The sequence below is a fragment of the Streptomyces sp. NPDC058620 genome (assembly GCF_042717135.1).
In the GTDB taxonomy this organism is placed as follows: Bacteria; Actinomycetota; Actinomycetes; order Streptomycetales; family Streptomycetaceae; genus Streptomyces.
Map to the genome: position 1 here is coordinate 56,978 of NZ_JBHXQO010000009.1, position 56,681 is coordinate 113,658.

Genomic DNA, 56,681 nt, shown 5'->3' on the forward strand with positions numbered 1-56,681 from the left:
GTCGCATGGACTGTAAGCCTGCCGTTGGAGAAGCGTCGGTACTCCTCACCCCTCGAGCGGCGCCATGCTCGGCAGAGCCTCCTGGGCCGTCTGTGGGCCGTCGGAGGAGGACCAGCGACGACCGGTGACGACCGACAACGACTAGAGGGCCCGGCGGACTGCCGGGCCCTCTAGTGCGTTCTCCCCTGCTACACCCACGTATCGAGCCACATCCGGTCGCGCCAGGAGTTCTCCGGGATGGACGTGCCCGTGTACAGCGGCCAGAAGTAGACGAAGTTCCAGAGAATCATCAGCACCAGCACACCCGCGGCCACCGCCCCCAGCGCCCGTCGGCGTTCGCCGGACGGATCGCTCGTGGGCAGACCCAGGTCCTTGCCCGTCCACGCTCCCGCGGCGGGCCCGATCATCGCCCCGATCATCATGGTCACCGCCAGACACAGGAACGGTACGAACACGACCGCGTAGAACAGGAAGATCGTCCGCTCCTGGTAGAAGAACCAGGGCACCCAGCCCGCGGCCACCCCGCACGCGATCGCGCCCGCCCGCCAGTCGCGCCGGAAGAACCACCGCCACAGCACGTACAGCAGCGCGAAGCACGACGCCCACCAGAGCATCGGAGTACCGATCGCCAGCACCTCGCGCGCGCACTTGCCGGTCGCCGACGCCGCGCAGCCCGCCTGCTCCTCGTAGAAGTACGAGACCGGGCGGCCGAGCACGATCCAGCTCCACGGATTGGACTCGTACGTGTGCCCTGAGGTCAGCCCGACATGGAACTCGTACACCTGGTACTCGTAGTGCCACAGGCTGCGCAGCCAGTCCGGCAGCCAGGTGAACGAGCCGCCCTTGCCCTCCGTCGCCGCCCAGTTCCGGTAGTACCCCTTGTCCGTGATGATCCAGCCCGTCCACGTCACCAGATACGTGCCGATCGCGACCGGCACCGTCGAGAGGAACGCGGGCAGCAGATCCCGGCGGAGCACGGCCGCGTACGGCTGCACCGCGCCCGCCGTGCGCCGTGCGCCCACGTCCCACAGCACCGCCATCACACCGAACGCGGCCAGGATGTACAGACCGTTCCACTTGGTCCCGAAGGCCAGTCCGAGCATCAGGCCCGCGGTGAGCCGCCACGGCCGCCACCCCAGGCGCAGCGTCTCCGCGATCCGGGCGTCGGGGCGCATGACCCCGTCCTCGTCGACCGGGAGCGCGGCCGCCAGTCTCCGGCGTGCCCAGTCCCGGTCGGCCACCAGGCACCCGAAGGCCGCGAGCACGAAGAACATCAGCACCAGGTCGAGCAGCGCGGTGCGGCTCATCACGAAGTGCAGGCCGTCGACCGCGAGCAGCGCGCCCGCCAGGCAGCCCAGGAACGTGGAGCGGAACAGCCTGCGGCCGATCCGGCAGAGCATCAGTACGGAGAGCGTGCCGAGCACCGCCACCATGAAGCGCCAGCCGAAGGGGGTGAAGCCGAAGAGCTGTTCACCGGCCCCGATGATCCACTTGCCGACCGGCGGATGCACGACATAGCCGGGCTCCACCGGGATCGGCACCTTCGAAGGATCGGCGAGAATCGACTTGTCGATGTCCTTGGGCCAGGCCCCCTCGTACCCCTGGTTGACGAGCGCCCAGGCGTCCTTCGCGTAGTACGTCTCGTCGAATATCACCGCGTCCGGCGTGCCCAGATTCCAGAACCGCAGCACTCCGGCGACCAGCGCCACCAGCAGCGGCCCGCCCCAGGCGGCCCAGCGGATCAGATGGCCCGCCGGATTCGGGGGCACCCCGAGCACCGCCCAGAACCGGCGTCCCGGACGCGTGTACGGCGGCACCAGCCGTTCACGCAGCCCTGTCTCCGGCCGGGGCACATGGCCGAAGCGGCGCAGCCGCTGCTGCCAGGCAGGCGGCTGTGCGCCGTCGGTGTCCCCGGCGTCCTGGCCCTGCTGCGCTTCGGGTGCAGTACTCGTCACCGCGCCATCGTAGGGAACGCATCTGTGCGAAGGGTGCCGTCCGTGCTGGGAGGATGGCTCATGTGACTGGATCGACTGGAACGCTGGTACTCGCAGGAACTCCCATCGGCGATGTGGCGGACGCCCCGCCACGACTCGCCGCCGAGCTGTCGACGGCCGACATCGTCGCCGCCGAGGACACCCGGCGGCTGCGCCGCCTCACCCAGGCGCTGGGGATCCAGACCACGGGGCGTGTCGTCTCCTACTTCGAGGGCAACGAGACGGCCCGTACGCCCGAACTCGTCGAGGCCCTGGCCGGCGGCGCCCGCGTCCTGCTCGTCACCGATGCCGGGATGCCGTCCGTCTCCGACCCGGGCTACCGGCTCGTCGCCGCGGCCGTGGAGAAGGACATCAAGGTCACCGCGGTGCCGGGCCCGTCGGCCGTGCTGACCGCGCTGGCCCTGTCCGGCCTGCCCGTGGACCGTTTCTGCTTCGAGGGCTTCCTGCCGCGCAAGGCGGGCGAACGCCTCGGCAAGCTCCGCGACGTGGCCGACGAGCGCCGCACGATGGTCTTCTTCGAGGCCCCGCACCGGCTCGACGACACCCTGGCGGCGATGGCCGAGGTGTTCGGCGCGGACCGCAGGGCCGCCGTGTGCCGCGAGCTGACCAAGACGTACGAGGAAGTGAAGCGCGGTCCGCTGGGCGAGCTCGCCGTCTGGGCGGCCGAGGGCGTGCGCGGCGAGATCACCGTCGTCGTCGAGGGCGCCACGGCCTCCGGCAACGAGGGCCTGGACGCCGAGGAACTGGTGCGCAGGGTGCAGGTGCGCGAGGAGGCGGGGGAGCGGCGCAAGGAGGCCATCTCCGCGGTCGCCGCCGACGCGGGCCTTCCCAAGCGCGAGGTGTTCGATGCGGTGGTCGCGGCAAAGAACGCGGCTCGAACTGCCCCCGCCAAGGGCAAGGACTAACCTGAAAGGCAAAGCCCGAGCCGTGTACCGGGCTCCTTGGCCATGAGAACGCCAAGACCGCTCCAACACTCGGTTCGACCTGGTGCGCTCCCGCCCGGAAAGGCGTCCACTGGAGGTGGGACGCACTCCCCGGGGTGCTTGTCCGGCGGACAAGAGGAGCAGGCATGAGCGAGATCGCAGCAACCACCGTGCATGAGGCGTACGCGTTCGCCTGCATGCGGTGCGGATACGGCTGGGAACAGGCGTACGAGATAGAGCACCACGTCGACGGTGCCGGCAACGCGTTCGTCGTCTACAAGGCGGACGGGGAGCGCGTGCCCTCGCCGCTCTCCACACCGACCTGCACGAACTGCGGCGGGCACGTCGTCCGGATCATGCGGTCCGGCCGCGTCTCGACCGTCCAGCAGCTGCTCGAACACCGGGTTCCCGAAGGGGCCGCGGCAGCTCCCGCGTCGGCCTCGCCGGAGCCGGAACACCACTGGACCTTCTCCCACCTGCTGCACCCCTTCCACCGCAAGTGAGCCGCCGCCCATGATCCTCGTACGATCGTGGGCATGAGCCGTACGGAAGCCCCGCCGCTGCCCGACCCCCTCCGGGTGCCGGTCGCCGATTCGCACACCCACCTCGACATGCAGGACGGAACCGTCGAGGAGGCCCTGGCCAGGGCCGCCGCCGTCAACGTGACGACCGTGATCCAGGTCGGCTGCGACGTGGCGGGCTCGCACTGGGCCGCCGACACCGCGGCGGCCCACGCCGCGGTGCACGCCTCCGTCGCCCTCCACCCCAACGAGGCGCCCCGCATCGTGCACGGCGACCCGGAGGGCTCCGCCCGCCAGGGCGTCCGGGAGCCGGGCGGGAAGGCCGCGCTCGACGAAGCGCTCGCCGAGATCGACGCACTGGCCGCCCTCGACCACGTACGCGGCGTCGGCGAGACCGGCCTCGACTACTTCCGTACGGGCCCCGAGGGCATGGCCGCCCAGGAGGAGTCCTTCCGCGCGCACATCGAGATCGCCAAGCGCCACGGCAAGGCCCTCGTCATCCACGACCGCGAGGCGCACGCGGACGTGCTGCGCGTCCTCGCCGACGCGGGCGCCCCCGAGCGGACCGTCTTCCACTGCTACTCCGGCGACGCCGACATGGCCCGGATCTGCGCGGACGCCGGATACTTCATGTCCTTCGCGGGCAACGTCACCTTCAAGAACGCCCAGCCGCTGCGCGACGCCCTGGCCGTCGCACCCATGGAACTGGTCCTCGTCGAGACGGACGCGCCCTTCCTCACCCCCGCCCCGTACCGCGGACGGCCCAACGCGCCCTACCTCATTCCGGTCACGCTCCGCGCGATGGCCGAGGTCAAGGGTGTCGGCGAAGACGTCCTGGCGGCGGCGATCTCCGACAACACGGCACGCGCTTTCGACTACTGAGCGCATCCGGAAGCCCTGCCTGGGGGCGACACGGCAACGCTGCGTAGCCGGATTGCTTTGGAGAATCACCGAAGCTCCGCTATCGTCCCCGCGCATTCGGGTCGCAGGGCCGATCTTCTGGAGCGTTGTGAGCAGTTCGCAGGGCAGTCACCGGGCAGCGCGCGGCGGCCTGCGCAGGCCGGCCGCACCCGTGGCCGTCGCGTCCCCCGTCCTCCGCCCGTCCCTCCATGAAGAACCGACGCTCGTGGACGCGCCCTGGACCGGCCTGGCCGTCCATGACCCGACCGTGGTCGACACACCCCTGGTGCCCCGCCAGGCGGTCGCCGCGGAGGGCGCCACCGGCCGCGGTGGCACCGGCCGCGGCACCAGGCGCCGCAAGAGCACCGCGGGCCCCGAGGGACTGCGCCGGCTCGTCCCGCAGGCACTGGTGGTCGCCTTCCTGGCCGGTGGCACCTCGGCGTTCGTCGCCCACGACAAGGCCGTCCGGCTGAGCGTCGACGGGCGGCCGCGCACCCTGCACACCTTCGCCGACGACGTCGGTGAACTCCTCCAGGACGAGGGTGTCGCCGTCGGCGACCACGACCTGGTGGCCCCGGCCCCCGGTACGGAACTGGAGAGCGGCGACGAGGTCGTCGTCCGCTACGGGCGCCCCGTCACCCTCACCCTCGACGGCGTCCGCCGTCAGGTGTGGACGACCGCCGAGACCGTCGACGAGGCCCTTCGCCAGTTCGGGGTGCGCGCCCAGGGGGCGTACCTCTCCGCCTCGCGCTCCTCCCGGATCGGCCGCACCGGCCTGACCCTGGACATCCGCACCGAACGCACCGTGACCTTCATGGCCGACGGCCGCGAACGCACCCTGCGCACCAACGCCGCCACCGTCCGCGAGGCCGTCGCCCAGGCGGGCATCACGCTGCACGGCCAGGACACCACCTCCGTGTCCCCCGACAGCTTCCCGCGCGACGGCCAGACGATCTCCGTCATGCGGATCACCGACTCCCGCGAAGTGCGCGAGGAGAGCATCCCGTACGCCGTCGAGCGCGGTGAGGACCACACCCTGTTCGCCGGTACGGAGGTCGTCGAACGCAACGGGCGCCACGGCGCGCGCCGCGTCACGTACGCCGTGCGCACCGTCAACGGCGTCCGGCAGAAACCGCGCAGGACCGGCGTGGAGACACTGCGTGAACCGGTCAGCCGGATCGTGCGCGTCGGCACCAGACCGCAGCCGAAATCGGTGTCGGGCGCCGACGGCCTGAACTGGAACGGTCTCGCCGCCTGCGAGTCAGGCGGCCGCCCCGACGCCGTCGACCCCAGCGGGACGTACGGCGGGCTCTACCAGTTCGACACCCGGACCTGGCAGTCACTCGGCGGCAGCGGCAGACCCCAGGACGCCCCCGCGTCGGAGCAGACGTACCGGGCGAAGAAGCTCTACGTGCAACGGGGGGCGAGTCCGTGGCCGCACTGCGGCCGTAGGCTTAGCGGGTGAGCAGCACAGAGCCCGACGCCCTCCTGGGCCCCGCAGACATCCGCGACCTGGCAGCGAAGCTGGGCGTACGCCCGACCAAGCAGCGCGGTCAGAACTTCGTCATCGACGCCAACACCGTGCGCCGGATCGTGCGTACCGCCGAGGTGCGCCCCGACGACGTCGTGGTCGAGGTGGGGCCGGGACTGGGCTCGCTGACCCTGGCGCTGCTGGAGGCCGCGGACCGGGTCGTCGCCGTCGAGATCGACGACGTGCTCGCGGGCGCGCTGCCCGCCACGGTCGCCGCCCGGATGCCGGAGCGCGCCGACCGGTTCGCCCTGGTCCACTCCGACGCGATGCTGGTCCGCGAGCTGCCGGGCCCGCCGCCCACCGCACTGGTGGCCAACCTTCCGTACAACGTGGCCGTGCCGGTCCTGCTCACCATGCTGGAGCGCTTCCCGAGCATCGAGCGGACCCTGGTGATGGTGCAGGCCGAGGTCGCCGACCGGCTGGCCGCCAAGCCGGGCAACAAGGTCTACGGCGTGCCGTCGGTCAAGGCGAACTGGTACGCCGACGTCAAGCGCGCCGGGTCCATCGGCCGCACGGTCTTCTGGCCCGCGCCGAACGTCGACTCGGGGCTGGTGTCCCTGGTGCGGCGCACGGAGCCGATCAGGACCAGCGCGAGCCGTACCGAGGTCTTCGCGGTCGTCGACGCCGCGTTCGCCCAGCGCCGCAAGACGCTGCGGGCCGCCCTGTCCGGCTGGGCGGGTTCCGCGCCCGCGGCCGAGGCGGCTCTCGTCGCGGCCGGCATCTCGCCGCAGGCCCGCGGCGAGGCACTGACAGTCGAGGAGTTCGCCGCGATCGCCGAGAACAAGCCGGAGCTGCCCGCATGACCCACCGTGTCACCGTCCGCGTCCCCGCCAAGGTCAACGTGCAACTCGCGGTCGGCGCCCCGCGCGCCGACGGCTTCCACGACCTGGCCAATGTCTTCCTCGCCGTCGGCCTGTACGACGAGGTCACCGTCACCCCCGCCGACGGGCTGAGGGTCACCTGCTCGGGGCCGGACGCCGCACAGGTCCCGCTGGACGCCTCGAACCTCGCCGCCCGCGCCGCGATCGCGCTGGCCGAGCAGCACGGCCTGGCGCCCGACGTGCACATCCACATCGCCAAGGACATCCCCGTGGCGGGCGGCATGGCGGGCGGCAGTGCCGACGGCGCCGCCGCCCTGCTGGCGTGCGACGCCCTCTGGTCCACGGGCGCCACCCGCGAGGAACTCCTCGCGCTCTGCGCCGAGTTGGGCAGTGACGTGCCGTTCAGCCTGATCGGCGGGGCCGCACTCGGCCTCGGACGCGGCGAACGGTTGACCCCGATCGAGGTCGGGGGCACCTTCCACTGGGTCTTCGCGGTCGCGGACGGAGGACTGTCCACCCCGGCGGTCTACGGCGAGTTCGACCGGCTCACCGCCGGTACGGACGTCCCGGAGCCCACCGCGTCCGCGCCGCTCCTGGCCGCGCTGCGCGCCGGGGACACCACCGCGCTCGCGGACGCCCTGAGCAACGACCTCCAGGCCGCCGCCCTCTCCCTGCGCCCATCGCTGGCCGACACCCTCGCCGCGGGCACCGCGGCGGGTGCGCTGGCCGCCCTGGTCTCGGGCTCCGGGCCCACCACCGCGTTCCTGGTGGCGGACGAGGAGTCGGCGCAGAAGGTGGCGCAGGCGCTGATCACGTCGGGGACGTGCAGGACCGCGCGGGTGGCGCGGTCCGCGGCGCCGGGGGCGACGATCCAGCGGGCGTAGCGGTCGCGCACGAGACGGTCCGGGCCCTCATCCCAGCTTCAGGGTCTTCTTCGCCAGCTCGTACGCGGGCAGCATCTCCTGGTGCTCCCCGGAGTCGAGCCCGCCCAGGTGCACCACGACCGGGCCGTCCGGGGTGGCGACCGCGAAGGCGCGCTCGGTCTTCGGCTCGTCCAGCAGCTCGCTGGTCACGGTGTACGTGACCTCCGCGGCGGCCGACGAGCCGGCCTCGACCTCGGTGTACGCGGCCTTGCCGGCGTTCGGGTCGTCCGCGAGGAACGCCTCCAGCACCGCGCGCGGCCCGCTGCCGGACGGGTCGCCGGCCCACACCCGGAGATAGCCGATGTTCCCGGCCGGCTTCGCGTCGATCTCGCAGACCATCCTGACCGGGCCCTGCTCGCCCAGAGCGGCCAGTTCGGAGCCGGGATCCACCTCGACGGCCTCCGGCTTCCACGACGTCGCGTAGTCGAAGGTGACGGGCATCGGGCAGGCGGAACCTGCGCCGCCGAGCGTGCCGCCCCTGGTGACGGGCTTCCCGGCCGTGGCGCCTGTGGTCCCCGTGCCGTCGCCGCCGGCCGTCTTCCGTGACGCCTTGCCGGTGTCCGTAGCGCCGTCCGAACCGCTGTCCGAGGACGAGCAGCCGGTCAGTGCCAGTGTCACCAGGACGGCCGGAACCAGAGCCCGTACCGCGTACCGCTTCTCCATGAAGTCCCCACCCCTGAGATGTTCCCCACCGCTTCGACCTGGGGTTACTCCCCAAGATCGATCGCCGCACGCTATCGCACCTCCGGCGGCGACTACCCTGGGACTTCGAGCGGTCCCCGACGAAGGGACCCCCCAGGCAGGAGTGAAATGGCCGTCAATCTGGTCAATGTCGAGCAGGTCAGCAAGGTGTACGGCACCCGTGCCCTGCTCGACGGTGTATCCCTCGGGGTGTCCGAGGGCGACCGGATCGGTGTGGTCGGCCGTAACGGCGACGGCAAGACGACTCTCATCCGGATGCTCGCCAAGCTGGAGGACGCGGACACCGGCCGCGTCACGCACAACGGCGGGCTGCGCCTCGGTGTCCTCACCCAGCACGACTCCCTCGACCCGACGGCGACCATCCGCCACGAGGTCATCGGCGATCTCGCCGACCACGAGTGGGCTGGCAGCGCCAAGATCCGTGACGTGCTCACCGGACTCTTCGGCGGTCTCGCCCTCCCCGGCTTCGAGCACGGCCTCGACACCGTCATCGCCCCGCTCTCCGGCGGCGAGCGGCGCCGCATCGCGCTCGCCAAGCTGCTCATCGGCGAGCCGGACCTGATCGTCCTCGACGAGCCCACCAACCACCTCGACGTCGAGGGCATCTCCTGGCTCGCCGGCCATCTGCGGACCCGGCGCTCGGCGCTGGTCTGCGTCACTCACGACCGGTGGTTCCTCGACCAGGTCTGTACGCGCATGTGGGACGTCCAGCGCGGCTCGGTCCACGAGTACGAGGGCGGCTACAGCGACTACGTGTTCGCGCGGGCCGAGCGGGAGCGGATCGCCGCCACCGAGGAGTCCAAGCGGCAGAACCTGATGCGCAAGGAGCTCGCCTGGCTGCGGCGCGGTGCCCCCGCCCGTACGTCCAAGCCGCGCTACCGCATCGAGGCGGCCAACGAGCTGATCGCCGATGTGCCGCCGCCGCGCGACACCAGCGAGCTGATGAAGTTCGCCAACGCCCGGCTCGGCAAGACCGTCTTCGACCTGGAGGACGTGACGGTCCAGGCCGGACCCAAGACGCTGCTCACCCACCTCACCTGGCAGCTCGGCCCCGGCGACCGCATCGGCCTGGTCGGCGTCAACGGCGCGGGCAAGACCTCGCTGCTGCGGGCGCTCGCCGAGGCGTGCCGTACGCAGGGCGACGTCCAGCCCGCCGCGGGCAAGGTCGTCGTCGGCAAGACGGTGAAGCTGGCCTACCTCTCGCAGGAGGTCGCGGAGCTCAACCCGAACCTCCGGGTGCTGGAGGCCGTGCAGCAGGTCCGGGACCGGGTCGACCTCGGCAAGGGCCGGGAGATGACCGCGGGGCAGCTCTGCGAGCAGTTCGGCTTCACCAAGGAGAAGCAGTGGACGCCCGTCGGCGACCTGTCCGGTGGTGAGCGGCGCAGGCTCCAGATCCTGCGTCTGCTGATGGACGAGCCCAACGTCCTCTTCCTCGACGAGCCCACCAACGACCTGGACATCGAGACCCTGACGCAGCTGGAGGACCTCCTCGACAGCTGGCCCGGGTCGATGATCGTGATCTCCCACGACCGGTTCTTCATCGAGCGGACCACCGACAAGGTGATGGCCCTGCTCGGCGACCGTGCGCTGCGGATGCTGCCGCGGGGGATCGACGAGTACCTGGAGCGCAGGCTGCGGATGGAGGAGACCGCCACCCCGGCCTCCGCGTCCGGGAGTTCCGGAATGAGGCCGGCCCCGGTCGAGACCGTTTCGCCGCAGGCCGCGCGTGCCGCGAAGAAGGAGCTCCAGAAGGTCGAGCGCCAGCTGGAGAAGATGTCGACGAGGGAAACCACCCTGCACGCGCAGATCGCCGACAACTCCACCGACTTCGAGAAGGTCGCGAAGCTCGACGCCGAGCTGCGTGAACTGGTCGCGGAGCGCGATGTGCTGGAGATGCGCTGGCTGGAACTGGCCGAGGATTCCTGACAGTCGGCTGTGACCGGTGGTGCGTTCGGGGCGGGTGATACAAAGAAACCTTGCCCGGAACGCACCCAGGGGGAATGCACGGATGAGCCAGCCGCCCGGCCAGCAGCCGCCGCAGGGGGTCTTCGGAGCCCCCTATGAGCCGGAGCCCGGTCGGTACGGCCGGCCTCCCGAGCCGTACGGGCAGCAGGCGCAGCCGGGTTACGGGCAGCCGGGACAGCCCGCCCACGGACAGCCCGCCTACGGACAGCCCGCCTACGGCTATCCGCAGCCCGGCACTCCGCCCCAGCCCCACCCCCAGCCCCAGCCGCCGAACGGGCCCGGCCGCGGCGGGCGTTTCAAGGGGAAGCCCGCGCTCGTCGTGGCCGGGGTGCTCGCCCTGGTCCTTCTCGCCGGCGGTGGTGTCTGGTTCGCCACGAGCGGCGGCGACGGCGGAGGGAAGAAGCCGGTCGCGGAGAAGAGCGGGTCCCCGGCGCCCACCGGGGGAGACGGCAAGGGCAAGGCCAAGGACGAGGGCCGGGAAGCGGTCGGCGTCACCGACCCCGCGCTCGCCGGGAAGCTCAACGCCGCGCGCAAGCCGGGCGAGGCGAAGGTCCACTGGATTCAGCGGAACGGCGTCGACCTGCCCCGTAACGGCTTCGACGCCCACGGCCCGTGGATCGTGGGCGACACCGTCGTCAAGGCCATGTACCGCACGGTGTCCGGCTATTCGCTCGTCGACGGCAAGCAGAAGTGGAGCCTGCGCCTCACGGGCGAGGTCTGCGCGGCGCCCACGCAGGCGTCCACCGACGGTAAACTCGTGATCGGCATCGAGGACAGCATCGCGAGCGACGCGTTCTGCAACCACCTCCAGATGATCGACCTCACCACGGGCAAGGCCGGCTGGCGCACGTCCTATGTGCGCTCGGGCGCCTGGGACGAGCTCTCCGACGTCTCGATGGCGATCAACGGCGGCACCGTGACCGTGGGCCGCACCAGCCGGACGAACGCCTTCCGGATCAGCGACGGCAAGGCGCTGTGGGACGAACTGCCCACCAACTGCCAGCCGTTCGGCTTCGTGAGCGGGCCGCTCCCGATCGCCGCCGCCAGCTGCCAGACCGAGGCGGACGACCACGCCGAGCAACTGGTGCAGCGGATCGACCCGGTGACCGGCAAGGTCGCGTGGACGTACAAGGTCAAGAAGGGCTGGAAGGTCGACCAGTTCTACTCGGTCAGCCCGCTGGTCGTCTCCCTGAAGAAGGACGAGGGGTGGGCCATCGTCGTACTCAACGCCGACGGCACGTACCGCTCCCAACTGGTCGGCGGCACCGACGACTACGCGACGCGGTGCGGCAGCGACCTCCTCACCCGGGGCAAGAACGTCGACAACTGCGTCGGTGTCGCGGCCGATGCCGACACCGTCTACCTGTCGACGAAGCCGGTGTTCGTCGGCTCCGGTATGACCAACGCGGTCGTGGCCTTCGACCTGGACACCGGCAAGTCATCCTGGAAGGTCGCGGCGCCCGCCGGACAGACCCTGATGCCCGTGCGGGTGGAGGGCGGCAAGGTGCTGAGCTACCTCTCCGCGGGGGAGGGCGACACCAAGAACAAGGGCGGCGGGATCGTGGCGCTCGCGCCGTCGGGCGGCGCGTTGCAGCCGGTTCTGCGGCATCCCTCGTCGGCCGCCGCCGTGGAGCGCGGCTTCTTCACTCCCCGGGTCGTCTACGCCGACGGGCGCTCGCTGCTCATGCACGCCTACGTCACCGGGGTCACCGACGAGGAAGAGGTCGCGCTGAGGACGATGATCGTCTTCGGTGACTGACAGGCTCTCAGGTCCGGCCGAGGCGTAACGAGGGCATCACGGGGCGGTTCTCCCTTGGGAACAGGGGGTGGACCGACCCCGTGTTCGAAGCGGTGCGGGTGGTAGAAAGAAGCCCCGCTCGACTGTCGTAACACCGCGGAATCCATGCCCGATTCGCTCCTTTCCACTGGGTATCAGCCCACGGAAACGCGGGGGAGACCGAAACGGGCACCGGACCGCACCGCACGAAGGGGGACGTGCTGATGACCCAGCCGCCCAGCCAGCAACCGCCGCAGGGTGGCTTCGGGGCTCCGCAGGAGCCGCCGCAGGGAACTCCTCAGCCGCCGCCGCCCCATGGGCAGCCCCCGCAGACCCCGCCGCCCGCCCAGCCGCCGCAGATGCCGGCCACCGCCCCGCAGCCGCCGCAGGGTCAGCCCGGTTACGGCTATCCGCAGGCGCCCGGCCAGGCCCCGGGGCCGTACGGCCAGCAGCCCGGACCGTACGGACAGCAGCCTGGGCCCTACGGTCAGCAGCCCGGACCCTACGGCCAGCAGCCGGGGCAGTACGGACAGCCGCCGCAGCCCGGCTACGGCTATCCGCAGCAGCAGTACCCCGGTGCGCCCGTCCCCGGCGGCCCGGCGGGACCCGGCGGTCCCGGCGGCGGCAACCCGTTCAAGGGCAGGCCCGCGATGATCATCGGCGCGGCCGTCGCCGCGCTGCTCGTCGTCGGCGGCGGCGTCGTGTTCGCGACGAGCGGCGGCGGTGACGACGACAAGCCGATCGCCAAGAAGACCACCGACGCCGGGCCGAGCACGTCCCCCACGGTCGACGAGGGCGACGGCAACGGCGACGGCCGGGAGGTCGACGACGACCTGAACGCCGGTCGCAAGGCGGGCGAGGCGAAGGTCCTCTGGCTCCAGACGAACGACGTCGACCTGCCGCGCAACGGTGCGGACGTGTACGGCCCCTGGATCGTCGGCGACACCGTCGTCAAGGGCATGTACCGCACGGTCTCCGGCTACTCCGCCGCCGACGGCAAGCGGAAGTGGACCCTGCCGCTGCCCGCCGATATGTGTGCCGCGCCCCCGCAGCCCACCGCCGACGGCAAGCTCGTCATCGGCATCAAGGACAGCACCAAGGACAGCGCCGACTGCGCGCTGCTCCAGATGATCGACCTCAACACCGGCAAGCCCGGCTGGAAGAAGGCGGTCAAGCAGAACGGCACCTGGGACATGCTGTCCGACATCGGCCTGGCCATCAGCGGTGACACCGTCACGGTCGGACGCACCAGCAACTCCAACGGCTACCGCGTCAGCGACGGCAAGGAGCTGTTCGGCAAGCCGGAGGGCAACTGCCAGCCGTTCGCCTTCGCGGGCGGCCCCAAGCTGATCGCCGCGGGCAGCTGCCGCACCGATGACATCGAGAACCCGCAGCACCAGATCCAGGAGATCGACCCCGCCACCGGCAAGGCCAAGTGGACCTACAAGCCCGCACGGGGCTGGGAGATCGACAAGGTCTACTCGGTGAGCCCCCTGGTCGTCTCGCTGACCCAAAAGAAGGACGGCAAGCAGGAGAAGTGGTCGATCCTCGCCCTCAGGGAGAACGGCACGCTCCGTTCCCAGCTGGCCGGGGACGACGAGGACAAGTTCTCGCCCAACTGCGGCGGCGGCTTCTCGATCTTCGGTGACAAGCTCGAAGGCTGCACCGGGGTCGCCGCGGACGCCAACACGTTCTACATGGCGACGGAGGACGACTCGAGCGGCACCAGCCGCACCAACAAGGTCGTCGCCTTCAACCTCAACACCGGCAAACCCAAGTGGAAGGCCGCTGCCCCCGCCGAGCGCGTCATGACGCCGCTGCGGATGGAGGGCGGCAACGTACTGCTCTACCTGGAAGCCTCGTACGACAAGGGCGGGGCCATCGCCACGCTCCCTCCGACCGGCGGCGCCCCCACCGTGGTGCTTCAGCACCCCGAGTCGACGACCGGCATCGAGAGCACCTTCTACTCGTCGAAGATCGCCTACGCGGGCGGCCGTTCCTTCATCCTGAGCGGGCGCATCAGCGCCGGCAGCGACAAGGAGGAGAAGGAGCAGAAGACCATGATGGTCTTCGGCAAGTGACGGTTCATGACGGCACTCGACCCCACAGTCCCCTTCCTTCAGAGGTAAGCACTCCATGACCCAGCCGCCCCAGCCGTCCAACGAGCCGCCCCAGGGCGGATTCGGTGCCCCGCAGGACCCCCCGCCCGGCGGGTTCGGCGCGCAGACCCCGCCGCCCTCCGACGGCTTCAGCAAGCAGCCGCCGCCCGCACCACCGACCCCGCCGGCCCCCGCCCCGGGCGGCTACGGCACCCCGCAGGCGCCCCCGCCAGGGATGCCGCCGCAGAACCCGGGCTACGGCTACCCGCAGACCCCGCCGCCGGGAGGGCCCCCGGCACAGCCCGGCTACGGCTTCCCGCAGACGCCGCCGGGACAGCCGGGCATGCACCCGCAGCAGGGCTACGGCTACCCGACCGCGCCCATGCAGCCGCAGTACCCGGGACAGCCGGCCGGGAACGGCAAGAAGTTCTCCACCCAGATGCAGATCATCGTCGCGGCGGCCGCCGCCGTGGTGCTGATCATCGGCGCCGGAGTCGTCTACTCCGCCACCAGCGGTGACGACAAGACCGGCAAGAACACCGAGGCGTCGTCGGCCGGTACGACCGGCGGCGAGAACAAGGGCGGCGAGAGCGGCGGCGCCCTCGCCGGCGGCGACGAGAAGCCGCCGGCGAACAGCAAGTCGACGGTCGGCTTCCAGCTGCCCCAGCCCAAGGTCACCGACACCACGACGGTCGCGGGCTCCTGGCTCACCGACAAGGTGTACGTGAAGACCGGGGTGTACGAGATCGTCGGCTACGACCCCGCCAAGGGCACCAAGCTCTGGTCGATCCCGCTGCCCGGCCAGGTCTGCTCCGCGTCCAAGCACATGAGTAAGGACTTCAAGACGGCCATCGTCTTCGAGGCGGGCAAGCCGACCAAGGCGAACAAGTACCAGCCGTGCAACCAGGTCGGCGCGCTCGACCTGACCACGGGCAAGCTGCTCTGGAGCAAGTCGGTCACAGCGGCCACCGGCGGCGACGAGCCCGTCAGGTACGACGAGGTCACGGTCAGCGGCAGCACGGTCGCCGCGGGCGGTACCAGCGGCGGCGCCGCGTTCAACCTCACCACGGGCGCCGAGCTGTGGAAGCCGACGGCCGACGCGGACGGCTGCTACGACATGGGCTACGGCGGCGGCGAGGCCCTGGCCACGGTCCGCAAGTGCGGTTCGTACGACAACCCGCAGCTGACCGTCCAGTCGCTGAACCCGACCACTGGCGCCCCGATCTCCTCGTACAAGATGCCGCCCGGCGTCGAGTACGCGAGCATCGTCTCCACCAAGCCGCTGGTCGTCGCCGCGGACGTCGGCGACACCGCGGGTGACGGCAGTGGCATCTCGGACTTCTTCTCGATCGACGCGGCCACCGGCAAGCTGCTCGTCCGGATCTCGGCCGACGCGGACAAGTACGCGGCCCGCTGCGGTTCCACCGAGGTCGAGACCTGCCAGCACCTCGCCGTCGGCAACAACCGGCTCTACGTGCCGACCGAGGAGCACGAGGGCGGTGGCGAGTACGGCGACACCAACGAGATCGTCGCCTTCGACCTGACCACCGGCAAGCTCGTCGGCGGCAAGGCGGACGCGGGTGACCGTTACACGCTGACGCCGCTGCGCATGGACGGCACCAACGTCATCGCGTACAAGCAGCCCCCGTACGACAAGGGCGGCCAGATCGTCTCCATCGACGGCGCAACCTTCAAGGAGACGCTGCTGATGGAGAACCCGGGCGACGAGGCGGTCCGTGACGCGGAGAGCAGCTTCTCCGGGGACTACTCCGAGGTCATCTACTCCAAGGGACAGCTGTTCATGTCCGAGACGATGATCAGTGAGCCGCGCGAGAGCTCTCTGAACGACAAGGAGTACCTCGTCATCTCCTTCCGCACCAGCTGACCCCATCTGTCACGCTGACCCAGCGGACGCACGCACACGGCCCTGCCGGTCGATCAACCGACCGGCAGGGCCGGTCGTTTTCTGCCTGTCAAGTGCCCTTCAACCAAGCAGAATTCGGCATTCTCGGACGCTTCTGCGGGCTAAGGGGCGCGCAAGGTCGAACAAGCGTGTAGCTTGCCGGGTCACGGCCGGGGGGTCGGGCTCGCAGGGGCATACAGGGGTACATGGGGGTTGCTCGATGAGCGTGCGGCTCATGGTGGTCGACGATCACCGACTGCTCGCCGAGGCACTTGCCTCGGCGCTGAAACTGCGCGGGCACCGGGTGCTCGCGGCGGCCGCGCCGACGTCCGGGGCGGCCGAGCTGGTCGTCAGCAGGGCGCCGGAGGTCTGTCTGTTCGGTACGGCGACGCCCGCGGAACCGGGGACGTTCGATCCGATCGCCCGGATCGGGCGGGAGCGCCCCCAGGTGGCGGTCGTGGTGCTCGGCCCCGTGCCGAGCCCGCGCGGGATCGCTGCCGCGTTCGCGGCGGGGGCCGCCGGGTACGTCCGCCACGACGAGCGTATCGAGGGCGTCGAACGGGCGATCATCAAGGCCAGGGCCGGTGAGGCGGCGGTCGCGCCGCAACTGCTCAGGGCGGCGTTCGCGGAGCTGCTCAACCCGGCGGTGCAGCCGGACGACGAGGGGCAGCGGCTGCTGCGGATGCTCACCCCGCGCGAGGTCGAGGTGCTGGTGCGGGTCGCGGAGGGCGAGGACACCCGGCTGATCGCGGCCGGGATGGGGATCGCGTCGAGCACCGCGCGGACGCACGTGCAGCGCGTGCTGATGAAACTGGACGTCGGTTCCCGCCTGGAGGCGGCGGCGCTCGCCGCCCGTACCGGGCTGCTGGACCGGGCGGCCCTGGACACGCGGCAGGGGCCGGACCTCCCCGCCTGAGCGGGTGGGGTCGGGCCCCTGCGGCGGGCCCGTGCGTGGAGAGCCGGAGCCCTTCGGCCAGATAGCGCATGGGGGTGCTCGCTTCGTTGCGCGAACCCAACTCGACGGAACCTACGCCTCCGCGTTCATAAAATGAACAATTTAGATGGCGTTCTTTGTTCGATCGTGATCGAGTAGCCCGAAATTGATACGGTATGCGGGCTTACGCGCCTCAGTGAGCTGTGTAACTTCACAGCTGCGACGCATCCCCGCACCTTCCTCCGGACGCCCCGCGCCGCCATTGACGCCCCTGTTGGCTTGTGGTTCATTGTGTGCGGTTATGTTTGGAGGAACCTGGTGAAGAAGACGGTTACGAGCCTCGCCGATGGCCGTGAGCTGATCTATTACGACTCCGCGGACGACACCGTCCGCGATGCCGTCGACCGCAGGCCGCTCGGCGCCGTCTCGACCTCGTCGGAGGTCCGCCGCGATCCGCTCCTCGGTGACAGCGTCGCCATCGCCTCGCACCGGCAGGGGCGCACGTACCACCCGCCGGCCGACGAGTGCCCGCTCTGTCCATCCGAGGGCGACCGGCTGAGCGAGATCCCCGCGAGCCACTACGACGTCGCCGTCTTCGAGAACCGCTTCCCGTCCCTCGCCGGGGACGCGGGCCGCTGCGAGGTCGTCTGCTTCACCTCCGACCACGACGCCTCGTTCGCCGACCTCACCGAGGAGCAGGCGGCCGTGGTGCTGGAGGCGTGGACCGACCGCACCGCCGAGCTCGCCGGACTCGACCAGGTCACCCAGGTGTTCTGCTTCGAGAACCGCGGCGCCGAGATCGGTGTCACCCTCGGCCACCCGCACGGGCAGATCTACGGCTACCCCTTCGTCACCCCGCGCACCGAGCTGATGCTGCGCTCCGCGCGCCGGCACCGCGAGGAGACCGGCCGCAACCTCTTCGACGACGTGGTGGCCCGTGAGCTCGCCGACGGTGCCCGCGTGGTGCTCCCGGGCGAGCACTGGGTGGCCTTCGTGCCGTACGCGGCGCACTGGCCGTACGAGGTGCACCTGTACCCGCGCCGCCGCGTCCTCGACCTGCGGGACCTCGACGAGGCGGCCCGCACAGAGTTCCCACAGATCTATCTGGAACTCTTGAGGAGATTCGACCGGATCTTCGGCCCCGCCGAGCCGCCGACCCCGTACATCTCGGCCTGGCACCAGGCCCCGTTCGGGGTCCCCGGCCGGGAGGACTTCGCGCTCCATCTGGAGCTTTTCACCATTCGGCGCACCTCGGGCAAGCTGAAGTTCCTCGCGGGCTCCGAATCCGGTATGAGCGCATTCATCAACGACGTGCCGCCGGAGGCCGCGGCCCGGCGACTGCGAGAGGTAGCGAGCGAGTGAGCAACTCCCGGAAGAAGTACCTGGTGACCGGCGGCGCGGGATACGTCGGCAGTGTGGTCGCCGCGCATCTGCTGGAGGCCGGGCACACGGTGACCGTCCTGGACGACCTCTCGACCGGCTTCCGGGAGGGAGTCCCGGAGGGCGCCGAGTTCATCGAGGGCCGTATCCAGGACGCCGCCAAGTGGCTGGACCCCTCGTACGACGGCGTGCTCCACTTCGCCGCGTACTCCCAGGTCGGCGAGTCCGTCGTCGACCCGGAGAAGTACTGGGTGAACAACGTCGGCGGCACCACCGCCCTGCTCGCCGCGATGCGCGACGCCGGAGTGCGGACCCTGGTCTTCTCCTCCACCGCGGCGACCTACGGCGAGCCCGCCTCCAGCCCGATCACCGAGGCGTTCCCGACCGCGCCGACCAACCCGTACGGTGCGAGCAAGCTCGCCGTCGACCACATGATCACCGGCGAGGCCGCCGCGCACGGCCTCGCCGCCGTATCGCTGCGCTACTTCAACGTGGCCGGCGCGTACGGCAGTTCGGGCGAGAGGCACCACCCCGAGTCGCACCTCATCCCGCTCGTCCTCCAGGTCGCCCTCGGACAGCGCGAGACGATCTCCGTGTACGGGGACGACTATCCGACGCCCGACGGCACCTGCGTACGCGACTACATCCACGTCGCCGACCTCGCCGAGGCCCACCTCCTCGCCCTGGACGCCGCCGCCCCCGGCGAGCACCTCATCTGCAACCTGGGCAACGGCAACGGCTTTTCCGTGCGCGAGGTCATCGAAACCGTCCGCCAGGTCACCGGCCACCCGGTCCCCGAGACCCCGGCCCCCCGCCGCGCGGGCGACCCCGCCGTCCTCGTCGCCTCCGCCGCCACCGCCAAGGAGCGCCTCGGCTGGCAGCCGTCCCGTGCCGATCTGGCCGGCATCGTCGCCGACGCCTGGGCCTTCGCCCGCAGAGAAGAGACCAGCACCTCATGAACTCCGGACCCGCCGGCATCGAGACCACCTTCACCGAGCTGTACGGGAGCGCCCCCGAAGGGGTGTGGGCCGCTCCCGGGCGGGTGAATCTGATCGGTGAGTACACCGACTTCAACGACGGCTTCGTGATGCCGCTCGCCCTCCCGCACACGGCGCTCGCGGCCGTCGCCCGCCGCACGGACGGCGAGCTGCGGCTGCACTCCACCGACGTACCCGGCGGCGTCGTCCAGCTCCGCGTCGACGAGCTGGCCCCGCACCGGGGCCACGGCTGGGCGGCCTACCCGGCCGGGGTCGTCTGGGCCCTGCGCGAGGCCGGTCACCCGGTCACTGGCGCGGACATCCAGGTCACCTCCACGGTCCCGACCGGCGCCGGGCTCTCCTCGTCCGCCGCCCTCGAAGTGGTCACCGCGCTCGCCCTCAACGACCTCTTCGAGCTGGGTCTGCGCCCCGCCGAACTGGCGGTGCTCGGCCAGCGCGCCGAGAACGCGTTCGTCGGCGTCCCCTGCGGCGTCATGGACCAGATGGCCTCGGCCTGCTGCACAGACGGCCACGCCCTGTACCTCGACACCCGCGACCTCACCCAGCGCCAGGTCCCCTTCGACCTGGCCTCCCACGGTCTGCAGCTCCTGGTCGTCGACACCCGGGTCAAGCACGAGCTGGGCGACGGGGCGTACGCGGAGCGGCGCGCCGGCTGCGAGGAGGGCGCCCGGCTGCTGGGCATACGGACGCTGCGCGAGCTCCCGTACGAGGGTCTCGGCGCCGCGCTCGACACCCTGGCCGCGTCCGGCGCCGACGAGTCCGTCGTGCGCTACGTACGCCATGTGGTCGGCGACAACCACCGGGTCGAGCAGGTCATCGCCCTGCTCGACGCGGGCGAGGTGCGTGCGGCGGGCCCAGTACTCAACGAGGGCCATGTCTCGCTCCGCGACGATCTGCGGGTCTCCTGCCCGGAGTTGGACCTCGTGGTCGCCACGGCGAACGCGGCCGAGGCGCTCGGCGCCCGGATGACCGGCGGCGGTTTCGGCGGGTCGGCGATCGTGCTGGTGGAGGAGGCGGACGCCGAGGCGATCGCCAAGTCCGTGCGGGAGGCGTTCACTTCGGCCGGTTACGCCGCTCCGGGCGTCTTCCCCGCGGTGCCGTCCGCCGGGGCCCGCAGGCTCAGCTGACGAGCCGCTTCACCAGGATGAACTCGGTGATGCCGGGCGGGTAGTTGTCGACCTGCCCGATCACCTCGTACCCGTGCTCACGGTAGAAGGCGGGGGCCTGGAAGTCCCAGGTCTCCAGCCGGGAGCCGGTGCAGAACCGCTCGGTGCGGGCCACCCGCTCGGCTTCGGTCAGCAGTCGTGAACCGAGGCCGAGCCCGCGGTGGCCCGCCTCGACCCAGAGCAGGTCGACATGGAGCCAGTGCGCCCAGGTCCGTCCGCACAGACCGCCGACGACGCCGCCTTCCTGGTCCAGCACCCAGACCTCCAGCGGCACTTCGTGCTCGACGGGGGTGGACAGCAGGGCGCGGAGCTCCGGTGACGCGGCTCTGTTGTCATCACGCAGCCGACCGCTCAGCAGAATGCGACGTTCTTTGTCTACTTCTGTCTCAAGACGGAACATGAAACACACCCTAAACACCCTGGGCGACCAGTTCCGCGAATTCCCTTCCGCTCCCGGCCCCCGCCCGTACGCTGATGCTCAGCACCGGTGGGGGCCGGTGCCGATTCAGGGGAGCGAGACAGTCGGGTGCGACGCCCGGGACGGGTGGCGGTCGGCGTGCGGCGGCGGCCGTGTGCCGGGGACCACCGGAAGGTTCCGGGCGTCGTACCCGCAGCTGTCGGTCCCCACGATGGGGGTGTCTGTGGCTCGTATCCGGGTTCTGGTGGTCGACGACCACCGCATCTTCGCCGAGTCGCTCGCGGCGGCCCTCGCGGCCGAACAGGACGTCGACGTGGCGGCGGCGGGCAGTGGCCCGGCCGCGCTGCGCTGTCTGGAGCGCGCGGTCGGCGAGGGCCGTCCGTACGACGTGCTGCTGATCGATGCCGAACTGGGCATCCTGCCCACGGGCGGGACCCGCGCCGTCCTCGTCCCGAACCACGGGGGGAACGGCCTGGCCGACGGCATCTCGCTGGTCGCCGGAGTCCGTGCGGGCCAGCCGTCCGTCCGTACGGTGGTGCTCGCAGAGCGGGACGACCCGCGCCGTGCGGCGGCGGCGCTGCAGGCCGGTGCGTCCGGCTGGGTGGCCAAGGACTGCTCGCTGCAGCGGCTGCTCGCGGTCATCCGGGGTGTCCTGCGGGACGAGACCCATCTGCCGCCCGCGCTGCTCACCGGCGTCCTGCGGGAGCTGACGGCGACGCGCAAGCACCGTACGGAGAGCGAGCGGCTCATCGGGTCGCTGACCCCGCGCGAGTGCGAGGTGCTGCGGTGCATGGTGGCGGGGCTGGGCCGCAAGGCGGTCGCCGAGCGCCTCTTCCTGTCCCCGCACACGGTGCGTACGCACATGCAGAACGTGCTGGGCAAGCTGGGCGTGCACTCGACGCTGGCCGCGGTGGCGCTGGCGCGGCGGGCGGGTGTCGGGCCGGCCGACCTGACCGGGGTCCCACTGTCCGGCGGCCCGCTGCCCGGCGCGGTCCTAGCCGGGAACGTTGTCGAACGGGGCGGTCAACTGGCGTAGCAGTCCGGCCAGTTCTCCGCGCTGCTGGCGGGAGAGCTGTCCCAGGATGGCGCGCTCCTGGTCGAGGAGGCCGGCCAGTGACTGGTCGGCCTTGTCCTGACCCTCGGCGGTCAGACGCACCAGCACGCCGCGCCGGTCGCTCGGGTCGGGGAGGCGCTCGACGAGGTTCTTCTTGGTCAGCCGGTCGATGCGGTTGGTCATCGTGCCCGAGGTGACCAGGGTCTGGGTCAGGAGCTGGCCGGGGGAGAGCTGGTACGGCGCGCCCGCGCGCCGAAGTGACGTCAGGACGTCGAATTCCCAGGGCTCCAGGTTGTGCTCGGCGAAGGCGATCCTGCGGGCCCGGTCGAGGTGGCGGGCCAGTCGGGAGACGCGGCTCAGCACCTCGAGTGGTTCCACGTCGAGGTCGGGGCGCTCTCGGCGCCATGCAGCGACCAGTCGGTCGACCTCGTCCTCCATGTGGATCAGTGTAGAGGGTCTGTCGACATAGAGTCTCTTGAATTCGAGTCTCTTGACATCAAGATACTTCGGGTTGATCCTGGCTGCCATGACCGCACCCCACTGGGACCCGCAGCAGTACCTGCGCCACGCGGACCACCGCACCCGCCCCTTCCACGACCTCCTGGCCCGCATCGGCGAGCTGCCGGGCGATCCCGCGCCCCGCGTCGCCGACCTCGGCTGCGGGGCGGGCAACGTCACCGCCCTGCTCGCCGACCGCTGGCCGCAGGCCCGTATCACCGGCTACGACAACTCCCCGGACATGCTGGCCCGCGCCGCCGTCCACGTCCGGCCGCTCCTGGACTTCGCCGTGGCCGACGCCGCGACCTGGGAGCCCCCGGAGCCGTACGGCCTGATCGTCTCCAACGCCCTCCTCCAGTGGGTCCCCGGCCACGCCGACCGCTTCCCCGTCTGGCTGGACGCGCTCGCCCCCGGCGGCACCTTCGCCTTCCAGGTCCCCGGCAACTTCACCGCGCCCAGCCACACCCTGCTGGCCGCGCTCCGCGAATCCCCGCGCTGGCGCTCCCGCCTGCACGGCGTCGGCGAGCGCACGGCCGCGGTCCTGGACCCCGTCGGCTATCTGACCCGGCTGCGCACACTCGGCTGCGAGGCGGACGTCTGGGAAACCACCTACCTCCAGACCCTCCAGGGCGAGGACCCGGTCCTCGACTGGGTCAAGGGCACCGCGCTGCGCCCGGTCCTCACGGCCCTCGCCGCTGACCCGCAGGCCCGCGACGCCTTCCTCGCCGAATACCGCGACCTCCTGCGCACCGCCTACCCGACGGGGCCGCACGGCACGGTGTTCCCGTTCCGCCGCATCTTCGCGGTGGCGCGGCGGGCGTGACCTGACAGCAACGGGCCACGCACTCCTGTGGTCAGGGGTACGCGGCCCGTATCGCCCGAGGTGGGGGCGTCAGTTCTTGCGGTGTCCTATCAGGCGGGGCTTGGCCTCCAGGTTCTCCAGGCCGTGCCAGGCCAGGTTCACCAGGTGCGCCGCGACCTCCGCCTTCTGCGGTTTGCGGACGTCCAGCCACCACTGGCCCGTCAGCGCGACCATGCCGACCAGGGCCTGTGCGTACAGCGGGGCGAGCTTCGGTTCGAACCCGCGGGCCTTGAACTCCAGGCCCAGGATGTCCTCCACCTGGGTGGCGATATCGCTGATCAGGGAGGCGAACGTACCCGTGGACTGGGCGACGGGGGAGTCGCGCACCAGGATGCGGAAGCCGTCCGTGTACGTCTCGATGTAGTCCAGCAGGGCGAACGCCGCCTGTTCGAGGAGTTCGCGCGGGTGGCCCGCGGTGAGGGCGCTCGTCACCATGTCCAGGAGCTGACGCATCTCGCGGTCGACCACGACGGCGTACAGGCCCTCCTTGCCGCCGAAGTGTTCGTAGACGACCGGCTTGGAGACCCCGGCGCGGGCCGCGATCTCCTCGACCGACGTGCCTTCGAAACCCTTGTCGGCGAAGAGGGTGCGGCCGATGTCCAGCAGCTGTTCGCGGCGCTCCTTGCCGGTCATCCGGACCCGTCGGGTCCGGCGGACGGGTGAGGGTCTGCTCTTCTCGCTGCCTGTGCTGCCGTCGGTCGCCACGTCGTCAATCATGCCGCGTCGGCGGGCGCGGGGTTGCGGCGGGCGTCGATACGGGCCGTATCGGGCCAGCGGACGTCGGACGCCCAGCCCAACTGCTCGAACCAGCGGATCAGCCGGGCACTTGAGTCGATCTGGCCCTTCATCACTCCGTGCCGCGCGCTCGTCGGGTCCGCGTGGTGCAGGTTGTGCCAGGACTCGCCGCAGGAGAGGACCGCCAGCCACCACACGTTCCCGGACCGGTCACGGGACTTGAAGGGGCGCTTGCCGACCGCGTGGCAGATCGAGTTGATCGACCACGTGACGTGGTGCAGCAGTGCGACCCGTACCAGCGAGCCCCAGAAGAACGCGGTCGCCGCACCCCACCACGACATCGTCACCAGACCGCCGACCAGGGGCGGAATCGCCAGCGAGACGACGGTGAAGGTGAGGAAGTGACGGGAGATGCCGCGGATCGCCGGGTCCTTGATCAGGTCGGGGGCGTACTTCTGCTGCGACGTCCGCTCCTCGTCGAACATCCAGCCGATGTGCGCCCACCACAGCCCCTTCATCAGGGCCGGCAGCGTCTCGCCGAACCGCCACGGCGAGTGGGGGTCGCCCTCGGCGTCGGAGAAGCGGTGGTGCTTGCGGTGGTCGGCCACCCAGCGCACCAGCGGACCCTCGACCGCGAGCGAACCCGCGACGGCCAGGGCGATACGGAGCGGGCGCTTCGCCTTGAAGGAGCCGTGTGTGAAGTAGCGGTGGAAGCCGATCGTGATGCCGTGGCAGCCGATGTAGTACATGCCGACCAACAGGCCCAGGTCGAGCCAGCTGACACCGCGGCCCCAGGCCAGCGGCACCGCCGCGAGCAGGGCCACGAACGGCACCACGATGAACAGGAGGAGCGCGATCTGCTCGACCGACCGCTTCTTGTCGCCGCCGAGCGTGGCGGGGGGAAGGACAGGATCGTCGATCACATTGGGGCTGGAGGGCATGGGGAGTCCCCTGTGAGGTGAGGAGTGCGACGGACTGTGCAGGCTACGCATCCGTAACCTACGGCTTGGTAAGTATGGCAGCGAGGAGGCCCGCAGCACGAGAGCTGCGCGGACGTGGTCGTTTCACACACACCCGTAAGGGCTGCGCGGCACGCCGACAGGAGGGGCACCTATCCTGGGAGAGTCGGACAGCGCGGTCCGCACTCTGCACACCCGGGGTGGCGAGAGCACCGCAGCACCCCCGGACCCCCTGACAGACGTGCCCACCCGTCTCCCGCCACCGCCCTTCCAGGGAGACGCTTACGCGACGCACCTCCTCTATTCACTGCAAGGAGCCGCACACTGTGAGCAGTGCCGACCAGACCCCCGCCGCCAGCGCCGAGCTGAGGGCCGACATCCGCCGCCTCGGCGATCTGCTGGGCGAGACGCTCGTACGTCAGGAGGGCCAGGAGCTCCTCGACCTCGTCGAGCGGGTCCGCGCCCTGACCCGCACCGACGGTGAGGCCGCCGCCGAGCTGCTGGGCGAAACGGAGCTGGAGACCGCCGCGCAGCTCGTGCGCGCCTTCTCCACCTACTTCCACCTCGCCAACGTCACCGAGCAGGTCCACCGCGCCCACGAGATGCGCGACCGCCGGGCCGCCGAGGGCGGGCTCCTGGCCCGCACCGCCGACCGGCTCAAGGACGCCGACCCGCAGCACCTGCGCGAGACCGTAAAGAACCTCAACGTGCGCCCCGTCTTCACCGCGCACCCCACCGAGGCCGCACGGCGCTCCGTGCTGAACAAGCTCCGCCGCATCGCGGAACTGCTCGAAACCCCCGTCATCGAGGCCGACCGGCGCCGCCAGGACCTGCGGCTCGCCGAGAACATCGACCTCATCTGGCAGACCGACGAACTGCGCGTGGTCCGGCCCGAGCCGGCCGACGAGGCGCGCAACGCGATCTACTACCTCGACGAACTGCACGCCAACGCGGTCGGCGACGTCCTGGAGGACCTGGCCGCCGAGCTGGAGCGCGTCGGTGTCGAGCTGCCCGCGGGCACCCGCCCGCTCACCTTCGGCACCTGGATCGGCGGCGACCGCGACGGCAACCCCAACGTGACGCCCGCCGTCACCTGGGAGGTGCTGATCCTCCAGCACGAGCACGGGATCACCGACGCACTCGAACTCATCGACTACCTGCGCGGGCTGCTCTCCAACTCCATCCGCTACACCGGCGCCACCGACGAGCTGCTGGACTCCCTCCAGGCGGACCTGGAGCGGCTCCCCGAGATCAGCCCCCGCTACAAGCGGCTGAACGCCGAGGAGCCCTACCGCCTCAAGGCGACCTGCATCCGGCAGAAGCTCGTCAACACCCGCGAGCGCCTCGCCACCGGCACCCCGCACCGCCCCGGCTGCGACTACCTCGGCACCGCCGAGCTCATCGCCGACCTGGCCCTCATCCAGACCTCGCTGCGCGAGCACAAGGGCGGGCTCTTCGCCGACGGCCGGATGGACCGCACCATCCGCACCCTGTCCGCGTTCGGCCTCCAGCTCGCCACCATGGACGTGCGCGAACACGCCGACGCCCACCACCACGCACTCGGCCAGCTCTTCGACCGGCTCGGCGAGGAGTCCTGGCGCTACGCCGACATGCCGCGCGACTACCGGCAGAAGCTCCTCGCGAAGGAGCTGCGCTCCCGGCGCCCGCTCGCCCCGACCCCGGCACCGCTGGACGCCGCGGGCGAGAAGACCCTCGGCGTCTTCCACACCATCAAGGAAGCCTTCGAACGGTTCGGCCCCGAGGTCATCGAGTCCTACATCATCTCGATGTGCCAGGGCGCCGACGACGTCTTCGCGGCCGCCGTCCTGGCCCGCGAGGCCGGGCTGCTCGACCTGCACGGCGGCTGGGCCAAGATCGGCATCGTGCCGCTCCTGGAGACCACCGACGAGCTGCGCGCCGCCGACGTCATCCTCGACGAGATGCTCGCCGACCCCTCGTACCGCCGGCTCGTCTCCCTCCGCGGGGACGTCCAGGAGGTCATGCTCGGCTACAGCGACTCCTCCAAGTTCGGCGGCATCACCACCTCGCAGTGGGAGATCCACCGGGCCCAGCGCCGGCTGCGTGACGTCGCGCACCGCTACGGCGTACGCCTGCGCCTCTTCCACGGCCGCGGCGGCACCGTCGGCCGCGGCGGCGGTCCCTCGCACGACGCGATCCTCGCGCAGCCCTGGGGAACGCTGGAGGGCGAGATCAAGGTGACCGAGCAGGGCGAGGTCATCTCCGACAAGTACCTCATCCCCGCGCTCGCCCGGGAGAACCTGGAACTGACCGTCGCGGCCACCCTCCAGGCGTCCGCGCTGCACACCGCGCCCCGCCAGTCCGACGAGGCACTCGCCCGCTGGGACGCGGCCATGGACACCGTCTCCGACGCCGCCCACGCCGCCTACCGCAAGCTCGTCGAGGACCCGGACCTGCCCGCGTACTTCCTCGCCTCCACCCCGGTGGACCAGCTCGCCGACCTGCACCTGGGCTCGCGGCCCTCCCGCCGCCCCGGCTCGGGCGTCTCGCTCGACGGCCTGCGCGCGATCCCGTGGGTCTTCGGCTGGACCCAGTCACGGCAGATCGTGCCCGGCTGGTTCGGCGTCGGCTCCGGGCTCAAGGCGCTCCGCGAGGCCGGTCTCGGCTCCGTCCTGGAAGAGATGCACGGCCAGTGGCACTTCTTCCAGAACTTCCTCTCCAACGTCGAGATGACGCTCGCCAAGACCGACCTGCGCATCGCCCGGCACTACGTCGACACCCTCGTGCCGGACGAGCTCAAGCACGTCTTCGACGACATCGAGGCCGAGCACGCGCTGACCGTGAGCGAGGTCCTGAAGGTCACCGGCGGCACCGAACTGCTCGGCACGAGCCCCGTGCTCCAGCAGACCTTCGCCATCCGTGACGCCTACCTGGACCCGATCTCGTACCTCCAGGTCTCGCTGCTGGCCCGCCAGCGGCAGGCGGCGGCGCGCGGCGAAGAGGCCGATCCGCTGCTCGCCCGGGCCCTGCTGCTCACCGTGAATGGTGTCGCCGCGGGTCTGCGCAACACCGGCTGATCCACTCCGGCGCGGGTGCGGTTCTGTCAGAGGGCGAAGAACGTCGCCGTCAGCAGGACCGCGCCCGCGGTCGCGGCACCCCAGGCGACCCGGGGCAGCCGCAGACCGCCCCCGATCAGGAGGGCGGACAGCAGCAGCGCACCGCCGAACGGCACCCAGGCATGCAGGAATCCGGGTGTCCCGGTGCGGACGGCCTCGCCGGTTCCGGGCTTCACGACCACCGGGAACCGGTCGCCCTTCTCCACGGCGACGGACTTCGCGATCGTCACCCGGGAACGCGGCGGCGAATCCCGATCCGGTACGTACGGCCCGGTGCACGACGTGTCGCCGCAGCCGGTCACCGTCAGGGTGCCGTGTTCACGGCCCTTGGACAGGACGACGTGATACGCGGTGTTCCACGACGTCCACGCCCCCGCGACGAGCATCAGCAGGACGACGCAGCCCGCGGCGACGACACGGCCGTGGGCCACCAGGCGGTGGGAGGAGCTCCGCTTCATGGGGGCAGATCCTTGGGCAGACCCATACTCTCGGTCAACTTGTGGCCGGAAATGATCCCGGGATCGGCGTCAATGTCAGGAGTTGTACGTGGACTGCGCCCGCTCCAGACCCTCGGCGAGCAGCGACTCCACCGCGTCCGCCGCCCGGTCCACCTGGTAGGCGAGGTCCTTGCGCTCCGTGGACGAGAAATCCTTCAGTACGAAATCGGCCACCTGCATCCGACCCGGCGGCCGGCCGATCCCGAACCTGATGCGGTGGTAGTCGGGGCCCATCGACTTCGTCATCGACTTCAGCCCGTTGTGCCCGTTGTCACCGCCGCCCAACTTCAGCCGCAGCATGCCGAAATCGATGTCCAGTTCGTCGTGCACGGCCACGATGTGGTCCGTCGGCACCTTGTAGAAGTCCCGCAGGGCCGTGACGGGCCCGCCCGACAGGTTCATGTACGACATGGGCTTCGCCAGGATCACCCGGCGGCTCGCGGGTCCGGGCGGCCCCAGCCGGCCCTCCACGACCTGCGCCTGGGCCTTCTGCGCCCGCTTGAACTTCCCGCCGATCCGCTCGGCGAGGAGGTCGGCGACCATGAAGCCGACGTTGTGCCGGTTCGCGGCGTAGTCGGGACCGGGATTGCCCAGGCCCACGATGAGCCAGGGGTCGTTGGCATCGGACATCTGCGCGCGGTCTCCTCGCGTACGTCGGCTGATGACAGGCGAACGGGGCGGCGGGCCCGGTAAGGGTCCGCCGCCCCGTCAGTGAAGCAGTGAAGCACGGGCGCTGTGACGCGCCGGGTGGGACTAGGCCTCGGTGGTGGCGGCCTCGGTGCCCTCGGCGGCCGGCTCCTCGGCCTGCGCGGCGACGATCTGGAGCACGACGGCGTCCTCGTCGCCGGCCAGCACGGAGCCGGAGGGCAGCGGGATGTCCTTGGCGAGGATCGAGTCACCGGCGTCGAGGCCCGCGATCGAGACCGTGACGGACTCGGGGATGTGGGTGGCCTCGGCCTCGACGAGCAGGGTGTTCTGCACGTACTCCAGGAGGTTGCCGCCCGGGGCCAGCTCGCCCTCGACGTGCACGGCGATCTCGACGTTGACCTTCTCGCCGCGCTTCACGGTCAGGAGGTCGACGTGCTCGATGTTGCCCTTGATGGCGTTGCGCTGCACGGCCTTCGGGATGACCAGGGCGTTCTTGCCGTCGATCTCGAGACCGATGAGGACGTTGGCGGTGCGGAGCGCGAGCTGCAGCTCGTGGGCCGGCAGCGTGACGTGGACGGACTCGGCGCCGTGGCCGTAGACGACCGCGGGAACCAGGTTGGCACGACGGGTACGGCGGGCGGCGCCCTTGCCGAACTCGGTACGGACCTGAGCGGCGAGCTTGATCTCGGCCATGGTGCACTCCTCGTGAGATGACGAAAGTCGGACGTCACCCGGCCCGTACGACAGGCCGCCTGCTACGAAGAGCGCGTCGATAACGGATCGCCGTACTTATGAGTACGGCCTCCCTCGCCGAGCAACTCGCTGAGTCTACCCGGCGGGGAGGCCGCACCCAAAGTGGATCTTCGGTACCTCTCCGGTACCGCGGTTCCGCTAGTGGTTTTCCTGCTCCTCGAAGAGGCTCGTCACCGAACCGTCCTCGAACACCTCACGGACCGCGCGCGCGATCGTCGGGGCGATCGACAGCACGGTGATCTTGTCGAGCTCCAGCTCGCCCGGGGTCGGCAGGGTGTCCGTGAAGACGAACTCGCTGACCTTGGAGTTCTTCAGACGGTCCGCGGCGGGACCGGACAGCACACCGTGCGTCGCGGTCACTATGACGTCCTCGGCCCCGTGCGCGAACAGGGCGTCGGCGGCGGCGCAGATGGTGCCACCCGTGTCGATCATGTCGTCGACCAGGACACAGACCCGGCCCTTCACGTTGCCGACGACCTCGTGGACGCTGACCTGGTTCGGCACGTCCTTGTCGCGGCGCTTGTGGACGATCGCCAGCGGGGCGTCCAGACGGTCGCACCAGCGGTCGGCGACGCGCACGCGGCCGGCGTCCGGGGAGACGATCGTCAGCTTCGAGCGGTCGACCTTCGCACCGACGTAGTCGGCGAGGATCGGCAGCGCGAAGAGGTGGTCCACCGGGCCGTCGAAGAAGCCCTGGATCTGGTCGGTGTGCAGATCCACGGTCAGGATGCGGTGGGCACCCGCCGTCTTCATCAGGTCGGCGACCAGGCGGGCCGAGATCGGCTCGCGGCCGCGGTGCTTCTTGTCCTGGCGGGCGTAGCCGTAGAACGGCACGATCACCGTGATCGAACGGGCCGAGGCGCGCTTCAGCGCGTCCAGCATGATCAGCTGCTCCATGATCCACTTGTTGATCGGAGCCGTGTGGCTCTGGATCAGGAAGCAGTCGGCGCCGCGGGCGGATTCCTGGAAGCGCACGTAGATCTCACCGTTGGCGAAATCGAAAGCCTTCGTCGGCACGAGACCGACACCCAGTTGGTGTGCGACCTCCTCGGCCAGCTCGGGGTGGGCGCGGCCGGAGAAGAACATCAGTTTCTTCTCGCCGGTCGTCTTGATCCCGGTCACAGCACAGTCTCCTCAGACGTGTATCTGGCGCTGCACGCAGAGGTCCCGATGTGCAACGAGCCAGCCGAAATGGGTGAGCATCTATCACGGTACGCCGTGTCCGGCGCACCTGTTTCCGGTCAGCTTTCGAGGTCGGTGTCCTCGGCTGCGGCCTGAGCGGCCTGCGCGGCAGCGCTTCCCGGACGCTTCCGGGCCACCCAGCCCTCGATATTCCGCTGCTGGCCCCGGGCGACGGCCAGGGAACCGGCCGGCACGTCCTTGGTGATGACCGAGCCGGCCGCGGTGTAGACGCCGTCCCCGACCGTGACAGGCGCCACAAACATATTGTCGGAGCCGGTACGGCAGTGGGAGCCGATGGTCGTGTGGTGCTTGGCCACGCCGTCGTAGTTCACGAAGACGCTGGCTGCACCGATGTTGGTGTGGTCGCCGATGGTCGCGTCGCCGACGTAGCTGAGGTGCGGAACCTTCGTGCCCTCGCCGATCGTGGCGTTCTTCATCTCCACGTACGTACCGGCCTTGGCCTTCGCGCCGAGCCTCGTGCCGGGCCGCAGGTAGGCGAACGGGCCGACCGTCGCACCGGGGCCCACCTCCGCCCCGTCCGCGACCGTGTTGTCCACGCGGGCGCCCGCGTGGACGACCGTGTCCTTCAGCCGGGAGTTCGGGCCGACCTCGGCGTCCTCGCCCAGGTGCGTCGTGCCGAACAGCTGGGTGCCGGGGTGCACGATCGCGTCCGGCTCGTACGTGACGGTGGCGTCGATCAGCGTGGAGGCCGGGTCCACGACCGTCACGCCGGCCATCATGGCGCGCTCCAGGAGGCGTTCGTTGAGCAGCCGCCGGGCCTCGGCCAGCTGGACCCGGTTGTTGATGCCGAGGATCTCGCGGTGGTCGGCGGCGACCGAGGCGCCCACGCGGTGTCCGGCCTCGCGCAGGATCGACAGCACGTCGGTGAGGTACTCCTCGCCCTGGCTGTTGTCCGTGCGGACCTTGCCGAGCGCGTCGGCGAGCAGTCGCCCATCGAAGGCGAAGACCCCGGAGTTGATCTCCCGGATCTCCCGCTGGGCGGCGGTGGCGTCCTTGTGCTCGACGATCCCGGTCACGGCGCCGCTGGCGGCGTCGCGGACGATGCGGCCGTACCCGGTGGAGTCCGGGACCTCGGCGGTCAGCACGGTGACGGCGTTGGCGTCGGCGCCGTGCGTGGCGGCGAGCGCGGCGAGGGTCTCGCCGGAGAGCAGCGGGGTGTCGCCGCAGACGACGATCACGGTGCCCTCGACGGTCCCGCCGAGCTCTTCGAGGCCCATCCGGACGGCGTGTCCGGTGCCGTTCTGCTCGGCCTGGAACGCGGTACGCACGGGGGCGTCGCCCGAGGAGAGATGGGCGGTGACCCGCTCCGCGGCGTGGCCGACGACCACGACGAGGTGCTCGGGGTCGAGCTCACGGGAGGCGGCGACGACATGTCCGACGAGCGAGCGCCCGGAGATCTCGTGCAGGACCTTGGGGGTCTTCGACTTCATGCGGGTGCCCTCACCCGCTGCGAGGACGACTACGGCTGCCAATGGGTTATCCCCTGTCCGAGCGGAGCCGAGAACTTGGGGAAGGATGGCGCTCACGGATGTGCCCTTCGGCTTCGGGTGGTGGACATCCGCAGGATACCGGGGGTGTGTGTACCGGAAACGAGTGCGGGCCCCGACCGTGGTGGTCGGGGCCCGAGGGTATGGCTCCCCCACCAGGACTCGAACCCGGACAAATAGCACCAAAAGCTACTGTGCTGCCAATTACACCATGGGGGAATAACTCGGACGAACTGGACATTACGTCAGTCGCCCGGATTGGCACCCAACACTATGCCGTACCAAGTGCCCTCTACGCGACGGTGCCGTCCCGCCTGTCCGAGTCACCCGAAAATGAGGTGCGCCCGCCCGTAGGCTGGACGGCATGACCGCAACGGGGGCAGACCGGGAAGCGGCGGGACCGACCACCCGCGGCTACTGGTGGTGGGGGCGGCGGCGCAGTGTCGCCCTGGATGTGGGACTGGCGTCGCTTTCGGCGCTGGAGTGCGCGCTGGAAGGGGTGGTGTTCGCCGGGGAGACCGGACTGCCGGTGCCGTTCGGCGTGCTGTTCGGGCTGGCGGCGGGGTCGGTGCTGCTGGTGCGCAGACGGTGGCCGATCGCCGTGGTCCTGGTGTCGATCGCGACGACGCCGGCCGAGATGGGCTTCCTGATGGCCATCGTCGGTCTGTACACGCTGGCCGCGTCCGACGTGCCGCGCAGGATCACCGTCGTACTGACGGGGATGTCGCTGGTCGGCACCTTCATCGTCACGTACGTACGGCTGCGCCAGAGCGTCGCCGAGGGAGCCGATTTCGGCCCGGGTGACTGGTACGTGCCGCTGGTGTCCCTCTTCATGTCCCTGGGGCTGACCACACCGCCCCTGCTGTTCGGCCTCTATATAGGGGCGCGAAGACGGCTCATGGAGAGCCTGCGGGAACGCGCGGACTCACTGGAGCGGGAGCTGTCCTTGCTCGCCGACCGGGCCGAGGAGCGCGCCGAGTGGGCGCGCACGGAGGAGCGGACCCGGATCGCCCGCGAGATGCACGACGTGGTCGCGCACCGGGTGAGCCTGATGGTCGTGCATGCGGCGGCGCTTCAGGCCGTCGCCCCGAAGGACCCGGCGAAGGCCGTGCGGAACGCGGCGCTGGTGGGCGACATGGGCCGTCAGGCGCTGACGGAACTGCGCGAGATGCTGGGTGTGCTGCGCAGCGGGGACACGTGGTCCGCCCCGCCCGCGGGCCGGGTCCCCCTCGCCGCGGTCGGCCGGGCCGCTGCCGCGGCCGCCGCGGCGGCCGTGGAGGACGGACCCCGGCTGGACGAGGTGGAGTCGCTCGTCGCGCAGTCCCGCGAGGCGGGGATGACGGTGGAACTGTCGGTGCAGGGCGAGCTGCGCCCGTATACGCCCGAGGTCGAACAGACCGCGTACCGGGTGGTGCAGGAGGCCCTGACGAACGTGCACAAGCACGCGGCCGGTGCGAAGACCTGGGTGAGGCTCGCGCATCGCGGCGCGGAGGTCGCCATGCAGGTGGAGAACGGTCCTTCGGACGGCGGCGCGGCCGACGCCGGGCTGCCCAGCGGCGGGAACGGCCTGGTGGGGATGCGGGAACGGGTGCTCGGGCTGGGAGGCGTCTTCGTGTCCGGGCCGACGGACGCGGGCGGCTTCCGCGTGTCGGCGGTCCTGCCGGCCGAACCCGGGGCGTAGGCGCCCCGGTTCGCCGGACGGGCTCGGCGCGGGTCAGCCCGCGGTCAGGCGCTCCGGCTGGGCGCCCGTGACCAGGGTGGCCAGCGCCTGGTCGATGTCCGCGCCGAGGTACCAGTCGCCGGTGTGGTCGATGCTGTAGACCCGGCCCTCGATGTCGATGGCGAGCACCGCCTGGCCTTCGCCCTCCTCGCCGAGCGGGCTGATCTCGGTCTCCAGCGCCCGTCCCAGGTCGCCCAGCGTGCGGGCCAGGTGCAGGCCGCACAGTGGGTCGATGCGTACGGCGGCGGGCGCGATCTGCCGGCCGGGTGCGGACGCGGTGATGTGCAGGGCGCCGAACTCGGCCCACGCCTCGACGGCCGCCGGGAACACGGCGTGCCGGTGGCCGGCCGGTGAGGCGTGGGAGCGCAGTGCGTCGGCCCACTCCTCGGCCTGCCGGATGTCCCAGCGCCCCGGCTGCCAGCCCGCCTGGCGCAGGGCGGCGTCGACGGCGACGGGGAAGCGGGTGGTGGCGTGCCGGTCGGCTTGGGCGGAGTGCCCGGTTCGGTCCTGCATCGGGGTGCCGTCAGCCCTTCTCGGCGGTCGTGGCCGCCCCGGTCGTGGTGAGGTCGACGGGACGTACGCCGAAGTGCGCGAGCATCGCCGTGCAGGAGCGGCAGGGCGCGGCGTAGGTGCCGTGGAGCGGGTCGCCGTCCTCGCGGATGCGCCGGGCGGTGATGCGGGAGTGCTTCAGCGCGCGCCGGGCCTCTCCGTTGGTCAGCGGTTTGCGCTGGGCCCGCTTGGACCGGCCGGCGTCGGCGGCGGTGAGCTGCCGCGACAGCAGTATCGCTTCGGGGCAGCGGCCGGTGAAGCGTTCGCGCTGTCCGCTGGTGAGGGTGTCGAGGAAGTCCTGGACGAGCGGGTGGAGAACCGGCGGCCGGTCGCCCTTGCCGGCGGTGCAGGTCAGCGTCTCGCCGCGGACGGACAGAGCCGCCGCCACGGCGGGCAGGATGCCGTCGCGGCGGTGGTGCAGCCGAGGTGTGCGGCTGGCCTCGGTGCTGCTCCAGCTGAGCCTCGGGTCCCCGGATGTGACTGTCGGTGCTGTGTTCATGGTGCTTGCATCCCTCCCGTGCCGGCAGCGGTACTGCAGGTGTGCACGCCCCCGAGTTGCGGTGACAGCCTGCCAAATGTGCCGGGGCGTCGGGAAGCTGGGTCGGTGAAACGTGTCTGCGTGTCGCGCGAAGTGGCACGACCGTCGCTCATCCGTCACCCGCCTGTGACGGTTGGTTACCGAAGCGGAGGGGCGAGACCCCCTGTTGCCCCACCGCATAGGCTGTGGGGAATCACCGGACGCAGCAGGGGGCAACCGCCATGACGACAGGTCGGCTCGGGCAGCAAGCCGCGCCACCGAATGCGGCCTACGCCGGGCAGGTCGTGCATTTTCCGGACCCGGTCCGGGCGTCCCGCCACCCCAGAGGTGTGCGCATGGACGGCAACGGCTATCCGGAACTCACACCGTATGCGCGTGCCGCCGCCGAGATCGCCGATCCGCCCCCGGGCTTCGGTATCGACGAGCTGCGGCTCACCGACTACGTGTCGGCGAACGCCGCGCTGGCGGCGAGCGGTCATGAGCTGTGGGACACGATCCCGCCGGTGGCGACTCCGCACGGCTGGACCTGGCACCACGCGCCGGGCGGGCGGCGGATGGAGCTCGTGCCGGTCGAGGTGAAGGCGCTGCTGCGTCATCACGGCGGCATGGCGACGGCTCCGGTCGACCACAACAGGCGCGGTACGCGGCCCTTGCAGGAGACGCGGCCTCCTCATTTCCGGCTGCCCAAGGGTTCGGTGGCGGTGAGCGAGCAGCAGGTACTGGGTGTCGAGGAGGACCTCGGTTACCGGCTGCCGGGTGCGTACCGTTCGTTCCTGAAGGCCGCGGGCGGTTCCGCCCCGGTGGGTGCGGCGCTCGACGCTGAGCTCGGTCTCCTGGTCGACCAGCCCTTCTTCACGGTGCGCGACGAGGCTGCCGTGAACGACCTGCAGTACGTCAACAAGTGCCTGCGCGACCACTTCACCAAGGACTACCTGGGCGTCGGCTTCGTCCAGGGCGGCATCCTCGCGGTGAAGGTGCGGGGCCAGGACATCGGCTCGGTCTGGTTCTGCGCGTACGACGACGCCCGTGACCAGGACGGCTGGAGCGTGCAGGACCGTGTCGACCGGCTGATGCTGCCCTGCGGCGCGGACTTCGACGCCTTCCTCCAGCGCCTGGCGGGCAATCCGCCGGAGCTGGAGACCGTGGCGAACCTGATGGTGGACGGCGGCTTCGCGCGTGCCGTCCCGGTGGAGGGGTGAGCGCGATGGTGACCTTCGCGCAGGCGCAGGAGCGTGCGGACGAGTGGGTCAACGGCGATGTGCCCGCGTACCAGCACCGAGAGGTGCGGGTGCGCGAGTTCGAGCTGGGCTTCGTGGTGTGGGCCGAGGACCGCGCCGAGGGCCCGGTCTCGGACGGCGGGCGCCAGCGGCTCGTGATCGCCCGTGACAGCGGTGAGGCCACGCTGTGGCCCGGGCTTCCGGTGGGCGAGGTGATCCGGCGGTACGAGGAGGAGTATGGCGCGTCCGACGGGGCGCAGTCTGCTCCGGTGCCCCCGCAGCGGATCGATCTGAACCAGACGTCGTTCCTGCTGAGTCCGCCCGAGTGGCTTCAGGAGGCCGCCGACAAGCTGGGGATTCCGGACCGGCGGGCGGAGCAGGATGCCGGCGGTGGTCCGCCTTCGGGCGCCACGCCCTCCCCTCTCCCCGTCCCGTCCGCTCCTCCGGCTCCCCCTGTTCCGGCTGTTTCTCCTTCCTCCCCTGCTTCTCCGGGGAACGCGTCCCCTTCCGCGAACTCGGCGACGCCGTGGCCCGCGGCGGGCGGTCAGGGCGACTACGAGCCGACGGCCCCCGACGGTGTGCCTGCGTCCTCACCCGGTGCGCCCTCCGGGGCCACGCCGTGGGCGGGTACCGATACCAACGCGGATCCCGACGTGGGCGCGGTCGATCTGCCGGCCACGGTGTTCGCGCCGCCGCTTTCGGGCACCGACGACGAGGAGGCCCCGCCGCCTGTCGTACCGGCCGAGGCGCCCACCGCGCTGATGTCCGGCGGCAGTCAGCTGCCCCGGACCGCCGTCGCTCCGGCCCTCGGCGCACCCGGTGCCGGTGCGCCCGGCCGGGCCGCACCCGCGCGTCCCGGTGCCGGTGACATCGCGGACGCGGCCACCAGCAAGGCCGCCGTCCCTCCGCGCGGGGCGCGCGGGACGGGCTCGACGACCCCGCCGCCGCCCGGTGCCCCCGGCACCCCGGGTATGCGTCCGGGAGCCACGCCACCGCCTTCGGGGCCCGGTACGCCCGGTGCTCCCGCGGGTGGTTACGTACCGACCCAGCTCGTCTCGCAGCTCGGCCCGCCCGGCGCGCCGCAGCCTCCGGGCCCTCCCGGGCCTCCTGGTGCGCCCGGTGCTCCTCAGCCTCCTGGTCCTCCCGGGCCTCCTGGTGCGCCCGGTGCTCCTCAGCCTCCTGGTCCTCCCGGTGCGCCTGGTGCTCCTGGTGGGCCTGGTTCGACGCCGCCGCCCGGTGGCGGGATGCATCACGCGGCGACGATGTTCGCCGACGCGAGCCTCGGCGGTCCCCGGCCCCCGGCCCCGCCCGGTCCGCCCGGCGTACCGGGTGCGCACAACGCGCCCCAGCCTCCGGGCCCGCCCGGGCCGCCGGGGATGCCGCAGGGCGGGGTTCCCGGTGCCGTACCGCCGAATCCGCACACCCCGCCGCCGCCTGCGGCGTACGGCTACCCGCAGCAGCCGCTCGGCGTTCCGACCGTCGGTCCCGGCTACCAGGCCGTGCTGCGCTTCCGCGCGCCCGACGGCAGCGAGCAGCAGCTGATCCGCCGCTCGGCGCCGGGCACCCCGCACCCCGAGTGGCAGATGCTGCACGAGCTGCGGGCCATGAACGTGCCGCCGCAGCAGGTCATCGAGCTGCACACCGAGCTGGAGTCGTGCGAGCTGCCCGGCGGCTACTGCGCGCGGATGATCCGTGAGACCTGGCCGCAGGTGCGGATCACCAGCGTCGCTCCCTACGGGGCCGATCACGCGAGCCGTCAGCAGGGCATGCAGCATCTGCTGACGCATCAGGGCGAGCTGCACCAGGTCGCCGACGGCCCGGCGCGGCCGGCGCCGGTGCGGGCGCCCTTGCCGCAGATGCAGCCCGCCGTGCCGGTGCCTCCGGAGGCGCTCGCGGAGGAGCTGGTGCAGGTCTTCGGGCCGCAGGGCGTGCTCCGCTTCGACCAGCGGTCGGTGTCCCGTCAGGGTGTGCCCGAGGTCGTGGGGCGGACGCTGGTGTGGGCCGGTCTGCCCGCTGATTTCGGGCCGTTCTTCTGGGCGCAGCCCGGTCAGCCCGTTGTGCCGACGCTGGCCGAACTGGCCGCGCAGCGACAGGTGCGGGCGGCGCCCGACGCGGGCTCGTACCTCGTGATGGGTTCCGACTTCGGCCGGGCGATCTGTGTCCAGTACGGCACGGCGAACATCGTGGCCGTGCCGGTCGAGGCGGGTCCGGGTGGACAGTCGGTGGCGCCGCAGTTCGTGAACACCGGGCTGCCGGAGTTCGTGCGCTCGATGGCGTTGCTCGGCCGGATGTGGCGGCTGCGCTTCGGGCTCAATCCGGAGCAGGCGGGCCGCTGGACCGTCGACTTCCAGGCACAGTTGGCGGCCCTCGATCCGGCGGCGCTCGCGTCGTCGGAGAGCTGGTGGTCGGTGCTGCTGGAACAGATGTGGGACGGACTGCTCTGACCTGTCCCGTTGTGGGAACGCTCGGAGGGAGGCGCCCGGTACCCGGAAGGGGCCGGGCGCCTCCGCGTTCGCGTCCTGTGATGCCCATCGCTTCCGTCCTGAATACGGCTGATCGATTCCGACTTCTGCACCAATTGCCGCATCCTTGACGTATTGCTGGCGGTCGGAGTGACGGAGAGAGGGCTTCAAGGATGAGTGCTGCACCGGTGTCCGCGCATGGCTTCGTCGGCGTGCGGGGGCGTGGCTACCGTCCGGAGCAGGTGGACCGGGCCGTGGCCGCCCTGTCCGCGGAGCGCGACGCCGCCTGGGAGCGGCTTTCCCGGCTGACGGATCTCGCCGGGGAACTGGCGGCCGAGTCGGCCCGGCTGGCCGAGGCCGTCGCCTCGCTGGCTCCGCAGACGTATGCCTCGCTCGGTGAGCGGGCCCAGCAGATCCTGTCGCTCGCGCAGAGCGAGGCGGAGGCCGCGCGGGCCGCCGCCCAGGAGGACGGGCAGGCGTTGCGGGACGCGGCGGACGAGGCGGGGCGGGCCGCGCGCGAAGCGGCCCGTGAGCACTCCGAGACGGTACGGGCGGCCGCCGAGGCGCATGCGCTCGCGGTGCTGACCGCGGCGCGGCGGTCCGCCGACGAGACCGTCGCCGCGGCGCGCAAGGAAGCCGCGGAGGTGCGTGGGGCCGCGGACGACGCGATGGCGGAGACCCGGCGGCGTACGGCGAGTGTGCTGGCCCATCAGGAGCAGGAGCACGGCGAGCGCTCGAAGGCCGCGGCGGCGGGACTGGCGGCGGACGAGGCGGCGGCGGTCGCGCGCGAGACGGAGCTGACGGAGCGGGCGGAGGCCGTCCTCGCGGAGGCCAGGCGCGCGCTCGCGGAGACCGAGGAGGCCGCCAGGCACGGTCAGGAGGACGCGGAGGCGCGGGCGGCCGAGCTGATCTCGGAGGCCCGGGTGCGCGAGGAGCGGGTGGTGCGGGAGACGGAGCGGATCCTCCGGGAGCACGAGGAGGGCCGCGAGGAGGTGCAGGCGCACATGACGCACGTACGCAACTCCCTCGCGGCGCTCACGGGCCGTGTGGTGTCCGGGCCGGACAGCCCTTAGGGCTCTTCCGTTCGGATCAGGCCGGGCCCCGCGAGCCCGGCCTGATCCGAACGAGAGGTCACGGCCTCTCGAAGGGCGACCGGGGCCGCCCGGTCGCCGGGGTGTTCCCGGGTGCCTGACGGGCCGGGAGTGCCGGGGGCGCTCCCGCCAGGATCCACGGTTCCACGGCTTCGTACTGCCTGCGTTCCTCCGCCGCCGTGCGCCGGCCGAGCAGCGTCCCCAGCCAGCCCGCCAGGAAGCCGAACGGGATGGAGACGAGCCCGGTCGTGGTGAACGGGAACCAGTTGACGTCACGGTGGGGGAAGACCGACCCGGGGGACCCGGACACCAGGTTGGTGCCCGTCATCACCACCAGCACGCACAGGGTGCCGCCGATGAGGGTGCAGAGCAGTCCGGTACGGGTGAAGCGCCGCCAGAACAGGCTGTAGACCAGCGCCGGGGCCAGGGCCGACGCGCCGATGCAGAACGAGAGCGTCACCATCGCCTGGACGTTCCAGTGCCGGGCGAGCACGGCGAGGACGATGGCGGCGAGGCCCACTCCGACGGCGGCGAGCTGCGCCGCACCCATCTCGGTGCGGCCCGGCACCGGCTTCCCGCCCCGGCCGCCCAGACCGTGGGCGAACAGGTCGTGGGCAAGGGAGTTCGCGCAGGCCAGGATCATTCCGGCGACCGAGGCGAGCAGCGTCAGGAAGATCGCTGTGGTCATGGTCGTGACGACCAGTGCCCCGATTGCGCCGCCGCCAGCGACGACCCCACTGACTTGAAGGATCGCGCTGTTGCCCTGTGCTCCCGCGGCGGTGATGCGCGTGTGGCCGACCAGCGCGGCGGCGCCGAATCCGATGACGGTGAGCAGCAGGCAGAGGCCGACGACGGCGCAGACCGCCCAGGACAGTGACCGGCGGACGGCCCGGGCGCTGCGGACGCTCGACATGCGCATGGTGATGTGGGGCAGGCACGCGGCACCGAGCACGACGGTGAGTTCGGAGCTGATCATGTCGAGGTCGTTGCCGCCGAACTGCAGCCCGGAGTGCAGATACGCGGCGCCCGCACCGCTGCCCTGCTGGGCGGCACGGAGCAGGGCGCCGACGTCCCAGTCGAAGCGGTTCATGATCAGTACGGAGACGAGCAGACCGGCGCCGAGCAGCACCACGGTCTTGATCATCTGGATGAGGGCGGTCCCCTTCATCCCGCCGATCGCCGCGTAACCGATCATCACGGCACCGAGCACGATGATGGAGCCGGTGCGGAAGCCGGAGCTGTCGAAGCCGAGGATGAAGGCGAGCAGACTGCCGCTGCCCGCGAGCTGCACGACCATCAGGGGCACCAGGGCCGCGAGGGTGACCGCGCACGCGGCGATGCGTACGGCCCGGCCGGGGGAGCGGCGGGTGAGGACGTCGCCCATGGTGAACCGGCCCGCGTTGCGCAGGGGTTCGGCCAGCAGGAACATCAGAAGGACCAGCGAGAGCACCGTGCTCAGGGCGAGTACGAGCCCGTCCTGGCCGGTGAGGGCGATGACGCCGGTGGTGCCGAGGACGGTGGCCGCGGAGAGGTAGTCACCGGCGATGGCGAGACCGTTGCGTACCGGCGAGAGCGAGCGGTAGCCGGTGTAGAACGTGTCGAGGTCGTCCCGGTCGGGGCCGGTCAACACGCAGAGCAGCAGGGTCACGGTGGCCACGGCGATGAACGCCGTGAGCGACATCGTCTGCGCGGACTCGTCGAAGACGTTCATCGGCCCGCTCCTGTTCCGCGGCGACGCTCGGTGGCCGCCCGGTCGTCCGTGCCGCGGGCCCGGTCGCGGAGTCCGGCGCAGAGCGGGTCGACGGTGCGCCAGGCCGTCCACTCGTACACGGCGATGGCGGCCAGCGTCACCGGGAGCTGGCAGAGGCCGAGGAGGAGCCCGGTGGTGAGCCCGCCGTCGCCGACGGGGCGGGTCATCAGGGCCGGGGCGAATCCGGAGAGCAGCAGGAAGAGGGTGAAGTAGCCGAGTGCGGTGAGCGTGGAGGCGCGGCGCAGGAGGCGGTACGCGCCCCGCAGCCGGCGCAGATCGCTGTGGTGGCCGGGGGCGGGGACGGGTGCGGCGGGCGGGTTGGGCCACCGGGGCGGCGGAGGCGGTGAGGAACTCTGCCAGGGCAGGAGGTACTCGCCGCCGGGGGAGGGCGGCGGCGGGGGACGGCGGTGCGGCCGGAAGGGCGCGTACGGGGGGTGCGGCGGACGCTGCGGCGGGTGCTCGTGAGGCATCAAGGTGCTGCTCCTTGCATGGCTCGGGTCCGGGGACGGACCGCAAGGCAGGAGCGCGGGTGCGCTGTTGGAAGCGCGTACGTTACTCGCGGGTATGCCGGGTGGGCAGGCTTGCGACCGAACTACCTGCGGTAACCCTGGAGTTGTTTACTTCTTAAGGGCCGGGGAAGCGTTTTCCGCGCCCTCGTCGAGGACCGGGAAGCGGCGCGGGGCCACGAATACGAGGACGAGCAGGGCGAGCGCGGCGGCCCCCGCGGCGCCGAGGTAGACGTAGTCGACGGCGGCGTCGACGGCCCGTCGCAGGTAGTCCGTCGCCGCGGCGGACAGCGATCCCGGATCGCCCAGGGCGTGTGAGATCGCGTCCAGGTCGCCGGGCAGTCCGGAGACCGGGGCATCGGCCAGCCGGGAGGCGAGCACCCCGTTGGCGACGGCGCCGAAGAGCGCGGCGCCCAGGCTCTGGCCGACCTGGCGGCAGAACAGTACGGAGGCCGTCGTCGTACCGCGCTCGGACCAGCCGACCGTGGACTGGACGCCGACGATCAGCGGGAGTTGGAACAGTCCGAGCGCCGCACCCAGCAGCAGCATGATCAGGGCCGGCTGCCAGGCCGAGCCGGGATACGGCAGCAGGGGGAAGGCGAGCAGGACCAGCAGGGTGGCGCTCATGCCGATGATGGCCGTGAGGCGGAAGCCGATGCGGTTGTAGACCCGGTTGGAGAAGGCCGCCGAGACCGGCCAGCTCAGCGTCATGACGGAGAGCACGAAACCGGCGGCGATCGGGCCGAGGCCCAGGACGGATTGGGCGTACGTCGGCAGGAAGACCGTGGGGGCCACCATCAGGAGCCCCATCGCGCCGAGAGCCAGGTTGACGGAGGCGATGGTGCGCCGCTTCCAGACCCAGCCGGGGATGATCGGGTCGGCGGCGCGCCGCTCGATGAGGACGGTCAGCGCCGCGAGGGCGGCGCTCGCGCCCAGCAGCCCGAGCGAGGGTGCGGAGAGCCACGGCCAGGCCACGCCGCCCTGGACGAGCGCGGTCAGCAGGAGGGCGCCGGTCGCGAAGACGGCGAGGGCGCCCGCCCAGTCGATCCGCAGTCGGGCGCCGGTGCGGGGGCGGGCCGGTTCGTGGAAGTGGCGCACGATCAGCCAGAGCGCGACGGCGCCGACCGGCAGGTTGATCAGGAAGATCCAGCGCCAGTCCGCGTACGTCGCGAGCAGCCCGCCGACCGCCGGCCCCGCGACCGCCGACGTGGCCCACACCGTCGACAGCCTGGCCTGGATCCTGGGGCGTTCCTTGAGCGGGTAGAGGTCGGCCGCGACGGTCTGGACGGTGCCCTGGAGCGCGCCGCCGCCGAAGCCCTGGACGACGCGGAAGGCGATCAGGGCCGCCATGTTCCAGGCGAGGGCGCAGAGCACCGAGCCGACCAGGAACAGGATGACGCCGGCGACCAGGACCGGCTTGCGGCCGAAGGTGTCGGAGAGCTTCCCGTAGACGGGGAGGGTGACGGTCACGGCCAGCAGATAGCCGGAGAACAGCCAGGAGAACACGGCGAATCCACCGAGATCGCCGACGATCTGGGGCACGGCGGTCGAGACGATCGTGCCGTCGATGGCGGCGAGCGCCATGCCGAGCATGAGCGCGGCGACGACGGGCCGTCGGCCGCGGGGCGTGGTGGAGGCGGGCCCGTCGGCGGTCGCCGCTGCCGGGTCCTGGGTGGCTGTGGCCGCGTCCCCGGGCCCGCGCCGCGTGCGGCGGTCGCCGGTGACCGAGCCGCCCGTGCCGCCGGAGCCGGCACCCGTGCCGCCTGTGCCGCCGGAGCCGGCACCCGTGCCGCCTGTACCGCCGGAGGCGGCACCCGTATCGGCACCCGTATCGGCACCCGTATCGCCCGTACTGCCGGAGCCGCACGTATCCCCCGTACGGCCCGGTCCTTCCGGGGCGCCCGTGCCCATGTCTCCGTCCCCCGTGCCGGTCACAGGTTTTCCTTTCCCTATGCATGTATTTCCCGTGACACTGTCTCACCCGCCCGCCACCCAGCGGGAGAGGACGGCCGCGCTCGTTCGCGCAGCCCCTACCCGGGTCTCATTCCCCGGGCGGAAACCCCTAGGGGTAGCTCCGCACTTCTGGCCAGGGGTCGTTCCTCCCGCCGGAGGACGTGGCGGCGGGGGCCCGTTCCTTAACGTGGTCCTACACCGCAAGGGCGGCTGACCGCAGGGGGCGGGGTGGGGAAAACCCCACCCGAAGACTGCGCTGGGCACCAGCGCGCAGGACCCCCTTCTCCCGCAAGACTCAGAACGTACTCAGAGACGTCCAGGGATTCACCGACATAGGAGAAATACCGTGACAACGGCTGTGACCATGACCAGGCACGGGGGCACTGGAGGGCGTACGGCCGTTGCTGCACGAGCGCGGCAGGTCGTCAAGGCATACGGGGCCGGGGAGACCCGGGTCGTCGCGCTCGACCAGGTCGATGTCGACATCGCTCGCGGGCAGTTCACGGCGATCATGGGGCCGTCCGGCTCGGGCAAGTCGACCCTGATGCACTGCCTCGCGGGTCTCGACACCGTGACCTCGGGCGAGATCTACCTCGACGAAACCGAGATCACGAAGCTCAAGGACAAGAAGCTCACGCAGCTCCGCCGGGACCGGATCGGCTTCATCTTCCAGGCGTTCAACCTGCTCCCGACGCTCAACGCGCTGGAGAACATCACACTGCCGATGGACATCGCGGGCCGCAAGCCCGACGCCGCCTGGCTGCGCCAGGTCGTGGAGACCGTCGGCCTCTCCGACCGGCTGAAGCACCGGCCGACCGAGCTCTCCGGCGGCCAGCAGCAGCGCGTCGCGGTGGCCCGCGCCCTCGCCTCGCAGCCGGAGATCATCTTCGGTGACGAGCCCACCGGAAACCTGGACTCGCGGGCCGGCGCCGAGGTGCTGTCCTTCCTGCGCAGGTCCGTCGACGACCTTGGCCAGACCATCGTCATGGTCACCCACGACCCGGTCGCGGCCTCCTACGCGGACCGGGTGCTGTATCTCGCGGACGGTTCCATCGTCGACGAGATGCTGAACCCGACCGCCGACCAGGTCCTCGACCGCATGAAGCACTTCGACGCACGGGGGCGTACGTCGTGACTGTCCTCAAGACCTCGATGCGCAACTTCCTCGCGCACAAGGGACGCATGGCGCTCTCCGCCGTCGCCGTCCTCCTGTCGGTGGCGTTCGTGTGCGGCACGCTCGTCTTCACCGACACCATGAACACCACGTTCGACAAGCTCTTCGCGGCGACCGCCGCCGATGTCACCGTCAGCCCCAAGTCGGCGGCCGACGTCGACGACAACCCTGATTCGGGCAAGCCCGAAGCGCTGCCCGCCTCCGTCGTCGCACAGGTGGAGAAGGCCGACGGCGTGAAGTCCGCCGAGGGCGCCGTCTCCAGCATGGCCGTCACCGTCGTCGACAGCCACAACAAGAACATGGGCTCCGAGACCGGCGCCCCGACGATCGCCGGCAACTGGACGCGCAACGACCTGCGTTCCATGGAGATCACCTCCGGTCACGCCCCGCGCGGCCCCACCGAGGTGATGGTCGACGCCGACACCGCGGAGAAGCACCACCTCGAACTCGGTGACGAACTGCGCACCATCGCCGTCACCGGTGACATCAGGGCGAAGATCAGCGGAATCGCTTCCTTCACCGTGACCAACCCGGGCGCGGCCGTCGTCTACCTCGACACCGCCACCGCGCAGCAGAAGCTGCTCGGCGGACCCGGCCTCTTCACCCACATCGCCGTCACCGCCGAACCGGGGGTGAGCGACACGGAGCTGAAGTCCGGCGTCGCCACCGCGCTCGGTGGTTCGGCCCCGTACAAGCTCCAGACCCAGGACGAGGCCGCGGCGGCCAGCAAGGACTCCATGGGTTCCTTCCTCGACGTGATGAAGTACGCGATGCTCGGCTTCGCCGGGATCGCCTTCCTCGTCGGCATCTTCCTGATCGTCAACACCTTCTCGATGCTGGTCGCCCAGCGCACCCGCGAGATCGGTCTGATGCGGGCCATCGGCTCCAGCCGCAAGCAGGTCAACCGGTCGGTGCTCGTCGAAGCGGTGCTCCTCGGGGTCGTCGGCTCGATCCTCGGGGTCGGCGCCGGAATCGGGCTCGCCGTCGGTCTGATGAAGCTCATGGGCGCCATGGGTATGGAGCTGTCCACCAGGGACCTCACCATCGCCTGGACGACCCCGGCCATCGGGCTCGTGCTCGGCGTCTTCGTCACCGTCCTCGCCGCCTACGTGCCCGCCCGCCGGGCCGGCAAGGTCTCGCCGATGGCGGCCCTGCGCGATGCCGGAACTCCGGCGGACGCCAAGTCCGGCTGGATCCGGGCCGGTATCGGTCTGGTCCTCACCGCCGGTGGTGGAGCGGCCCTGTGGGCGACCACGCAGGCCGGGAAGGCGAGTGAGGGTTCGCTGTTCCTGGCGCTCGGTGTGGTCCTGACCCTCATCGGCTTCATCGTGATCGGCCCGCTGCTCGCAGGGGTCGTGGTGCGGGCGCTCAGCGTGGTCGTGCTGCGGATGTTCGGCCCGGTCGGGCGGCTCGCGGAGCGCAACGCGCTGCGCAACCCGCGCCGCACCGGAGCGACCGGCGCCGCCCTGATGATCGGCCTGGCCCTGGTGGCCTGCCTCTCGGTGGTCGGTTCGTCCATGGTCGCCTCGGCCACCGACGAGCTCGACAAGTCGGTCGGCGCGGACTTCATCGTCCAGTCGTCCACCGGTCAGCTGATCGTCCCCCAGGCCGTGAAGGCCATGGAGGGCGCGCCCGGTATCGAGCACATCACCAACTACAAGGTCGTCAGCGCGAAGCTGACCGCCCCCGACGGTACGACGGAGGACGAGGGAGTCGTCGCCGCCGACCCGACGTACAAGGACGACCTGCGGCGCAAGACCGTCGCCGGCGATCTGGCCGAGGCGTACGGCGAGGACGCCATGTCGGTCGGCGACGCCTATGCCACCCGGCACAAGATCAAGGTCGGGGACGAGATGACGGTCGCGTTCAAGGGCGGTGAGACGGCGAAGCTGAAGGTCGCCGCGATCACCTCGGACGAGACCAACGTCGACAAGGGGGCGATGTACACCCACACCCGGACCGCCGAGAAGTACGTCCCCGCCGACAAGATGCCGAAGAACATGATCATGTTCGCCAAGGCGCAGGACGGCAAGGAGAAGGAGGCGTACGCCGCCCTCAAGTCCTCGCTCGCGGAGTACCCGCAGTACAAGGTGCAGAACCAGGCGGACTTCAAGCAGGACCTGAAGGACCAGATCGGCCAGCTGCTCAACATCGTGTACGGCCTGCTGGCCCTGGCGATCATCGTCGCGGTGCTCGGTGTGGTGAACACGCTCGCCCTGTCGGTGGTCGAGCGGACCCGCGAGATCGGCCTGATGCGGGCCATCGGCCTCTCGCGCCGTCAGCTGCGCCGGATGATCCGGCTGGAGTCCGTGGTCATCGCCCTCTTCGGCGCCCTGCTCGGCCTCGGCCTGGGCATGGGCTGGGGCACCTCGGCCCAGCAGCTGCTGGCCCTGGAGGGGCTCGGGGTCCTGGAGATCCCGTGGCCGACGATCCTCTCGGTCTTCGTCGCCTCGGCCTTCGTCGGACTGTTCGCCGCACTGGTTCCCGCTTTCCGGGCAGGCCGGATGAACGTCCTCAACGCGATCGCCACCGACGGGTGACGGTGGCCGTCATAGGATGACGGAGCCGGCCCCGGGACGTTCCTCCAAACGTCCCGGGGCCGGCTCCGTCGTCCGTCCGGTACGTGGAGGTACGTGGGGGTATGCGGCCGGGGGTCGCCGGGACCGCCCCGGGTGCCGCCCGGCCCGGCATCCGGCTGACCGGTGACCGCTTCCGGACCCGGTGTGACACGGTTGCGGGAGCGGCTGTCGTAGGGGAGTCGTAGTCTGGAACCCCGGCCCGTCCCACGTGTCGGGCCCTTCGCGTTGCCCCCTGCCCGGGACGGCGCGACGCCCCTGGCAGCAGCCGGCTGTCAGTACACCCCCGTACCCCGGACGGAAGCCCTTCATGAGCCTGCACGGTCTGCTGGATGTCGTCGTACGTGACCCGGCGCTCTCCGAAGCGGTGAAGGCCGCAGCCGACGGCCACCGGATGCACGTCGACCTGGTGGGTCCGTCGGCGGCCCGGCCCTTCGCCGTGGCCGCGCTGGCCCGCGAGACCGGCCGGACCGTGCTGGCCGTCACCGCGACCGGCCGGGAGGCGGAGGACCTCGCGGCGGCGCTGCGCACGCTGCTGCCGCCTGACACCATCGCCGAGTACCCGTCCTGGGAGACCCTGCCCCACGAGCGGCTCTCGCCGCGCTCGGACACCGTGGGCCGCCGCCTCGCCGTGCTGCGGAGGCTGGCACACCCGAGGCAGGACGACCCGGAGACCGGTCCGGTCAGCGTGATCGTCGCGCCGGTGCGCTCGGTGCTCCAGCCGCAGGTCAAGGGGCTCGGTGACCTGGAGCCTGTGGCGCTGAGCAGCGGCCGGACCGCCGATCTGGGCGAGGTCGTCGAGGCGCTCGCGGCCGCCGCGTACTCCCGGGTCGAACTGGTCGAGAAGCGCGGCGAGTTCGCCGTACGCGGTGGAATCCTGGACGTCTTCCCGCCGACCGAGGAGCACCCCCTGCGGGTGGAGTTCTGGGGCGACGACGTCGAGGAGATCCGCTACTTCAAGATCGCCGACCAGCGCTCGCTGGAGGTCGCCTCGCACGGCCTGTGGGCGCCGCCCTGCCGCGAGCTGCTGCTCACGGACGAGGTCCGCACCCGGGCCGCCGCACTCGCCGAGGCGCACCCGGAGCTGGGTGAGCTGCTGGGCAAGATCGCCGAGGGGATCGCCGTCGAGGGCATGGAATCCCTCGCCCCCGTGCTCGTGGACGACATGGAGCTCCTGATCGACGTCCTGCCCGCGGGCTCGATGGCGGTGGTCTGCGACCCGGAGCGGGTGCGGACGCGGGCGACCGACCTGGTCGCCACCAGCCAGGAGTTCCTCCAGGCGTCGTGGGCGGCCACGGCGGGCGGCGGCGAGGCCCCGATCGATGTCGGCGCGGCCTCCCTGCGGGGTATCGCGGACGTCCGCGACCGGGCCCGCGAGCTGAACATGATGTGGTGGTCGGTCTCCCCGTTCGCCGCCGACGACGAGCTGGACGAGGACACCCTCAAGCTGCGGATGCGCGCCCCCGAGTCCTACCGGGGCGACACCGCCCGCGCGCTCGCCGACACCAAGGGCTGGCTCGCGGACGGCTGGCGCACGGTGTACGTCACCGAGGGCCAGGGCCCGGCCGCCCGTACCGTCGAGGTCCTGGGCGGCGAGGGCATCGCCGCCCGCCTCGACCAGGAGCTGGCGGAGATCTCGCCGTCCGTCGTCCACGTGTCGTGCGGCGCCATCGACCAGGGCTTCGTCGATCCGGCGCTCAAGCTCGCGGTGCTGACCGAGACCGACCTGACCGGCCAGCGCACGGCCACCAAGGACCTCGGCCGGATGCCGGCCCGGCGCCGCAAGACCATCGACCCGCTGACGCTGGAGACGGGCGACTACATCGTCCACGAGCAGCACGGTGTGGGCCGCTACATCGAGATGGTGCAGCGCACGGTGCAGAACGCCACCCGCGAGTACCTCCTCGTCGAGTACGCCCCCGCCAAGCGCGGCCAGCCCGGCGACCGGCTGTACATCCCCACCGACCAGCTGGAGCAGGTCACCAAGTACGTGGGCGGCGAGGCCCCGACCCTGCACCGGCTCGGCGGCGCCGACTGGACCAAGACCAAGCAGCGGGCCAAGAAGGCGGTCAAGGAGATCGCCGCCGACCTGATCAAGCTGTACTCGGCCCGGATGGCGGCCCCCGGCCACGCCTTCGCCCCGGACACCCCGTGGCAGCGCGAACTGGAGGACGCCTTCCCGTACGCGGAGACGCCCGACCAGCTGTCCACGATCGCCGAGGTCAAGGAGGACATGGAGAAGACGGTCCCCATGGACCGGCTGGTCTGCGGCGACGTCGGCTACGGCAAGACGGAGATCGCCGTGCGCGCGGCGTTCAAGGCGGTCCAGGACGGCAAGCAGGTCGCCGTCCTCGTACCGACCACGCTTCTCGTCCAGCAGCACTTCGGTACGTTCACCGAGCGGTACGCCCAGTTCCCCGTCAACGTACGGGCGTTGAGCCGCTTCCAGTCCGACACCGAGTCGAAGGCCACGCTGGAGGGCCTGAAGGACGGCTCGGTCGACCTGGTCATCGGCACGCACCGGCTGTTCTCCGCGGAGACGAGGTTCAAGGACCTCGGCCTGGTCATCGTGGACGAGGAGCAGCGCTTCGGCGTCGAGCACAAGGAGCAGCTGAAGAAGCTCCGTGCCAACGTCGACGTCCTGACCATGTCCGCGACGCCCATCCCCCGTACGCTCGAAATGGCCGTCACCGGCATCCGCGAGATGTCGACGATCACGACGCCGCCGGAGGAGCGCCACCCCGTGCTCACCTTCGTCGGGCCGTACGACGAGAAGCAGATCGGCGCCGCCGTCCGCCGTGAACTGCTGCGCGAGGGCCAGGTCTTCTACATCCACAACCGGGTCGAGTCCATCGACCGCGCCGCGGCCCGGCTCCGCGAGATCGTGCCGGAGGCCCGTATCGCCACGGCGCACGGGCAGATGGGGGAGAGCGCCCTGGAGCAGGTCGTCGTGGACTTCTGGGAGAAGAAGTTCGACGTCCTCGTCTCGACGACGATCGTCGAGTCCGGCATCGACATCTCCAACGCCAACACCCTGATCGTGGAGCGCGGCGACAACTTCGGCCTCTCCCAGCTCCACCAGCTGCGCGGACGCGTCGGCCGTGGCCGGGACCGTGGCTACTCCTACTTCCTGTACCCGCCGGAGAAGCCGCTCACCGAGACGGCCCACGAACGCCTGGCGACCATCGCCCAGCACACGGAGATGGGCGCGGGCATGTACGTGGCGATGAAGGACCTGGAGATCCGCGGCGCCGGAAATCTGCTCGGCGGCGAGCAGTCCGGTCACATCGCCGGCGTCGGCTTCGACCTCTACATCCGGATGGTCGGCGAGGCGGTGGCCGACTACCGGGCCGCGGTCGACGGCGGCGTCGAGGAGGAGCCCCCGCTGGAGGTCAAGATCGAGCTCCCGGTCGACGCCCACGTGCCGCACGACTACGCCCCCGGCGAGCGGCTCCGCCTCCAGGCGTACCGCTCGATCGCCTCCGCCAACACGGAGGACGACATCAGGGCGGTGCGCGAGGAGCTCACCGACCGCTACGGCAAGCTCCCCGAGCCGGTCGAGAACCTGCTCCTGGTCGCCGGTCTGCGCATGCTGGCCCGCGCCTGCGGGGTCGGCGAGATCGTCCTCCAGGGCTCGAACATCCGCTTCGCCCCGGTGGAGCTGCGCGAGTCCCAGGAGCTGCGCCTGAAGCGGCTCCACCCGAAGACGGTCATCAAGCCGACCGCCCACCAGATCCTGGTTCCCCGCCCCACGGCGGGCAGGATCGGCGGCAAGCCGGTGGTGGGCCGCGAACTCCTGGCGTGGACCGGGGAGTTCCTCACGACGATCCTGGGGTCCTGACACCGTCGGCGAAGAGCATTCCCGCGAGTGAGCGGAAGACCTCCTCGGGGTCCCGGGCCTCCAGAGGGCCGGTCAGGTTGCCGCTGAGGAGCAGGGTGGCGAAGCCGTGGGCCAGGGACCAGGCGGCGATGCCCGCGTCGGTCCGGCCCTCGGCGGGGAGTGCGCTGACGCCTGCGCGCAGGGAGTCGCCGGCGCGAGCCTTCGCCGCGAGCAGCTCCGGGTCGTCGGGGCGGTGGAGTTCCGGGCGGAACATCACCTGGAAGTGGGCGGGGTGTTCCCTGGCGAACCGTACGTACCGCACGCCCCGCTCGTTCAGCGTCGGCGCCTCGCTCAGCGCGTCGGCGAAGAGGGTGTAGCCCTCGGCGGCGATAGCTGTGAGCAGGCCGGTCCTGTCCTTGAAGTGATGGGCCGGGGCGGCGTGCGAGACGCCCGCCCGGCGGGCCAGGTCGCGCAGGCTCAGGGCGCCGGGGCCGTCCGTCGCGACGACGTCGAGGGCGGCGGCCAGAACGGCGCGCCGCAGGTCGCCGTGGTGATAGGTGCGCTCGCTGCTCATGGTCAGCACGGTACGCCGAATCTAGTCATTGACAAGTTGGAGGGGGAGGCGCACTCTGGGAATCCAAGGGGATCTAGTCACTGGCAAGATCAGGGTCCCTCGCGCCGTGACGTTCCGGGAGGCGGAGACATGTCCGAAGAGCTGGGCCGTGTGCGTCAGATGTGGCACCTGCTGGAGCCCCTGCACGCCGTCCTCTACTACGCGCCCGAGGCCCGCGAGGAGGCCGCCGCGCTCGGATACGCCGTCGACGAGCGCTGGCCCGGCTACTTCGCCTGGCGTGCCGCGCCGCTCGGTGCGGCGGAGGAGCGCCAGGTCGTCGACACCTTCTACAGCTTCAGTCCGGCGATGGTCCGCCGGTACGTCCCGGCCGTCTGGTCCGTCGCCGCACCGGAAGCGGTGCTCGCGGCCCGGACGAGGGCGGTCGACCGTACGTACCGCACGCTGCTCGCGCAGTGGACCGACGGTCCGGAGCTCGCCGAGATCGCCGCACTGGTCCGTCGCGCGGCCGAGGCGGCGGAGGTGAAGGACCGGCCGCTCGCCGAGGCCAACGCCGCACTGCCCTGGCCGGACGCCCCGCACCTGGCGCTGTGGCAGGCCGCGACCGTCCTGCGCGAGCACCGGGGCGACGGGCACATCGCGGCGCTCGTCGCCGCGGGCCTCGACCCGGTCGAGTCACTGGTCTCCTTCGCGGGTGTCGGCGCGGCACGCCCCGAGGTGTTCGAGAGCCGGGGATGGAGCGCGCAGGAGTGGGCGGCCGCGCGCCAACGGCTGGAGACGCGCGGGCTGTTGCGGCCGGACGGCATGGCCACCGAAGCGGGCCGCGCGCTGCGCGCGGAGGTGGAGCGGCGTACCGACGAGGAGGCGGCCGGACCGTGGGCGGCCCTCGGACAGGAGGGCCGGGAGCGGCTGGTGGAGTTGCTGGGGCCCTTGTGGGTGGCGGTGCTCGGAGCCGGGCTGCTGCCCTCGGAGACGACGCTCGGGATCGGGAAGGTGTGAGCCCGGTGCGGGTCGCACGGGGTCCGGTGGCATGTGATCCGGGCCCCATCCGGGCGGGTCGTCCGTCTTGAACGGCCCCTGACGGGGAAGACGTCCGTACGATTCCCGGGTCCGGCTTTCTCCCCGTCAGGATGGCTCCGAGTGATATCTGCCCGCATGTACCGAGTGGCGCTGCCCGCCCTGAGCGCGGCCGTCGCGCTGTCCCTGGCCGGCTGCGACCCCCTGACGACGGAGGGCGGGAGCGAGGGCGCGAGCAGCGCGGCGAGCGGCGGCGGACAGTCGGGTGAGGGCGTCGGAGCCAGTCCCCTGAGCAACCGGGACGGTACGAAGCCGGGGCTCGCACCGCTCACCTCCGAGGACGACAGGGCCGCCGCCCGCAAGCTCATCGGGGGCGTGACCACCAAGGGGCGCGGGCCGCGCACCGGTTACGAGCGGGACGAGTTCGGTTATGCCTGGATGGACACGGCAGATGGCGTTCCGCTCGCTCGGAATGGTTGTGACACTAGAAACGATCTGCTGAATCGCGATGGTGAGGACGTGCGTTTCCGTGCGGGCTCCGACTGTGTGGTCGTCTCGATGACGTTGGACGACCCCTACACCGGCCGCACCATCGAGTGGCGCAAGCAGGACGCCATGGAGGTACAGATCGATCACGTGGTGCCGCTGTCGTACAGCTGGCAGATGGGTGCGGCCCGTTGGCCGGAGAGCAAGCGCAGGCAGCTGGCGAACGACGTGCTCAATCTGCTTCCCGTCGAAGGCCGCGCCAACTCGGCGAAGCAGGACTCCGGACCTGCCTCCTGGCTACCGCCGAAGAAGCGCATCCGCTGTGCGTACGCGGTGCGGTTCGCGCAGGTGGCGCTGAAGTACGAACTGCCCGTCACCAGTGCGGACAAGGACATGATGCTGCGGCAGTGCGGTGCTTGATCACCCAGGGGGTGGTTGACGGGGGCGGTGCTCAGGAGCGGTCCCGCTGTCCGTTCCGCGAAGAGCGTGCTGATCAGCCGCTGTCCTTGAGCCCCATGAGGACGGTGTTCGCCTCTTCGGCCAGGTCGGCTATGTCGTGGGTGGACATCAGTACCGGGATACGGGCGGCGACCTTCCGGACCACGTCTCGGAACACCGTGCGCTGGTGCGGGTCGAGGCCGGCCGTTGGCTCGTCGAGGAGGATCACTCGTGCGTCGTGGGCGAGGGCGCAGGCGATGCCTACACGGCGGAGCTGGCCTCCGGAGAGCTTGGCCGTCTTCTGGCCGCTCTGCTCGGTGAGGCCCACCTGGTCGAGGACGGCTTCGGCGCGTTCCCACGCGCTGGTGCGATCCTCGCCCTTCAGCCAGGCCACGTATGCCACGTACTCGCGGGCCGTCAGCTGCCGTGACGTGGGGACCCGCTGGGGCAGCCAGGCCACGTGGCGGCGGTATTCGCGGCTGGCGGAGGTAAGGGCGGAGTCCTTGAGCAGGACTCTGCCGGCCAGCGGTTCCACCGTGCCGGCCAGGAGGGACATCGTGGTCGACTTGCCTGCCCCGTTGGGGCCGAGCAGGATCGTCAGGCCCTCGCCGGGGACTTCGTAGCTGAAGCTGGAGAGAACGGGGCGCTCCCAGCGGTGGTAGCGGAAGGTGACGCGGTCGAGCAGCAGAGTCATCGATCGATCCTTGGACAGCAGATGAGGGAGAGAAGCCCGGTCAGGAAGACGGCGACGGCCCCCACGGCGGCGTGGGTGACGTGCGGTGCCTCGGTGACGATCACCCAGGGGTAGGGGTCGTCGCGGCTCCTGCCGCCGAGGAACATGGCCTGGATCATCCAGAAGACGGGGAGCAGGGGCGCGCGGTGGCCCATCAGGGGCCAGGCTCCCAGGGCGAGTCCGCAGAAGAGCAGGTTGTTCCGTGCCGCCACCAAGGTGGCCTCCGATCCCAGGAGTGCCATTCCCGCAGCCACCGCTGTCACCAGGAACGCGAAGCCGGACACCAGCATGTTGTCTCGCGCATCGAGTCGGCGGACGGCGGAGCGTTCCACCGGAGGCATCCGCCTTTCGAGGCAGGCGATCAAGGAAATGCTCGGAATGAGGGAGACGAAGTTGCTGAGTTCCGTCACCATCGCGTAGTTCCCCAGGAACGAGGGGAAGACGACTCCCGCACTGCTGGTCACGCTGACGCCCCGGACGTGATGATCTTGTGAGGCGGTAGCGCGTCAGGACGCGATCCAGGCCGGTGTGGACCTGCCGATGAGGTCGAGGCGCGCGTTACGGGAGCGGCTTCGATGCCGGCACGGAACGGTTCGGGCGTGTGGCCTGGGGCATCGGTCCGGCGTGCTCGTCGCGACGGACTGCGTGGGCTCCGCCGTACGCCAACAACTCGTCCCCCGTACACCGTTGTGTACGGGGGACGAGCGGGCTCAGAGGGTGGCGGGCTTCTTCGCCGGGACGGGTCTGCCGAACCCGGAGAACTCCACGGTCAGCGGTGGCTCCCCCTGCTCGGTGACGCGCATCTTCAGGAGGTAGGGCGTGCCCTCGGTGGCGACGCTCGCCGTCCAGGACTCCCCGGCGGGACCACCCGAAGCGCCGGACCCGTGGGGCGTGCCGGTCAGGGTGAGGGCCGGCCGGCCGCCGATCGGTACCCGCTCGCCCTTGTGCGCGGTGTCGCTCCGCGCCGCCAGGCGGTCGAGCAGACGCCGCGGATCGCAGTAGCGCAGGCTCTCCGTCGTGCGCCGGCCGTCGGGTCGCGCCTTCACCCATCGGCCCGTGAGCTTCTTGACGTCTGCCTCCGCGTCGCCGCGCGGACGGTCCGCCGAGGCCGCCCGCAGCATCGCCTCGTCCGACTTCGTGTAGACCGTGCCGTCGGCCCGGACCAGCTCCATGGTTCCCGCCGTTCCCATGGAGAACGTCACCGTGCACGCGCCGCGCGCTCCGGTCGCGACGAACACCTGGACCGGGCCGTCCGCCGACTCCGTCGTCACGGCCAGTCGTACGGACGTGGCGGCCCTCGTCGCGGCAATCGCCTTGCTGGTGACCTCCGGGGC

The 56,681-nt window shown here is 71.2% G+C and carries 46 protein-coding genes and 1 tRNA gene (1 of these 47 cut by a window edge); 26 read left to right on the top strand and 21 right to left on the bottom strand.

Annotated elements, in window-relative coordinates; translation table 11 throughout:
- Positions 1–188: 188 nt before the first annotated feature.
- A complete protein-coding gene (locus ACFWSK_RS12105) occupies positions 189–1,955 on the bottom strand; it encodes a dolichyl-phosphate-mannose--protein mannosyltransferase (protein WP_383783784.1) in 1,767 nt (588 codons plus the stop codon).
- A 53-nt stretch (positions 1,956–2,008) separates the two neighbouring features.
- Between ACFWSK_RS12105 and rsmI the strand changes: the two genes are divergently transcribed.
- From rsmI to ACFWSK_RS12135, 6 genes are all read left to right on the top strand, one after another.
- Positions 2,009–2,899: a 16S rRNA (cytidine(1402)-2'-O)-methyltransferase gene (gene rsmI / locus ACFWSK_RS12110; protein ID WP_383783786.1), complete on the top strand. Its 891-nt coding sequence runs from the start codon at positions 2,009–2,011 to the stop codon at positions 2,897–2,899.
- Between the two features lie 164 nt (positions 2,900–3,063).
- Positions 3,064–3,420, top strand: a complete 357-nt coding sequence (locus ACFWSK_RS12115) for a hypothetical protein (RefSeq protein WP_383783788.1) — start codon at positions 3,064–3,066, stop codon at positions 3,418–3,420.
- Positions 3,421–3,453: 33 nt separating this feature from the next.
- A complete protein-coding gene (locus ACFWSK_RS12120; protein ID WP_383783790.1) occupies positions 3,454–4,320 on the top strand; it encodes a TatD family hydrolase in 867 nt (288 codons plus the stop codon).
- A gap of 304 nt (positions 4,321–4,624) precedes the next feature.
- Positions 4,625–5,803: a ubiquitin-like domain-containing protein gene (locus tag ACFWSK_RS12125; RefSeq protein ID WP_383784033.1), complete on the top strand. Its 1,179-nt coding sequence runs from the start codon at positions 4,625–4,627 to the stop codon at positions 5,801–5,803.
- Positions 5,800–6,672, top strand: coding sequence for a 16S rRNA (adenine(1518)-N(6)/adenine(1519)-N(6))-dimethyltransferase RsmA (rsmA, locus tag ACFWSK_RS12130; RefSeq protein ID WP_383783792.1), 873 nt, complete (start codon positions 5,800–5,802; stop codon positions 6,670–6,672). Before ACFWSK_RS12125 ends, rsmA begins: the two co-directional genes overlap by 4 nt.
- Positions 6,669–7,574, top strand: a complete 906-nt coding sequence (locus ACFWSK_RS12135) for a 4-(cytidine 5'-diphospho)-2-C-methyl-D-erythritol kinase (protein WP_383783794.1) — start codon at positions 6,669–6,671, stop codon at positions 7,572–7,574. Before rsmA ends, ACFWSK_RS12135 begins: the two co-directional genes overlap by 4 nt.
- A 27-nt stretch (positions 7,575–7,601) precedes the next feature.
- Here the strand turns inward: ACFWSK_RS12135 and ACFWSK_RS12140 are convergent, their stop codons facing one another.
- Positions 7,602–8,276: a lipoprotein gene (locus ACFWSK_RS12140; RefSeq protein WP_383783796.1), complete on the bottom strand. Its 675-nt coding sequence runs from the start codon at positions 8,274–8,276 to the stop codon at positions 7,602–7,604.
- 147 nt (positions 8,277–8,423) lie between these two features.
- Between ACFWSK_RS12140 and ACFWSK_RS12145 the strand changes: the two genes are divergently transcribed.
- The 8 genes from ACFWSK_RS12145 (at position 8,424) to galK (ending at position 20,498) form a co-directional block, all read left to right on the top strand.
- A complete protein-coding gene (locus tag ACFWSK_RS12145; protein ID WP_383783798.1) occupies positions 8,424–10,241 on the top strand; it encodes an ABC-F family ATP-binding cassette domain-containing protein in 1,818 nt (605 codons plus the stop codon).
- An 82-nt stretch (positions 10,242–10,323) separates the two neighbouring features.
- A complete protein-coding gene (locus ACFWSK_RS12150; RefSeq protein WP_383783800.1) occupies positions 10,324–12,039 on the top strand; it encodes a PQQ-binding-like beta-propeller repeat protein in 1,716 nt (571 codons plus the stop codon).
- Positions 12,040–12,281: 242 nt separating this feature from the next.
- A complete protein-coding gene (locus tag ACFWSK_RS12155) occupies positions 12,282–14,138 on the top strand; it encodes a PQQ-binding-like beta-propeller repeat protein (protein WP_383783802.1) in 1,857 nt (618 codons plus the stop codon).
- 55 nt (positions 14,139–14,193) lie between these two features.
- Positions 14,194–16,041, top strand: a complete 1,848-nt coding sequence (locus ACFWSK_RS12160; RefSeq protein ID WP_383783804.1) for a PQQ-binding-like beta-propeller repeat protein — start codon at positions 14,194–14,196, stop codon at positions 16,039–16,041.
- 238 nt (positions 16,042–16,279) lie between these two features.
- The gene (locus ACFWSK_RS12165) at positions 16,280–16,975 is read left to right on the top strand and encodes a LuxR C-terminal-related transcriptional regulator (protein WP_383783806.1); all 696 of its coding nucleotides are present in this window, start codon (positions 16,280–16,282) and stop codon (positions 16,973–16,975) included.
- A gap of 336 nt (positions 16,976–17,311) precedes the next feature.
- Positions 17,312–18,355, top strand: coding sequence for a galactose-1-phosphate uridylyltransferase (gene galT / locus ACFWSK_RS12170; protein WP_383783808.1), 1,044 nt, complete (start codon positions 17,312–17,314; stop codon positions 18,353–18,355).
- Positions 18,352–19,332 carry a UDP-glucose 4-epimerase GalE gene (galE, locus tag ACFWSK_RS12175; protein ID WP_383783810.1) on the top strand — a complete coding sequence of 327 codons (981 nt, stop codon included), beginning with the start codon at positions 18,352–18,354 and terminating at the stop codon, positions 19,330–19,332. The genes galT and galE overlap by 4 nt, the downstream gene beginning before the upstream one ends.
- A complete protein-coding gene (galK, locus tag ACFWSK_RS12180) occupies positions 19,329–20,498 on the top strand; it encodes a galactokinase (protein WP_383783812.1) in 1,170 nt (389 codons plus the stop codon). The genes galE and galK overlap by 4 nt, the downstream gene beginning before the upstream one ends.
- On the opposite strand, the gene ACFWSK_RS12185 is transcribed toward galK, so the two are convergent.
- Positions 20,491–20,937, bottom strand: a complete 447-nt coding sequence (locus ACFWSK_RS12185) for a GNAT family N-acetyltransferase (protein ID WP_383783814.1) — start codon at positions 20,935–20,937, stop codon at positions 20,491–20,493. The genes galK and ACFWSK_RS12185 overlap by 8 nt on opposite strands.
- Positions 20,938–21,166: 229 nt before the next feature.
- On the opposite strand from ACFWSK_RS12185, the gene ACFWSK_RS12190 reads away from it, so the two are divergent.
- Positions 21,167–21,991 carry a LuxR C-terminal-related transcriptional regulator gene (locus ACFWSK_RS12190; RefSeq protein ID WP_383783816.1) on the top strand — a complete coding sequence of 275 codons (825 nt, stop codon included), beginning with the start codon at positions 21,167–21,169 and terminating at the stop codon, positions 21,989–21,991.
- Here ACFWSK_RS12190 and ACFWSK_RS12195 read toward each other — a convergent pair.
- Positions 21,950–22,447 (bottom strand): MarR family winged helix-turn-helix transcriptional regulator, encoded by a 498-nt coding sequence (locus tag ACFWSK_RS12195; RefSeq protein ID WP_185300375.1) that lies wholly within the window; start codon positions 22,445–22,447, stop codon positions 21,950–21,952. The genes ACFWSK_RS12190 and ACFWSK_RS12195 overlap by 42 nt on opposite strands.
- A gap of 88 nt (positions 22,448–22,535) precedes the next feature.
- Between ACFWSK_RS12195 and ACFWSK_RS12200 the strand changes: the two genes are divergently transcribed.
- Positions 22,536–23,330 (top strand): trans-aconitate 2-methyltransferase, encoded by a 795-nt coding sequence (locus ACFWSK_RS12200; RefSeq protein WP_383783818.1) that lies wholly within the window; start codon positions 22,536–22,538, stop codon positions 23,328–23,330.
- A gap of 69 nt (positions 23,331–23,399) precedes the next feature.
- Here ACFWSK_RS12200 and ACFWSK_RS12205 read toward each other — a convergent pair whose 3' ends face one another.
- Together ACFWSK_RS12205 and ACFWSK_RS12210 are read right to left on the bottom strand one after the other, a co-directional pair.
- On the bottom strand, positions 23,400–24,086 hold the full coding sequence (locus ACFWSK_RS12205; protein ID WP_383783820.1) for a TetR family transcriptional regulator: 687 nt from the start codon (positions 24,084–24,086) through the stop codon (positions 23,400–23,402).
- Positions 24,083–25,045 carry an acyl-CoA desaturase gene (locus ACFWSK_RS12210; RefSeq protein ID WP_383783822.1) on the bottom strand — a complete coding sequence of 321 codons (963 nt, stop codon included), beginning with the start codon at positions 25,043–25,045 and terminating at the stop codon, positions 24,083–24,085. The genes ACFWSK_RS12205 and ACFWSK_RS12210 overlap by 4 nt, the downstream gene beginning before the upstream one ends.
- Positions 25,046–25,389: 344 nt before the next feature.
- On the opposite strand from ACFWSK_RS12210, the gene ppc reads away from it, so the two are divergent.
- On the top strand, positions 25,390–28,119 hold the full coding sequence (ppc, locus tag ACFWSK_RS12215; RefSeq protein WP_383783824.1) for a phosphoenolpyruvate carboxylase: 2,730 nt from the start codon (positions 25,390–25,392) through the stop codon (positions 28,117–28,119).
- Between the two features lie 26 nt (positions 28,120–28,145).
- On the opposite strand, the gene ACFWSK_RS12220 is transcribed toward ppc, so the two are convergent.
- The 6 genes from ACFWSK_RS12220 to ACFWSK_RS12245 form a co-directional block, all read right to left on the bottom strand.
- Positions 28,146–28,616 (bottom strand): hypothetical protein, encoded by a 471-nt coding sequence (locus tag ACFWSK_RS12220; protein ID WP_383783826.1) that lies wholly within the window; start codon positions 28,614–28,616, stop codon positions 28,146–28,148.
- A 75-nt stretch (positions 28,617–28,691) separates the two neighbouring features.
- Positions 28,692–29,285, bottom strand: a complete 594-nt coding sequence (gene pth / locus ACFWSK_RS12225; protein ID WP_383783828.1) for an aminoacyl-tRNA hydrolase — start codon at positions 29,283–29,285, stop codon at positions 28,692–28,694.
- Positions 29,286–29,408: 123 nt separating this feature from the next.
- Entirely contained in the window at positions 29,409–29,996 is a 588-nt protein-coding gene (locus tag ACFWSK_RS12230) for a 50S ribosomal protein L25/general stress protein Ctc (protein ID WP_383783830.1), read from the bottom strand.
- Between the two features lie 198 nt (positions 29,997–30,194).
- On the bottom strand, positions 30,195–31,178 hold the full coding sequence (locus ACFWSK_RS12235) for a ribose-phosphate diphosphokinase (protein WP_383783832.1): 984 nt from the start codon (positions 31,176–31,178) through the stop codon (positions 30,195–30,197).
- Positions 31,179–31,297: 119 nt separating this feature from the next.
- Positions 31,298–32,731, bottom strand: coding sequence for a bifunctional UDP-N-acetylglucosamine diphosphorylase/glucosamine-1-phosphate N-acetyltransferase GlmU (gene glmU, locus ACFWSK_RS12240; RefSeq protein ID WP_383783834.1), 1,434 nt, complete (start codon positions 32,729–32,731; stop codon positions 31,298–31,300).
- A gap of 159 nt (positions 32,732–32,890) precedes the next feature.
- Positions 32,891–32,965, bottom strand: a tRNA-Gln gene (locus tag ACFWSK_RS12245).
- A 145-nt stretch (positions 32,966–33,110) separates the two neighbouring features.
- Here ACFWSK_RS12245 and ACFWSK_RS12250 point away from each other — a divergent pair.
- Positions 33,111–34,427 carry a sensor histidine kinase gene (locus tag ACFWSK_RS12250; protein WP_383783836.1) on the top strand — a complete coding sequence of 439 codons (1,317 nt, stop codon included), beginning with the start codon at positions 33,111–33,113 and terminating at the stop codon, positions 34,425–34,427.
- A gap of 33 nt (positions 34,428–34,460) precedes the next feature.
- Here ACFWSK_RS12250 and ACFWSK_RS12255 read toward each other — a convergent pair whose 3' ends face one another.
- On the bottom strand, positions 34,461–34,979 hold the full coding sequence (locus ACFWSK_RS12255) for an SUKH-3 domain-containing protein (protein ID WP_383783838.1): 519 nt from the start codon (positions 34,977–34,979) through the stop codon (positions 34,461–34,463).
- Positions 34,980–34,989: 10 nt separating this feature from the next.
- Entirely contained in the window at positions 34,990–35,514 is a 525-nt protein-coding gene (locus ACFWSK_RS12260; protein ID WP_383783840.1) for a YwqJ-related putative deaminase, read from the bottom strand.
- A gap of 260 nt (positions 35,515–35,774) precedes the next feature.
- On the opposite strand from ACFWSK_RS12260, the gene ACFWSK_RS12265 reads away from it, so the two are divergent.
- From ACFWSK_RS12265 to ACFWSK_RS12275, 3 genes are all read left to right on the top strand, one after another.
- Positions 35,775–36,752, top strand: coding sequence for an SMI1/KNR4 family protein (locus tag ACFWSK_RS12265; RefSeq protein WP_383783842.1), 978 nt, complete (start codon positions 35,775–35,777; stop codon positions 36,750–36,752).
- Positions 36,753–36,757: 5 nt separating this feature from the next.
- The gene (locus tag ACFWSK_RS12270) at positions 36,758–39,214 is read left to right on the top strand and encodes an SUKH-4 family immunity protein (protein WP_383784035.1); all 2,457 of its coding nucleotides are present in this window, start codon (positions 36,758–36,760) and stop codon (positions 39,212–39,214) included.
- 191 nt (positions 39,215–39,405) lie between these two features.
- Positions 39,406–40,305, top strand: a complete 900-nt coding sequence (locus ACFWSK_RS12275) for a cellulose-binding protein (protein ID WP_383783844.1) — start codon at positions 39,406–39,408, stop codon at positions 40,303–40,305.
- 58 nt (positions 40,306–40,363) lie between these two features.
- On the opposite strand, the gene ACFWSK_RS12280 is transcribed toward ACFWSK_RS12275, so the two are convergent.
- The 3 genes from ACFWSK_RS12280 to ACFWSK_RS12290 form a co-directional block, all read right to left on the bottom strand.
- The gene (locus tag ACFWSK_RS12280) at positions 40,364–42,034 is read right to left on the bottom strand and encodes a cation acetate symporter (protein ID WP_383783846.1); all 1,671 of its coding nucleotides are present in this window, start codon (positions 42,032–42,034) and stop codon (positions 40,364–40,366) included.
- On the bottom strand, positions 42,031–42,543 hold the full coding sequence (locus ACFWSK_RS12285; RefSeq protein ID WP_383783847.1) for a DUF485 domain-containing protein: 513 nt from the start codon (positions 42,541–42,543) through the stop codon (positions 42,031–42,033). The genes ACFWSK_RS12280 and ACFWSK_RS12285 overlap by 4 nt, the downstream gene beginning before the upstream one ends.
- A gap of 147 nt (positions 42,544–42,690) precedes the next feature.
- Positions 42,691–44,172 carry an MFS transporter gene (locus ACFWSK_RS12290; RefSeq protein WP_383784037.1) on the bottom strand — a complete coding sequence of 494 codons (1,482 nt, stop codon included), beginning with the start codon at positions 44,170–44,172 and terminating at the stop codon, positions 42,691–42,693.
- 724 nt (positions 44,173–44,896) lie between these two features.
- Here ACFWSK_RS12290 and ACFWSK_RS12295 point away from each other — a divergent pair.
- The 3 genes from ACFWSK_RS12295 to mfd all read left to right on the top strand — a co-directional run bounded on the left by ACFWSK_RS12295 (position 44,897) and on the right by mfd (position 52,123).
- Positions 44,897–45,667 (top strand): ABC transporter ATP-binding protein, encoded by a 771-nt coding sequence (locus tag ACFWSK_RS12295; protein WP_383784039.1) that lies wholly within the window; start codon positions 44,897–44,899, stop codon positions 45,665–45,667.
- Positions 45,664–48,246: an ABC transporter permease gene (locus tag ACFWSK_RS12300; protein ID WP_383783849.1), complete on the top strand. Its 2,583-nt coding sequence runs from the start codon at positions 45,664–45,666 to the stop codon at positions 48,244–48,246. The genes ACFWSK_RS12295 and ACFWSK_RS12300 overlap by 4 nt, the downstream gene beginning before the upstream one ends.
- 346 nt (positions 48,247–48,592) lie before the next feature.
- Complete coding sequence (gene mfd, locus ACFWSK_RS12305; RefSeq protein ID WP_383783851.1) at positions 48,593–52,123, top strand: transcription-repair coupling factor; 3,531 nt, start codon at positions 48,593–48,595, stop codon at positions 52,121–52,123.
- Here mfd and ACFWSK_RS12310 read toward each other — a convergent pair.
- Positions 52,101–52,676 carry a TetR/AcrR family transcriptional regulator gene (locus ACFWSK_RS12310; RefSeq protein WP_383783853.1) on the bottom strand — a complete coding sequence of 192 codons (576 nt, stop codon included), beginning with the start codon at positions 52,674–52,676 and terminating at the stop codon, positions 52,101–52,103. The genes mfd and ACFWSK_RS12310 overlap by 23 nt on opposite strands.
- 129 nt (positions 52,677–52,805) lie before the next feature.
- On the opposite strand from ACFWSK_RS12310, the gene ACFWSK_RS12315 reads away from it, so the two are divergent.
- Both ACFWSK_RS12315 and ACFWSK_RS12320 read left to right on the top strand, forming a co-directional pair.
- Positions 52,806–53,672 (top strand): hypothetical protein, encoded by an 867-nt coding sequence (locus ACFWSK_RS12315; RefSeq protein ID WP_383783855.1) that lies wholly within the window; start codon positions 52,806–52,808, stop codon positions 53,670–53,672.
- Positions 53,673–53,828: 156 nt separating this feature from the next.
- The gene (locus ACFWSK_RS12320; RefSeq protein WP_383783857.1) at positions 53,829–54,596 is read left to right on the top strand and encodes an HNH endonuclease family protein; all 768 of its coding nucleotides are present in this window, start codon (positions 53,829–53,831) and stop codon (positions 54,594–54,596) included.
- Positions 54,597–54,669: 73 nt separating this feature from the next.
- On the opposite strand, the gene ACFWSK_RS12325 is transcribed toward ACFWSK_RS12320, so the two are convergent.
- The 3 genes from ACFWSK_RS12325 to ACFWSK_RS12335 all read right to left on the bottom strand — a co-directional run.
- A complete protein-coding gene (locus ACFWSK_RS12325) occupies positions 54,670–55,308 on the bottom strand; it encodes an ATP-binding cassette domain-containing protein (protein WP_383783859.1) in 639 nt (212 codons plus the stop codon).
- The gene (locus tag ACFWSK_RS12330) at positions 55,305–55,811 is read right to left on the bottom strand and encodes a hypothetical protein (protein ID WP_383783861.1); all 507 of its coding nucleotides are present in this window, start codon (positions 55,809–55,811) and stop codon (positions 55,305–55,307) included. Before ACFWSK_RS12330 ends, ACFWSK_RS12325 begins: the two co-directional genes overlap by 4 nt.
- Before the next feature lie 246 nt (positions 55,812–56,057).
- On the bottom strand, positions 56,058–56,681 hold the 3' portion of the coding sequence (locus ACFWSK_RS12335) for a hypothetical protein (protein ID WP_383783863.1). 120 nt of this gene lie beyond the right edge of the window; the window shows 624 of its 744 coding nt (coding positions 121–744); its start codon lies beyond the right edge, outside the window; the stop codon is at positions 56,058–56,060.

Excerpts from the sequence above, each read along its gene's own strand:
- rsmI (WP_383783786.1), top strand. The coding sequence starts at position 2,009 with ATGGCTCATGTGACTGGATCGACTGGAACGCTGGTACTCGCAGGAACT.
- ACFWSK_RS12115 (WP_383783788.1), top strand. The coding sequence starts at position 3,064 with ATGAGCGAGATCGCAGCAACCACCGTGCATGAGGCGTACGCGTTCGCC.
- ACFWSK_RS12120 (WP_383783790.1), top strand. The coding sequence starts at position 3,454 with ATGAGCCGTACGGAAGCCCCGCCGCTGCCCGACCCCCTCCGGGTGCCG.
- ACFWSK_RS12135 (WP_383783794.1), top strand. The coding sequence starts at position 6,669 with ATGACCCACCGTGTCACCGTCCGCGTCCCCGCCAAGGTCAACGTGCAA.
- ACFWSK_RS12140 (WP_383783796.1), bottom strand. The coding sequence starts at position 8,276 with ATGGAGAAGCGGTACGCGGTACGGGCTCTGGTTCCGGCCGTCCTGGTG.
- ACFWSK_RS12145 (WP_383783798.1), top strand. The coding sequence starts at position 8,424 with ATGGCCGTCAATCTGGTCAATGTCGAGCAGGTCAGCAAGGTGTACGGC.
- ACFWSK_RS12150 (WP_383783800.1), top strand. The coding sequence starts at position 10,324 with ATGAGCCAGCCGCCCGGCCAGCAGCCGCCGCAGGGGGTCTTCGGAGCC.
- ACFWSK_RS12155 (WP_383783802.1), top strand. The coding sequence starts at position 12,282 with ATGACCCAGCCGCCCAGCCAGCAACCGCCGCAGGGTGGCTTCGGGGCT.
- ACFWSK_RS12160 (WP_383783804.1), top strand. The coding sequence starts at position 14,194 with ATGACCCAGCCGCCCCAGCCGTCCAACGAGCCGCCCCAGGGCGGATTC.
- ACFWSK_RS12165 (WP_383783806.1), top strand. The coding sequence starts at position 16,280 with ATGAGCGTGCGGCTCATGGTGGTCGACGATCACCGACTGCTCGCCGAG.
- galK (WP_383783812.1), top strand. The coding sequence starts at position 19,329 with ATGAACTCCGGACCCGCCGGCATCGAGACCACCTTCACCGAGCTGTAC.
- ACFWSK_RS12185 (WP_383783814.1), bottom strand. The coding sequence starts at position 20,937 with ATGTTCCGTCTTGAGACAGAAGTAGACAAAGAACGTCGCATTCTGCTG.
- ACFWSK_RS12190 (WP_383783816.1), top strand. The coding sequence starts at position 21,167 with ATGGGGGTGTCTGTGGCTCGTATCCGGGTTCTGGTGGTCGACGACCAC.
- ACFWSK_RS12195 (WP_185300375.1), bottom strand. The coding sequence starts at position 22,447 with ATGGAGGACGAGGTCGACCGACTGGTCGCTGCATGGCGCCGAGAGCGC.
- ACFWSK_RS12200 (WP_383783818.1), top strand. The coding sequence starts at position 22,536 with ATGACCGCACCCCACTGGGACCCGCAGCAGTACCTGCGCCACGCGGAC.
- ACFWSK_RS12205 (WP_383783820.1), bottom strand. The coding sequence starts at position 24,086 with ATGATTGACGACGTGGCGACCGACGGCAGCACAGGCAGCGAGAAGAGC.
- ACFWSK_RS12210 (WP_383783822.1), bottom strand. The coding sequence starts at position 25,045 with ATGCCCTCCAGCCCCAATGTGATCGACGATCCTGTCCTTCCCCCCGCC.
- ACFWSK_RS12220 (WP_383783826.1), bottom strand. The coding sequence starts at position 28,616 with ATGAAGCGGAGCTCCTCCCACCGCCTGGTGGCCCACGGCCGTGTCGTC.
- pth (WP_383783828.1), bottom strand. The coding sequence starts at position 29,285 with ATGTCCGATGCCAACGACCCCTGGCTCATCGTGGGCCTGGGCAATCCC.
- ACFWSK_RS12230 (WP_383783830.1), bottom strand. The coding sequence starts at position 29,996 with ATGGCCGAGATCAAGCTCGCCGCTCAGGTCCGTACCGAGTTCGGCAAG.
- ACFWSK_RS12250 (WP_383783836.1), top strand. The coding sequence starts at position 33,111 with ATGACCGCAACGGGGGCAGACCGGGAAGCGGCGGGACCGACCACCCGC.
- ACFWSK_RS12255 (WP_383783838.1), bottom strand. The coding sequence starts at position 34,979 with ATGCAGGACCGAACCGGGCACTCCGCCCAAGCCGACCGGCACGCCACC.
- ACFWSK_RS12260 (WP_383783840.1), bottom strand. The coding sequence starts at position 35,514 with ATGAACACAGCACCGACAGTCACATCCGGGGACCCGAGGCTCAGCTGG.
- ACFWSK_RS12265 (WP_383783842.1), top strand. The coding sequence starts at position 35,775 with ATGACGACAGGTCGGCTCGGGCAGCAAGCCGCGCCACCGAATGCGGCC.
- ACFWSK_RS12270 (WP_383784035.1), top strand. The coding sequence starts at position 36,758 with ATGGTGACCTTCGCGCAGGCGCAGGAGCGTGCGGACGAGTGGGTCAAC.
- ACFWSK_RS12275 (WP_383783844.1), top strand. The coding sequence starts at position 39,406 with ATGAGTGCTGCACCGGTGTCCGCGCATGGCTTCGTCGGCGTGCGGGGG.
- ACFWSK_RS12280 (WP_383783846.1), bottom strand. The coding sequence starts at position 42,034 with ATGAACGTCTTCGACGAGTCCGCGCAGACGATGTCGCTCACGGCGTTC.
- ACFWSK_RS12285 (WP_383783847.1), bottom strand. The coding sequence starts at position 42,543 with ATGCCTCACGAGCACCCGCCGCAGCGTCCGCCGCACCCCCCGTACGCG.
- ACFWSK_RS12290 (WP_383784037.1), bottom strand. The coding sequence starts at position 44,172 with ATGCTCGGCATGGCGCTCGCCGCCATCGACGGCACGATCGTCTCGACC.
- ACFWSK_RS12295 (WP_383784039.1), top strand. The coding sequence starts at position 44,897 with ATGACCAGGCACGGGGGCACTGGAGGGCGTACGGCCGTTGCTGCACGA.
- mfd (WP_383783851.1), top strand. The coding sequence starts at position 48,593 with ATGAGCCTGCACGGTCTGCTGGATGTCGTCGTACGTGACCCGGCGCTC.
- ACFWSK_RS12310 (WP_383783853.1), bottom strand. The coding sequence starts at position 52,676 with ATGAGCAGCGAGCGCACCTATCACCACGGCGACCTGCGGCGCGCCGTT.
- ACFWSK_RS12315 (WP_383783855.1), top strand. The coding sequence starts at position 52,806 with ATGTCCGAAGAGCTGGGCCGTGTGCGTCAGATGTGGCACCTGCTGGAG.
- ACFWSK_RS12320 (WP_383783857.1), top strand. The coding sequence starts at position 53,829 with ATGTACCGAGTGGCGCTGCCCGCCCTGAGCGCGGCCGTCGCGCTGTCC.
- ACFWSK_RS12325 (WP_383783859.1), bottom strand. The coding sequence starts at position 55,308 with ATGACTCTGCTGCTCGACCGCGTCACCTTCCGCTACCACCGCTGGGAG.